The sequence below is a fragment of the Sanguibacter hominis ATCC BAA-789 genome (genome assembly GCF_012396185.1).
In the GTDB taxonomy this organism is placed as follows: Bacteria; Actinomycetota; Actinomycetes; order Actinomycetales; family Cellulomonadaceae; genus Flavimobilis; species Flavimobilis hominis.
On sequence record NZ_JAAXOW010000005.1, the window covers coordinates 1 to 56,967 of the forward strand.

The window sequence follows — 56,967 nt, forward strand, 5'->3', positions numbered from 1 at the left end:
CCCGGTCCCATTCCGAACCCGGAAGCTAAGCCTCTCAGCGCCGATGGTACTGCCCTGGAGACGGGGTGGGAGAGTAGGACGCCGCCGGACAACCATTCACCAAAGGCCCACCCCCGACCGGGGTGGGTCTTTGGCGTACCCAGACCACCCCGGCCTAGGCTGAACAGGTGCAGCACACACAAGCCCCCGCCCCCACGGCACACGAGCCACAGCGCACCCGCTACGCGATCAGCGTCGGCGCCGCGGTCGCCACCGGGCTACTGCTTGTCCTGCTCGCCGGAAGCACCACCGGAGTCTTTGACCCCGCGGTCGTCGCCGACCCAGGCGCACTCGTCCGCTGGTCCCTTCCTCTCGTCAGCGTCACCGGGGAGCTCGCCGCCGCCCTCACCATCGGTGCCCTCGTCGCAGTCGTATTCCTCCTCGGCGACGACGCCGACCGCAGCCGCGCACTCCTTGCCGCGGCCGCCGGCGGCAGCCTGTGGGCCCTCACCTCCGTCGCCGACACCCTCCTCACGTTCACCGACGTGCTAGGTGGACAACCTTCCGACGGGGTCTACGGGGCCCAGCTCGCATCCTTTCTCACCGGAGTGCCGCTCGGGCGCGTGCTCCTCGCGATCACCCTCATCGCCGGCGCCGTAGCCGTCCTGGCGATCATCGTGCGCACCCCCACCGGGGCCGCATGGACGCTTGCCCTCGCCGCGACCGCCCTGGCGCTCCGGTCCCTCACCGGCCACTCCGCCGGCGCATCCGGTCACAACATCGCCGTGTCCGCGATGTTCCTCCACCTCGTGGGGGCCGCCACGTGGGTCGGTGTGATGCTCGCACTCGCCGCCGTACGCGCCGCAGGCGGCCTGCGCGGCCCCGCCCTGGCCGACGCGATCAGCCGGTTCTCACCGTTAGCTGCCTGGTGCCTCGTCATCGTCGGCTACTCCGGTGTGGCGAGCGCCGTCGTCCGCCTCGGCGGCTTCAGTGACCTCGGGACAAGCTATGGACGGCTCGTCATCGTCAAGGTCCTGCTGATCGCCGGGATCGGGGTCGTCGGTCTCCTGCACCGCAGGGCGCTACTCGCTCGGAGCGGTGCAGGCACGCTCGCTCGCGAGGGCCTCACCTTCTGGCGGCTCGTGACGGTCGAGCTCGTGCTCATGGGCGCCGTGGTCGGCGTGGCCTCCGCGCTCGGATCCTCGAGCCCTCCCGTGCCCGACGAGCCCCGTGCAGGCCTCACGCCCGCCGAGGTCATCACCGGCGAACCGCTGCCGCCAGAGCAGACCGCCGCGACCTGGTTCACCCAGTGGCGCTGGGACGTGCTCATGACGCTGCTGATCGGCGCAGCGCTCGTCGTCTACATCCGGTGGATCCTGCGCCTGCGCCGTCGCGGCGACCGCTGGCCCTGGGGGCGCACCGCTGCATGGGCGACCGGCATGGTCGTCATGCTCTGGGTGACCTCAGGCGGCGCGGCCGTCTACGGGCATGTCCTGTTCAGCGCCCACATGGTGCAACACATGGTCATGGCCATGGTCGTCCCGTTGTTCCTCGCCCTGTCCGCACCCGTGACGCTGGCCCTTCGGGCGCTGCCCAAGCGGCACGACGGCTCCCGCGGCCCCCGCGAGTGGCTTCTCGTCCTCGTCCAGTCCCGCTGGGGCGCGTTCTTTGCGAACCCCCTCGTCGCCGCGACCAACTTCGCGGGCTCGATGATCCTGTTCTACTTCACCGACCTGTTCGAGTGGTCGCTGACGACGCACGTCGGGCACATCGCGATGATCGTGCACTTCACGCTCGCCGGATACCTCTTCGCCAATGCGCTCATCGGCGTCGACCCCGGTCCTCAGCGCCCCGGCTATCCCATGCGCCTGCTCCTGCTCTTCGCGACCATGGCGTTCCACGCGTTCTTCGGCGTCACGCTCGTCACGAGCGAGGTGCTGCTGGTGCCCGAGTGGTTCGGGCTGCTCGGCCGCACCTGGGGTGACACTGCGATCGCGGACCAGCAGGTCGGTGGATCGATCGCGTGGGGGATCGGAGAGATCCCCACGATGGTGCTCGCCGTCGTCGTCGCGGTGCGCTGGGCCAAGGACGACGAGCGCGCCGCCCGTCGGCGGGACCGTCGCATCGAGACACGCGGGGACGTGGAGCTCGACGACTACAACGCGATGCTCGCGAAGCTGGCGGAGCGAGACCGCTGAGCACCGGATCGCGGATGACGTCGTGCGCAGAGCCCGCGATGCCGCCGGCTGGCACAGGCAGGGCGGTCACCGGCTGGCGTGAGCGCGACTCGTCGTGAGGCGCGACCTACTCGGGTACCGAGAGGATCCCCGAGACGACGCCAGTCAGGACGTCGAAGTCCGTCACGAACTCGCGTGCCAGAACGTCTGCCGCAGCCGACTCGCCCTCCGACGCTGGGGCCGTCGAGTCCATGGGTACCTCACTCTCATGATGGCGTCCCTGACGAGACCAGGGACGCGGGAGAGTCTCTCAAGGCGCACGGCGGAGTCCAAGGTGCTGTCACCCTGGACGAGACGGCGACCATGCTGGCGCTCACCCCAGCGAGTGCGAACCGTTCGCGCTCAGGCACATCATCGGCGAGACGGTGTTGGCCCGACGTCGAGCAACCCTGGACGTCTCGACGCCCGGCGAGGGTTGGCGCGACCGGCACGCTCGGCTAGCATCGCCATGGGGCAGGTGGTAGAACGAGAACGGACTCGTGCGGGCGGCCCTCTGACAGGGGAAGAAGCTCGATGAGACGGACAATTCTTGCAGGGGCTGCTGCGATCGCTGTGGCTGCAGCCGGTCTCGTGGCGGCACCCGCCGGTGCCGCGGACGTGACACCGCTCGAGGTCGTCGTGACCAACAGGGGCGGCGGCCCGCTGTATGGCGCCGAGGTCGCTGTCCGCCAAGGTGGGGCAGTCGTCGCCTCTGGGGAGTCCGACGCGCGTGGGCGGCTCACGACGAACCTCCCGACCGGCACGTACCAGGTCACGGTGACCTTCGCCGACGGGTGCGTAGCCATTGCGCCGGGTGTGTCCGACGTCGTGCTCACGGCAGGCTCGACGCAGCGCCTCAACCTCGCCCTCGACGGCCCCAGCGTGGTGTCCGGGCGTGTGACCTCCAAGCAGCTGCCCGTTGCCGGCGCTCGGATCTACCTGGATTCCTTGGACCTGTCCGAGGTGGCGAAGGCGGATGCGGACGGGTGGTACTCCTTCACCCTGTGCGACGACTCCGAGTGGCTCGACGGAGGCTCGCTGTCGGCTGACTGGGGCACAGGCGGGAACTCCCCGCGCACCTACAGCGGCCCGACCGGCCGCCGCGCGGACGGCACTGGGGTGGGGTACAAGCGCGACAGCTGGGCCGAGCGAAACTTCGAGCTGTACTCATCGCTCGGCAACATCACGGGCAAGGTCGTCGACTCGAAGGGCAGGCCCGTCGCGGGCGTCTGGGTCGAGGCCAAGGCCACCGACCGGAATGCGTTCGGCGTCAGCACCGGGAAGACGGCGGCTGACGGCACCTACCGGATCCCCGGACTCCCGCACGGTAGCTACAAGGTCACGTCGCGCAAGGGCGCAGCCGAGCGCTCCGTCGCGGTCAAGGTGACGACCGGCAGGACGGGCACCGCGAACATCAAGCTGCCTCCGGGCACCATCCCAGGGAAGATCAGCGCCAAGGTCTCCGTCCCCAAGCAGATCGAGGAGCACGTTCAGACCGGTGTGACCGTGAAGGACTCGAAGGGACGCACCGTCGGCGAGTACGGCCCGTTCCACAACGGCAAGACGACCGTGAGCTACCTCGCGCCAGGCCGCTACCGCGTCTACCTGGACGGAACCGGCATCTCCAAGCAGGTCAAGGTCACCAAGGGGAAGACGACTCGCATCTCGTTCACACGACCCGTGGGCACCAAGATCACCGGGACGGTCCGCTGGGCCAACGGCAAGGCATTCGCGAAGCGCTCGCTCATCGCCTATGACTCCCGCGGCGGTGTGCTCGCCACGGTGAAGACCAACGCGCGCGGCGAGTACACCATCCGTGGTGCGATGCCCGGCAAGTACCGGATCACAGCCTGGCACGCCGAGAGCGACCTGGGTCGAGGTACGACCGTCACGGTGAAGAAGGGCAAGAACGCGAAGGCGAGCTGGCGCTTCGTCAAGACCGGCACGATCACCGGCACGGTGCTCAACTCGCAGGGTTCCCCGGCGAGAGGTGTGGAGGTTGCCGCCTACGACTCTCGAGGCCACGAGGTCTCGATCAGCCTCGGACACACGGACGACCAGGGGCGCTACTCCCTCAAGGTGAAGCCGGGCAAGCTCACGCTGCGAACCGTCGACCCGACGGATGGCGGCATCGGCTACTTCCATGGCAAGGCCAAGGTCACCGCCAAGAAGGGCACATCGGTCGCGGCCCCGACGATCACGGTCAAGGGGCCCTGATCCAGGACAAGGTGCTCGAGGCGTGTGAAAGGCGTGGAGCCGCAGCTCCCCGCCTCGAAGGAAGACTAGGAGAAGCTGATGAGACGGAAGATCCTGGCGGCTCTGGCCGTCGTGGCCGTGGTACTGACCGGGGTGGCTGCCGCACCTGCGGGTGCGGCAGACGTGGCGCCTCTCGAGGTCGTCGTGACCAATCGTGGCGGAGGCCCGCTCGAGGGCGCCAAGGTGACGGTCACACGCGGTCCTGACGTTGTCGCCACAGAGGTCGCGGACGCTCACGGAAGCGTCAAGGTGCCCTTGGCCGCGGGCGACTACGCCGTGAGGGCCACGTTCGACTCGGTGTGCGTGACGACCTCGCCGGCCGCGGCGAGCGTCCACCACGTCGCGGGCGTCGCGAGCCGAGCTTCCCTGACGATCGACGGCGTCAGCGTGATCACCGGGCGCCTCACCGCAGACGGAGCTCCGGCCGTGGGCGCCCGGGTGAACGCCTCAGGCGCTGGGAAGTATCGAGACCTCGGCGCGGTGGACTCTGACGGCCGGTTCGCTTTCGAGGCGTGCCCGGGCGTGCCGTACCAGGTGTGGGGGGAGAGGCCCGCCACGAATGCCGGGTACTCCACGACCTACCTGGGCGGCGTGACCCGGGAAGCCGACGCGGCAACCGTCTCAGTCCCGGCCGACAGCGTCGCGACCGTGGACATCCCGATGTTCACCCAGGTCGGATCCATCAGCGTGAAGGTCGTCGATGCGAAGGGCAAGCCCCAGCCGGACACGCGGATCACGGTGCACGGGGTCGACCGGAACTTCTACCTCCGCAAGCGCACCGACAGGAACGGTCACGTCCGTCTCGACGGCATGCTGCGCGGGACCTACACGGTCGGCAGATACAAGACCGTCACGGTGACCCCGAAGAAGACCAGCAACGTCACGATCAACGTGGATGAGAAGTGGGGCACGGTCAAGGTCACGGTCAAGGCCCCCGCGAAGCTGTCCAAGAAGGTCAGCCTCGACGCCACGGTGAAAGACGCGAAGGGCGCGACGGTCGGCACGTACCACTCGTCGAAGCGGGGGACCACGAACATCTCCGACCTGCCTGCGGGCAAGTACCGCGTGATCCTCGGCGGCACGAACATCTCGAAGAAGATCACGGTCAAGCGTGGGAAGACGACGAGGGTCTCCTTCACGCGGCCTCTCGGGACCACGATCACGGGCACGGTCCGCAAGGCGAACGGAAAGCCCTTCAAGGGCAAGGTCCGCGTCTCCGACGGATATGGCACCTACCTCGGGGTCGTCACCACGACGTCGAAGGGCAGGTACACGCTCAAGGGGGCCGTCAAGGGGCGGTACGTCGTCAGCGCGACAGGCAAGGACCGCACGGGTAAGACCCGCGCTGTGACGGTCAAGAAGGGGAAGACAGCCAAGGTCGATCTCCGCTTCGCCAAGACCGTGACACTCGCGGGCAAGGTCGTCACCGACACCGGGAGACCTGCCGCAAAGGTCGGAGTCACGCTCGTCGACAGCTGGGGTCAGTGGTCGTGGAACGTCGCCACCACGGACGTGAACGGCCGCTACGAGATCAAGGTCGTCCCAGGGAAGTACACGATCCACCTCAAGGACGCGAGCGAGCAATGGGCGTGGGACGACGAGTGGCTCGGAGGTGGCTACTTCCACGCGACGTCGAAGTCGCCGGTGACCGTGAAGGCGGGCAAGACGACGGCTGCGCCGACAATCACGGTCAGAACGAGATGACCTCGGCCGGGCGGGCGTGGGCCCACTGACGTCGCGGAGGGCGGGGAGCTACAGCTCCCCGCCCTCCCGTCATGTCAGCGACGCGGCAGGATGATCGGAGCGCCCCCGCGCGGGTGCTCGAGCACCTCGACCGGGTGCTCGTAGACCGCCGAGAGCAGCTCCGGCGTCAGGACCTCGCCCGGGATGCCGTCGCCGACGACCCGGCCGCCCGCGAGGATCGTCACCTGGTCGGCGTACGCCGCCGCGAGACCGATGTCGTGCACGACGACGACCACCGCGCCGCCAGCACGGGCGTGCGTGCGAGCGAGCGTGAGGACCAGCTCCTGGTGCCGCAGGTCGAGGGCCGCCGTCGGCTCGTCGAGCAGCAAGAGCTGCGTGCGCTGCGCGAGCACGCGAGCGAGCGCCGCACGCGCCCGCTCGCCCCCCGACAGGGTCGTGAAGCTGCGCGTCGCGAGGTGCGTGACGTCCGTCGCCTCGAGCGACGCGGCGACGATCGCGTCGTCGTCCTCCTCGAGGGGGGTCGCGCGCCACGGTGACCGACCCATCTCGACGACCTCGCGGACCGTGAAGGGGAAGGATACCGCCACGTCCTGCGTGAGGACGGCGCGCCGCAGGGCGAGGTCCGTCGTCGACCACGAGGAGAGTGGAGCGCCGTGGACGGTGACCTCGCCGGACGACGGCTTGCGGTCGCCCGTCAGGACGCCCAGCAGCGTCGACTTGCCCGCGCCGTTCGGACCCACGAGCGCACGCACCTCGCCCGCCCGCACCTCGAGGCTCGCACCGTCGAGGATCGACGAGCCGCCCAGGGTCAGGTGAGCGTCGCGCACCTCGGCGAGGGCCTCCCCGACCGGGAGACGCTCAGGCAGCCGCGGATGCCGGGGCCGCAGACGGACGGTGTCGAGGAACGTCCCGACGACCCCGCTCACGCCCAGCCCCCCTGCGACGTACGCGTGCGACGCAGGAGCCAGAAGAAGAACGGCCCCCCGACGAGCGACGTGAGCATGCCCAGCGGCAGCTCCGCGTGCGCGATCGCCGTGCGCGCCACCAGATCCGCGACGACGAGCACGAGCGCACCACCGAGCGCCGAGCCCGGCACGAGGAAGCGGTGCCCAGGACCCGCGACCATCCGGACCACGTGCGGGACGACGAGGCCGACGAACGCGATGATGCCCGTGAACGCGACGCCCGCAGACGTCAGCAGCGCGACGATAAGGATCACGACCTGCCGCAACCGCTCGACGTCGACACCCAGGTGACGGGCCGCGCGCTCACCGAGCGACAGCAGGTCCAGCTTGCGGCGCAGCATCATCGCCGCGACGAGCCCGATCGCGACCATGGGAGCGACGATCGCGACCGAGCGCCACGTCGCACCGTTGAGAGACCCCAGCTGCCAGAACACGATCTGCTCGCGCGCCGACGGCGACGCGATGAACACGAGGAACGCGAGCACCCCCGAGGTGAACGCGTTGATCGCGACACCCGTCAGGACAAGGGTGACGACCTCTGTCCGCCCGTTCGCCCGCGCGAGCGCATACACGACGAGCGTCGTGACGAGCCCACCGACGAACGCGGCCGCCGCAACAGCCAGCGACCCGGAGAGCACCCCGCCCGCCATCGGGAGCACGATGACCGTGCACGCGCCGACCGCGGCACCCGACGAGATGCCGATGACACCAGGCTCCGCGAGCGGGTTGCTGAACACACCCTGCATGAGCGCGCCCGCGCAGCCGAGCGCTGCGCCGACGAGGACACCGAGGGCGATCCGCGGGAACCGCGCGACCCACAAGGTGTTGTCGCCCTGCGGGTGCGCGGGCAGCGTCCCTAGGTCGAGACCGAGATGATGGAGCACCGAGCCGAGCACCTCGGCCGGAGTGACCGGCGTCTGGCCTGACACGGCAGAGACGAGGGCGGCCGCGACGAGCGCGACGACGAGGCCCACGAGGAGCGCGATCCCGCGCGCAGGACGGGTCGCCTCGATCCGCGCTGCGGGGGCGTCGACGCCGGAGCCGGTCGTGTCTGCGGCGGGAGCGGGGCGGACGCTCATCGGTAGAGCGCGTTCGCGAGGCGGGTGATCGTGCCCGCGGTCGACGGCCCGAAGGACAACAGCTCTGTGTCAGGCGCGTCGATCACGCGCCGGGTCGCGGCCGCGGGCGTCTGGCCGATGCCCGGGATCCCGAGCAGCGCGTCGACACCACCGACGGACTCGAGGCCCGCGCTCATGACGAGCAGGACGTCCGGTGCGGCGTTGATCATCCCCTCGCTCGTGATGGGCGTAAAGCTGCGGTCCAGGCCGATCGCCGTGCCAGCATCCTCCGCGCCGACCGCCTCGATCATCGCGTCGGCACCCGAGCCGGGGCCGCCCAGCAGGTAGACGCCCGCCGTGCCGCGCACATAGAGGAACGCGACGCGCGGCCCCGACCCGTCCGCCGGGGCGAGCGCGCGTGCCTCGGCGATCTCGGCGTCGGTCCGAGCGACCAGCTCCTCGCCCGCGGCGGGGACGCCGAGCGCGGCCGCCACGGCGCGGATGTGGTCGTCGATGCCCGCAAGAGTGCGCTCCGGGTCGAGGAAGACCACCGGGATGCCGGCGGCCCGCAGCTGGTCGAAGACCTCGGGCGGGCCGATCGAGGTGTCGGTGAGCACCACGGTGGGGTCGAGCGCGAGAATCGACTCGACGTTCAGCGCGTGGCTCGAGCCCGTGACGACCGGCAGGTGCTCGGCCTCCTCGAAGCCGCTCGCGACGTCCCGCCCGATGACGTTGTCGCCCAGGCCGAGCGAGAAGACGATCTCGGCGAACGTGCCATACAGGTCGACGGCGAGGATGCGGCTCGCGTCGGTGACGGTGACCTCGACGCCGTCGGCCGACGTGACGGTCGCCGGGAGCGTGGGGGTCGGGGTCGCCAGCGGGCGCACCGGGTCGGCGAGCGCCTCGATCGTGCGTGGTCCCGTCGGGCCCGAGGTGGTGCCTGTCTGCTCGCTCGCTGGGGTCGCGCCGGCGGCGCCGCAACCCGCGGCGAGCGTGCAGACCGCGATCGCGGCGAGGGCCGCGCGCAGCCGCGCCGTCGTCCGCTCACGCATCTCGGTCCGCGTCGTTCACGGGCGCTGCATCGCCGGGAGTCGCTGCGGTGCGCCGTCGCGCGAGGAGGAACGCGATGCCGCCGAGGACGACGACCGCGCCGACCCCGACCCACACGAGCGGTGCGCCGCCAGCGGCGCTGTCGGCGGACGTGGCGCTCGAGGTCGCGGGGACCGGGGACGCGGACGACACCGCGGGACCCTCGGTCGTCGGCGGTGCGGTCTCGGCGGCGTCGGACGTCCCTGCCGGCGCCGTCGTCGCGTCGGTCGGCTCAGCGGCGCCGGGCGCGGCGAACGTCAGCGGGATGCGCACGTCGGCCGAGCGGTTGTCGATCCGCGTGTGGTCGGCGAAGGTCGCGAGGACGCAGCCGTCGGGCGCGGCCGCCTCGTCGAGGCAGTCGGTCAGGTTGTCCTGCGCGACGACCGTCGTCGTCAGCTCGAACGACCCGCCGGGGCCGAACGGCTGCGCGAGGTCCTTGCCGTACGACGGCGGGTTCGAGGAGAACCAGCCGCTCGATCCGGTCGTGCCCGCCATGTCGACGCCCCCGAGGCACGGCGTCGGCCGCTTCTCTGGGCCGTTGTCGACGCAGACCGCGACGTAGATGCCGATGGACTCGTCGAAGCCCTCGCCCGTGACGGTGAGCTCGGCGCCGGTCGGGTCGAGGCCGGTCGCGCGGGTCACCGTGACCTTCTGGCCCTCCGGTCCCTCGCCTGACACGGGGCCATCGGCGCCGTGGGCCCCCGGTGCGACGGCGAGGAGGCCGAGCGTCGCGACCGCGGTCGCGAGGGCGCGGCGGAGCGGCAGCCGGAGGCCGGCTGCGGGCACGGGGGTGCTGAGCATCGAAGGGGTTTCCTCGTCGGCGCGGAGAGAGGCAGGTTGCGGCGAAGTAAGGATAGCCTTTGTCGCGCGCGGACGGGGTGGCCGTCTCAGAGGTGAATGTCACCCAGCTCGGCAAAGAGCGCCTGGTTGAGACGGAACGCTTCCTGTGCCTCTGCGACGACCGCTGCGCGACCCTCGTCGTCGAACCGGATCGCGTCGAGCCGCTCGCGATAGACGTCCTTGAAGACCTTCGCCTTCTCGATGCCCTCGAAGCGGTAGAAGGAGACCCCCGCATCGCCGAGGCCGTAGTGGCGCTGCAGCATCGTGCGGATGATCTGGCCGCCCGAGAGGTCACCGAGGTAGCGGGTGTAGGCGTGCGCGGCGTACCGGGGGAGGGAGTCGATCGCGTCGAGGCGGGCGACGTACCGTGCGGTCGCTGGCAGGACGGTGATCTTCGCGGTCCAGTCGGCACCGAAGAGGTGCTCGAGGTCCTGCTCGATCTGCGGTGTGCGCTCGAGCTCGGCGAAGACGATCTGGGCTGCCGCACCCTCGGGGGTCGCGGCGATGCGTTCGCTCGCGGCTTCGAGGGCGCTGTAGATCGCGAGCTGTTGCGCTGCCAGGTCGGCGTAGGCGGCCTTGCCGCGCTCGCCGAAGCCGCCGGACATGAGGGTCTCGACGAAGCCCATCGTCTCGGCTTCGCGGTGGACCTGGCGGGTGCCCTCGCGCAGCAGGGCCGAGAGGGTGGCGCGGTCCGTCGCGGTCGTGACGGTGGGAGCGGTGGCGGTCACTGAGGGTCTCCGGTGCGGTCGTCGAGGCCGGCGTGGCCGGTCGGTCGTGTGCTGACGGAACGTCATGACACACTGACACCTCACCACACGTAGTTAGGTATGCCTACCCTTGTTCACACGGTGAGACGGGCCCTGGCGCGCGCCCAGTCGCACGTGGTTACGCTCGTCCATGGACACGACACCCGACACGCCCGCGGAGCCCTATGTCGCCGCAGTCGAACCCGACGTGAAGGACTGGACCTGGGTGCTGCGCGAGACGTGCCCCGAGTGCGGCTTCACCGCCGCAGACGTCGACCCTCGCACCGTGCCAGAGCTCGTCCCCGCACAGATCGCGTTCTGGCGTCGAGTCCTCGTCGACCCGCGCGTCAGCGAGCGGCCCGCGCCCGACGTGTGGTCACCCCTCGAGTACGCCTGCCACGTGCGCGACGTCTATGACATCTTCGGCACCCGCGTCGAGCTCATCCGCGACGAGGACGACCCGACGTTCCGCAACTGGGACCAGGACGAGGCCGCCGTCGTCGGCCGCTACCGTGAGCAGCGCCCGCTCGTCGTCGCCGACGAGCTCACCGAGAGCGCCGCTGCGCTCGCCGCCATCGTGCAGACGCTCCCCGAGGACGCGTGGGACCGGCGCGGCGAGCGGTCGAACGGCTCGTCCTTCACGACGGCGACGCTCCTGCAGTACTTCCTGCACGACGTCGTGCACCACGTCCACGACGTCCGGCAGCAGCTCGGGGACGTCTGACGGACGCAGCCAGGCCCCGGCTGTGCGGTCGGGGCCGTCTCGGCGAGAGCGGCGTCAGTGGTGGAAGGGGCAGCCGGCCGGGCCGGTCGGCGCAGGGCGCATGGTCGCCCCCGACAGTGCCGGCTCTTCGTCCACAGCGACCCCCGAGCTCGCGGACGCCGGCGGGACCCCGATCGCGCGGAGCACGAACTCCTCCGTCGCGCGCGTCGCGACCGCACGGGACGCGTCGTCGTGCCCGAGCGTGCGGCCTGACAGGCAGGCGTTCACGAGCGCGACCGTGACGCTGAGGTCCTGCGGCGGGAACGCGCGGCGCTCGATGCCGGTGCCGATGATCCGCTTGAGGATGCCCTCGACCATGTCGGCGTGCTCCCGGAGCTGGTGCTGCGTCCCGCGGGAGACGACCGTGCGCAGGTCCGGCCCGGGCGCGAGGTGGAACACGCGCTTGAGGCGCATCTGCGCGCGGACGTACGTGCGCAGCTGGTCGACAGGGTCGTCGACGTTCTCGAGCTCACGCTCGAGGCTCGCCACGTACTGCTCGGTCTCATGGTTGATGAACCCGACGAGCAGCGACTCCTTGTCGGGGAAGTGGTTGTAGACGGCGGTGCGCCCGATCTTGGCCGCCTGGGCGATCTGCGCGAGCGTGATCGAGTCGAAGCCGCGGTCGTCCATGAGGGTGGCAAGGGCGGTGAACAGCTTGTTGCGGGTCTGTTCGCGGTGCTCAGCGAGCGAGCCACCGATGATCTTGGGCATGGTGACATTCTGCCACCACTGTGTCATCACATGCGCCATCCGGGCTGTGGCGGTCCACACCCTCGGACGGGCATCCACAGTGTGAACACCCTGCGTCGAGTTATCCACAGATCTGCTCCACAGGGGTGTGCACCCCGCGAGATATCCAGGGTCCCGCCTGTGGACAGGGCTGTGGGTTGCGCACACCCCAAATGACAAGGGGATGAAGCCTTGCCGACGGCACCCGAGAGGAATAGGAAAGGAGAGAACTGCACCCCCAGGTCTTCCGGAAAACGGACGGGTCGGCGCGCCACGCGCCACGATCGACGACAGCCCACCCGAGCCCGGAAGGCCGACCGCAGCACCGGCACCGAAGGCGGACACGCCGCGGAGCCATGTGCACGACCACTCGTCGAACGGCCCCAGGCCGAGGTCGTGCGGTCCGACGGAGCCCCGCGAACCGCGGGGCTCCGTCCTTGCAGACGCGCGGCACGAGCGCCCACGATCCTCGCCACAGCGCCCCCGCAGGCCTAGGCTCAGGCCCGTGAGCGACGTCGACCGCGGGCCCGAGAGCGAGGAACCCGCACCTGTGGCACCCGCTCCGCCCGTCCCACGCCGCAGGTCGGCACGACCCGGCCTCGCCGACGGAAGCCCGAGCCGCCCGGGCATCCGCGCCGTGCGACCACCCGCACCCGAGCCGGTCACCGACCACGCCCCGCCCGAGCTGCTCACGCCCGCCCCTGCGGGAGCGGGCCGTGCGCGCACGCTCCCCGGACCGCGCAGGCGCGTCGGGCCCTGGTGCTTCGTCGAGCACCTCGCCGCCGAGGAGCGGACGGACCAGAGCCCGGCGCACGACGTCCCGGTCCACCCCCACACCGGGCTCCAGCTCGTCACGTGGATCTTCTCCGGAGCGATCGAGCACCGGACCTCCGCGGCACCGAACGCCGTCGTCCGGGCCGGCGAGCTGTCGCTCCTCACCGCAGGCAGCGGCGCCTCGCACGGGCTCGCCTACGCGAGCGGCGACGGCTCCCGAACACCGCTCCGCGCCGCTCGCCTCGCGGCGCTCCTTCCCCCCGGTGCCCTCGACCTCCCCGCGAGCCTCGAGCACCACGCCGACCTGCCGACGCTCGCCGAGGGCGGGGTCCGGCTCACGGTCGCGATCGGCACGGCCTGCGGGATCACCTCGCCCGCCACGACGCACCGGCCCCTCGTGTGCGCCCAGCTCGAGCTCGCCGCAGGCTCGCACATCGCCCTGCCCGTCGACCCCACCTTCGAGCACGGGCTCCTCGTCGACGACGGGGCCGTCACGGTCGACGACGCGCGCGCGACCGTCGCGGAGCTCGTCGTCCTGCCCGCAGGCCGCACCTACGTGCGCCTCACCGCAGGCGACGCGCCCACCAGGCTCCTCATCCTCGGCGGACCTCCCGCGGTCGACGAGACCGTGCTGTGGTGGGGGCTCGCCGCGCCCGGCCACGAGGGCATCGCGACCGCCCGCGCAGACTGGGCAGCGCAACGCACCCGCCGCGCCCACGGCGCGGACCCGAACGCGAGGTTCGGCCGGGTCGACGACGGCGCCGCGCCCGCCACCGCCCCCGAGCTCGCAGGTGTCCGCCTCCGGGTGCCCGGGCCGCGCGGCCCGCGGCGTCGCGACTGAGACGCCCCAGCGTCCTTGCCTGGCCGCGCGCCCGGGGAACGCTGGTCCCCAGAGGCCGCGCGACGGCGGGACAACGCGGCACCCCCCTGCCAGAGTGTGTCTGTGGCCACCACACCCGCGACGCGCGACAGGTTCGCCGACCTCATGCGCACCGCTGCCCTCGGCGCCGTCATCCTCGGGCACTGGACCATGGCGGCCGTCCGCCCCGACGACGACGAGGTGCTCCGCGTCGGCAACGTCCTGAGCGACGCCCCGTGGCTGTGGCCCGTGACGTGGGTGCTCGTCCTGATCCCGCTGTTCTTCTTCGTCGGCGGGTTCTCGAACGCGACGAGCCTCGCCCGGGCGCGTGCCCGCGGGCGCACCGACCGCGCCTGGGTCCGCGGACGTGTGGTCGGTCTGCTGCGCCCCGTCGCGCCGTTCGTGCTCGTCGTCCTCGCCGTCGTCGCGGCAGCCCTGGCCCTCGGAGCGCCGCGCACGCTCACGCTGACCGTCGCCGTCGTCGTGCTCATGCCCATGTGGTTCGTCGCCGTCTACACCGTCCTCGCCATGCTGACGCCGACGATGCTCCGCCTCGACGAACGCTTCGGCGTGCGGGTACCGGTCGCGATGGCGCTCGGCTCGGTCGCCGTCGACGCCGTGCGCATCCTCACCGACGTGCCGCTCACCGGGTACGCCAACTACGTGCTCGTGTGGGGCCTCGCGCAGCAGCTCGGCTTCGCGTACCGCGACGGGCGCCTGCTGCGGCTCCCGCGGCGCACCGTCGTCGTGTGGTTCGTCCTCGCGCTCGCGGCCATGGCCGCCGCGGCGGCGTCACCGTGGTGGGCCGAGTCGATGGTCGGCACCGCGGGCCAGCGGTCGCCCATGAACCCGCCGAGCACCCTGGCGATGCTGCACGTCCTCGTGCAGGTGGCGGGCGTGCTCCTGCTGCGGCCCGTCGTCGTGGGGCGACTCGACGGGCCGCGCCTCGCGCCGGTCCTCGACCGGGCTGCCGCGCTGTCGATGCGCGCGTTCCTGTGGCACCTGCCCGTCGTCGTCGTGCTCACGGGGGCGTGGGTCGCGGCCGGGCTGCCGCTGCCCGAACCTGGGAGCGCGACCTGGTGGTGGACGCGCCCGCCGTACCTCGCGGTGCTCGCGGCAGCGCTCTGGCTCGTCCTCGCCACGGGTGATCGCCTCCGCAGTTCACGAGCGCGCGGCCGCGCCGCGGTACCCGAGGCTCAGGCAGCCGACGCCGGCTGACGCAGGCGGATGTCGTTGCACGCCTCGCACACCGACTCAGGGATGAGGCCGACCGATTGCAGGCGGCCGAAGATCCAGCACCCGAGGCAGAATGCGAGCGCGGACTCGAGCGTCGCGGCGAGGACGACGAGGCCGACGAGCACCCAGGCGACTGTCGGGGCTCCCGACGCGTACGCGACGAGCGCACCGACCGTGAGCGTCGCGCCGATGCCCTGCGCGAAGCGCTTGGGCGGGCCGGGGACGAGGCGAGGGGCCCCCAACCGGGGCGCGATCACGCGCTGCGCGAGCCACCCGAGGACCGACAGGCGCGGTCCTGCGAGCACGCGGCCGAGGAACCCGGCCGCGAGGACCGCGAGCACGATCCACGACTGCGTCACGAGCGACGTGACCGCAAGCACGACGACGCCGGCCGCGACGGTGCGCGCCGCGAGCTCGTTGACCGGGTTGGGGAAGGAGAAGAAAGACCGCATGGGGCGAAGTCTGCGGCCCGGACGAGGCTCTGGCAAAGCCGGAGGACCTGTGTCCCAGCGTTCGGGCGCCGCCCGTGCGACGCTGGCTGCGGACGCGCGCCGTCGAGCGGCGCGCACGGACGAGGAGGACCCAGTGAGCCAGCGGACCCCGAGCCGGTGGGAGCAGATCGTCGCGGCCAACCCGGACCACTCGGCGTGGTACGTCGAACGGTTCCGCGCGATGGCAGCGCGAGGCGACGACCTGCACGGCGAGTCGCGCCTCGTCGACGCGATGGTGCCGCGCGGCTCGCGCATCCTCGACGCAGGCTCCGGCCCCGGGCGCGTCGGCGGCGAGCTGGCACGTCGCGGGCATACGGTCGTCGGCGTCGACGTCGACCCGGTGCTCATCGAGGCGGCGCGGGCGGACCACCCGGACGCGACCTGGGTCGTCGACGACATCTGCGAGATGGACCTCACGGCGCACGGGATCGACGAGGGGTTCGACGTCGTCGTCTCGGCGGGCAACGTCATGACGTTCCTCGCGGAGGGCACGCACGCGGCCGCGCTCGAGCGGATGAGGGCGCACCTGCGCCCGCGCGGACGCGTCGTCGTCGGCTTCGGGGCTGGGCGGGGCTACGAGGTGCGTGAGTTGCTCGGGGACGCGCGCACGGCCGGTCTCGTGCCGGACCTCATGCTCGCGACGTGGGACCTGCGCCCCTACGAGTCGGACAGCGACTTCGTCGTCGCGGTGCTGCGCGCCGACTGAGGTCCCGTCGTCCCGCGGAGCACGAGCGACGTGGGCATCCGGACGTGCGTCGAGTCGAGGGCGCGGCCGCCGATGAGGTCGACGAGGAGGTTGACGGCCGTCGCGCCCATCTGCTGGATGGGTTGGCGGATCGTCGTCAGCGGCGGGTTGCTGCGCGCTGCCTCGGGGATGTCGTCGAAGCCGATGACGGACAGGTCGCCCGGGATGTCGAGGCCCAGGTCCCGCGCGACCTCCATCGCGGCGAGCGCCGAGAGGTCGTTGGCCGCGAAGATCGCGGTCGGACGGTCGGCAAGCGTGAGCAGCTCGCGGGCGGGGCCGCGCGACGTCTCGAGCCGGTAGTCGCCGGAGCGCACGAGCGAGGGGTCGACGGCGATGCCCGCAGCGGTGAGCGCCTGGCGGTAGCCCTCCTCGCGGAGGCGGGAGGACTCGAGGTCGTCGCGACCGCTGAGGAAGGCGATGCGTCGGTGGCCGAGGCTGATGAGGTGCTCGGTCGCGGTCGCGGCGCCCGCGAGGTTGTCCGAGTCGACGGTCGGGATGCCGCCGGGGCCCGTGTGGGGGTCGATCGCGACGACCGGGATCGCCGCGTCCGCGTCGAGGACGGTCGGGGTGACGAGGATCGCGCCGTCGATGAGCGTGCCGCTCAGGCGGCTGAGATAGCGCTGCTCCCAGCCGACGCCGCCGCTGTGCTGCCCTCCCGTGTAGGCGAGCAGCTCGTAGCCGGTGCCGGCGAGGACGCTCGAGGCGCCCTTGAGGATCTCGGTGCTGAAGGGCTCGAACTCGGCGACGAGGATGCCGATCACGTTGGTCTTGTGCGATCGCAGGCTGCGCGCGACGAGGCTCGACTCGTACCCGAGGTCTTCGATGACCTCCTTGACGCGCGCGGTCGTGCTCTGGGCGACGCCGTACCTGCTGTTGATCACCTTCGAGACGGTCGCGACCGAGACGCCTGCCGTCCGGGCGACGTCGGTGATCGTGACCCGCTGTGCCATGGGGCGACAGTACCGTATGTAAAACGTTATCGATAACGATTGACGGGATCATTCCGGACGTGCAAGTCTCGTGTCGACGCCCGCGGCCAACGATGGTCGGAGCGGCGATCAGTGCAACTCGACGGAGAGGACGAACTGATGCGTGCACACAAGCTCTTGGGCGCAACGGCCGCGGTCGCCGCGCTCGCGCTCGGGCTCACTGCCTGCGGAGGCAGCGACAACCCGGACAGCACGACCGGCGGAGGCGGAAGCGGTGGCGGCGACGTCACGCTGACCTTCTGGCACAACTCGACCACCGGTCCCGGCAAGGAGTACTGGGACAAGATGGCCGCCGACTTCACGGCAGCCAACCCCGGCATCAAGGTCGAGGTCCAGGCGATCCAGAACGAGGACATGGACGGCAAGCTCCAGACCGCCCTCAACTCAGGCGACGCACCCGACGTCTTCATGGCGCGCGGTGGTGGCAAGCTCGCCGACATCGTCGAGGCCGGCCAGGTCCTCGACATCACCGGCCTGATCGACGAGAGCGTCAAGACCGGCGTCGGCCCGGCGTTCGACGCGTTCACCGTCGACGGCAAGGTCTACGGCATGCCGACGGCGATCCTGCCGGGTGGCATGTACTACAGCAAGGACCTGTTCGAGCAGGCCGGCATCTCTGCGACCCCCACGAACTTCACCGAGCTCGCGGCCGCAGACGAGAAGCTCAAGGCGATCGACGTCGCCCCGATCGCGCTCGGCGGCAAGGCTGCATGGCCAGCGGCGCACTGGTACTACTTCTTCGCGCTGCGCTCTTGCTCCAAGGACGTCATGGACAAGCTCCCGGCCACGAAGGACTTCAGCGACCCGTGCTGGCTCGCTGCTGCGACCGCACTGAACGACTTCGCCAAGACCCAGCCCTTCAACGAGGGCTTCCTCACCACCGAGGCGCAGGGCAGCGCCGGATCCTCGGCCGGCATGATCGCCAACCACCTCGCGGGCATGGAGCTCATGGGCGCGTGGAACCCCGGCGTCATCGCCGACCTGACCCCGGACAAGAAGCCGCTCGCGGACCTGGGCTGGTTCCCGTTCCCGGCGGTCGACGGCGGCAAGGGTGACCCGGCCGCCATGATGGGTGGCGTCGACGGCTACAGCTGCTCCGCCAAGGCTCCGGCCGAGGCCTGCGGCAAGTTCCTCAACTTCTTCATGTCGAAGGAGAACCAGGAGGCGTACGCCACCGCGTTCGTGACGCTCCCGGCCAACCAGGAGGCGCAGGGCGTCATCACCGACCCGGCTCTGAAGGACGTCCTCGCGTCCTACAACAAGGCGCCGTACGTCACCGTCTGGCTCGACACCCTGCTCGGCCAGAACGTCGGCAACGCGCTCAACGCGGGTGTCGTCGAGATGCTCGCGGGCAGCGGTTCGCCCGAAGGTGTCATCAAGTCCGTGACCGACGCGCTGGCCAAGGAGTAGTCAACAACCATGAGTGACACCTTGGGCGACAACACGCTCACCACGTCACCGCCCGAGGGTCGCTCGGCGGGCGGGGACGGTGCCCCCAAGGCACCGTCCCCGGCCCGCAGGCGCCGGGCCGGAGGTGCGGACTGGGCCAAGCGGCTGGAGATCGCTCTCCTCGCCGGCCCCGCCATCATCATGTTCCTGGCGTTCGTCATCTTCCCCGTGCTGATGGCGGCGTACTACGGGTTCTTCAAGTGGAAGGGCTTCGGCCCGCCCACAGACTTCGTGGGCCTGCAGAACTACCTGACGATCTTCCAGGACGCGAAGTTCCAGGACGCCCTGATGCACAACGGCTTCATCCTCGTGATGTCGCTCGTGATCCAGGGCCCGGCTGCGATCGCCCTCGCGCTGCTGCTCAACCAGCGCATGCGGGGCCGCTCCCTCGTCCGCGTCCTGATCTTCGTGCCGTACGTGATCTCCGAGGTCATCGTCGGCACGGGCTGGGGCCTGATGCTCAAGACGACGGGCGCGGTGAACCACTTCCTCGAACGGATCGGTCTGCCCGACTGGACGGTCGAGTGGCTCTCCGATCCCAAGGTCGCCATCTGGACACTGATGGTGATCATCTCCTGGAAGTACATCGGCTTCGCCGTGATCCTCTTCCTCGCGGGCCTGCAGTCGATCCCCGAGGAGCTGTACGAGGCCGCCGCGATCGACGGCGCGTCCTACTGGAAGATGCAGCGGAGCATCACCCTGCCGCTGCTCGGCCCGACGATCCGCATCTGGGCGTTCTTGTCGATCATCGGCTCGCTCCAGCTCTTCGACCTCGTCTTCATCATCTGGGGCCAGTACGTGGCCACGACCGCCGGCACCTCGACGATGGCGACCTACATGGTCGGCGAGGGGCGCCTGGCCGGGAACTACGGCTACGGCAACGCGGTCGCGGTCGTCCTGTTCGTCATCTCGCTCACGATCGCCTTGATCTACCAGCGCTTCGTGCTCCGTCGTGACACCGCCGGTGCGCTCACGGAAGGGAAGAAGTGATGTCCGCCAGCGTCACCACCGCGCCCCCGCTCCCCGCGAGCCGGCCCGCGCGCACGAAGAAGCAGAAGGGCGCGCGCCTGCACCGCAGCGGCCCCATGACCTACCTGATCGCGTTCCTCTTCGTGATGATCTGCATCGGACCGGTCTTCTACATCATCATCGGTGGCTTCCGGTCCAACTCGGAGATCACGACCGACCCGTCGGGCTTCCCCACGAAGTGGCACTGGGAGAACTACTCCAGCGTCCTCGAGAACGAGATCTTCTGGCGGCAGATGGGCAACTCGACGATCTCCGCGGTGGCCACCACGATCGGCGTCGTGATCCTCGGCGTCATGGCGAGCTACGTCATCGCCCGCTACAAGTTCCGGGGCAACACGGCGATGTACTCGCTGTTCGCGGCAGGCCTCATGTTCCCGATGACGGTCGCGATCACCCCGCTGTACATCCTCGTGCGCAGCCTCGGCCTGATGGACACCCTCGCGGGCATCATCCTGCCGCAGATCGCGTTCGCGCTCCCGACGACGATCATCATCCTGGTGCCGTTCCTCCGGGCGATCCCCAACGAGCTCGAGGAGGCCGCGGCGATCGACGGGGCAGGGCGGCTCGGGTTCTTCTTCCGGATGGTCGTCCCGCTGTCGCTGCCGGGCGTGGTCACGGTCGGCATCCTCGCGTTCGTCGCCGCGTGGAACAGCTACATGCTGCCGCTGTTCATCCTCAGCAACGAGATGTCGTACACGCTCCCGCTCGGGGTGCAGTCGTTCGCGTCGCAGTACGCCGTCGACACGGCGCGCGTGCTCGCGTTCACCTCGCTGTCGATGATCCCTGCGCTCATCTTCTTCTCCCTCTTCGAGCGCCGGATCGTCGGCGGGCTCACGGGAGCCGTGAAGGGCTGACCGGATCGTGATCGTCGTCGCGCCCGGCCGGGGGGGCGGGCGCGACGGCCAGCAGTCTCCTGCTCCTCTGCGCGTAAGGAAGTACCACCAGTGTTCGACGTCGTCCCTGCCGTCCCGGCACCCGGCTCCGCCGACCAGGACATTCCCATGCCCACCGTGTCCGACAGGGTCGCCGCCCTCGCGGCGCAGATGACCCTCGACGAGAAGCTGGCCCAGCTCGTGGGCTACTGGCTCGACCAGAACGGCACCGTCGCCCCGATGCAGTCCGAGATGACGGCGGGCCAGGCGGACCGGGGGCTCCTGCCGGAGATCACCAAGCACGGCCTGGGCCACTACACCCGCGTGTACGGCACCCGCCCGGTCGACCCGGTCGAACGGGCACGCTGGCTGTGGGACGAGCAGCGTCGGCTGCGCCGCGAGACGCGGCTCGGCATCCCGGCGATCGTCCACGAGGAGTGCCTGACCGGGCTCGCCGCGTGGCAGGCGGCGACCTACCCGACGCCGCTCGCGTGGGGGGCGTCGTTCGACGCCGAGCTCGTCGAGGAGATGGCGACCCAGATCGGCGGGTCGATGCGGGCGCTGGGTATCCACCAGGGCCTCGCGCCCGTCCTCGACGTGATCCGCGACCCGCGCTGGGGCCGGGTCGACGAGTGCATCGGCGAGGACCCGTACCTCGTCGGCGTCGTCGGCACCGCGTTCGTCAAGGGGCTCGAGTCGACGGGCGTCATCGCGACGCTCAAGCACTTCGTCGGGTACTCGGCGTCGGAGGCGGGCCGCAACCACGGACCGGTGAGCATGGGACCGCGCGAGATCGCGGACGTGTACCTGCCGCCGTTCGAGATGGCGGTGCGCGACGGCGGAGCGCGCGCGGTCATGAACTCGTACTCGACGATCGACGGCATCCCCGTCGCGGCCGACGGCAAGCTGCTCACGGAGCTGCTGCGCGACCGCTGGGGCTTCGACGGCACGGTCGTCGCGGACTACTTCGCGGTCGCGTTCCTCGAGGTCATGCAGAAGGTCGCGGAGGACCGCGGCGAGGCCGCCGCGCTCGCGCTCGAGGCCGGCATCGACGTCGAGCTGCCGACCGGTGACGCCTACCTCGAGCCGCTCGCCGAGCGCGTGCGCACGGGGCAGCTCGACGAGCGCTTCGTCGACCGCGCGCTCCTGCGCGTCCTCGCGCAGAAGGAAGACCTCGGCTTGCTCGAGCCGGACGCGTTCGAGGACGAGCCGCCCACCTCGGTCGATCTCGACCCGGCGGAGCACCGCGCGCTCGCGCGCAGGCTCGCGGTGGAGTCGCTCGTGCTCCTCACGAACGACGGCACCCTCCCGCTGCGGTCCGCCCCCGCGCGGATCGCGGTCGTCGGCCCCAACGCCGACCGGTCGGCGGCGCTCATGGGCTGCTACTCGTTCGTCAACCACGTGCTCGCGCACCACCCGGGCACGCCTGACGGGATCGAGCTGTCGACCGTCGCCGACGCGCTCGCGGAGGCGTTCCCGCAGGCCGACGTCGTGCGTGCGGAGGGCTGCCCGGTCGAGGGTGACGACCGCTCGGGCTTCGCCGCCGCCCGCGACGCGGTGCAGGGAGCCGACGTGGCGGTCGTCGTCGTCGGTGACCAGGCCGGCCTGTTCGGCCGAGGCACGGTCGGCGAGGGCAACGACGCGCAGTCGCTCGCCCTCCCGGGCGTGCAGCGTGAGCTCGTCGAGGACCTCGTCGCGACGGGCACGCCCGTCGTCCTCGTGGTCATCACAGGCCGCCCCTACGAGCTCGGCTGGGCGCTCGACGGCGAGGGCCCGCGCCCTGCCGCGGTGCTGCAGGCCTTCTTCCCCGGGGAGGAGGGCGGCCGCGCGGTCGCCGACGTCCTCACGGGAGCGGCCACCCCGTCCGGGCGCCTGCCCGTGTCCCTGCCGCGCACCGCAGGGGCGCAGCCGTACCGCTACCTGCAGCCCGTGCTCGGCGGGCCGTCCGACGTGACGTCGACGGACCCGACGCCTGTGCGTCCGTTCGGGTTCGGCCTGTCCTACACGACGTTCACGACGACGGACCTCGAGGTCGACGCCGAGGCACCGACCGACGGCGTCATCACCGTGGGCGTCACGGTCGAGAACACCGGCGACGTCGCGGGTGCGACGGTCGTCCAGCTCTACGGGCACGACGTCGTGGCGTCCTTGCCGCGCCCGGTCGCGCAGCTCCTCGCGTTCGCGCGCGTCGAGCTCGCGGCGGGGGAGCGCAGCCGGGTGACGATGCGCGTGCCCGCCGCCCGCTTCGCGTTCACGGGCCGCGACATGCGTCGCGGCGTCGAGCCGGGGACCGTCGAGGTGTGGGTCGCCGACCACGCCGGGGCGTCCGCGCCGAAGGCGCTCGAGGACACGACGGGCGGCGCGATCGTCTCGTCCGCCGTCAACCACAAGCACGAGGTGCCGGGCTCCGCGACCGAGCGCGCGACGGTCCGTCTGACGGGCTCGTTCCACGAGCTCACCGCCGCCGACGCCCGCATCGTCGATGTCGAGGTGACCCGATGACGGTCGTCCACAACCCTGTCCTGCCGGGCTGCTACCCGGACCCGTCGATCTGCCGCGTCGGCGAGGACTTCTACCTGGTCACGTCGACGTTCGAGTACCTGCCCGGCCTGCCGATCATGCGCAGCCGCGACCTGGTGCGCTGGGAGCAGGTCGGCGCCGCCGTGACCGACCAGATCGACTACTCGGACGTGCCGTCGTCGGGCGCGCTGTATGCGCCGACGATCCGACACCACGACGGCGTGTTCTACGTCGTGTGCACGTTCGTCGACCCGACCGACGACGCACGCGGAGGGAACTTCCTCGTCACCGCGACCGACCCGGCCGGGCCGTGGTCCGACCCGGTGTGGCTCGACGTGGGCGGCATCGACCCGTCGATCTTCTTCGACGACGACGGCCGCGTCTGGATGCACGGCACGCGCCTCGTCGAGAAGGACCCGGAGTGGTTCCACCAGACGGAGGTCTGGATCCGTGAGTACTCGCTGACCGAGCAGAAGCTCGTCGGGCCCGAGCACGTCGTGTGGAACGGCGCCGTGAAGGGCGTGGTGTGGGCCGAGGGCCCGCACCTGTACAAGAAGGACGGCACGTACTACCTCGTGGCTGCCGAGGGCGGCACCGAGTTCCACCACGCCGTCTCCGTCGCGCGCGCGGAGAGCGTCACAGGTCCGTACACGGGCAACAAGGGCAACCCGATCCTCACGCACCGGCACCTCGGGCGCGGGAGCGAGCTCGTCGGCGTCGGCCACGCCGACCTCGTCGAGGCGGTGGACGGGTCCTGGTGGGCCGTGTGCCTCGGTATGCGTACGTACGGCGGCTACCACTACAACCTCGGCCGCGAGTGCTTCCTCGTGCCCGTCGTGTGGGAGGACGGCTGGCCCGTCCTCGCGCCCGGGCTGGGCCGCGTCCCTGACGAGGTCGAGGTGCCGTTCGCGCAGGACGGCCCACTCGGCGTCGTGCAGGGAACGACGTCGGGTGTGGTCGCCCCGGGCGATCCGCGCTGGTGCGCGGTCCGCGCCCTGCCGCAGGACGTCGCGGCGCCCGACGGCGACCGCTGGACCCTGCCCGTGCGGCCGGAGCCGTTGACCGGCACGGGGGTGCCCGCGTTCCTCGGCGTGCGCCAGCAGCACCGCGACGTCGACATCACCGTCCAGGTCCGCGCCGAGCTCCCTGACGGGGAGGAGGTCGGGATCGCCGTGCGGCAGTCGGAGAACGACCACGTCCGGCTCGGCCTCACGCGTCGCGCCGTCGGCCCGTGGATCGCGACCGTCATGCACCGTCGCCAGGGGAGCGACGAGGTGCTCGGCAGCGTGGACGTCGACCTGGTCGACGGCGCCGGGGTGGGTCTCCGCCTGCGCGCGCGTGGGCAGGACTATGCGTTCGAGGTGACGCGGCCCGGGGCCGACGGCGAGGCGGCGACGCTGCCTGTCGCGGTCGCGGACGGCCGGACCCTCGACTCCGTGGCCACGGGGGGCTTCCTCGGGCTGTGGGTGGGTGTCTACGCGACGTCGGAGGGACGGGCGACGCAGTCGCAGGCGACGGTCGGCCCGCTGACGTACGAACCGCGGTAGACGCCCGTCGTCGCGCCGACCCTCCTCCGCGGCGAGACGGAACGAGGCGAGGCTCCGGTTGCCGAGGGGGCGGCCGGAACCTCGCCTCACTGGTGCTTCAGGCGGGAGTCAGCTTGTCACGGCGACGCTTGAGTCCGTCTCTCGTTGGCTCGTCTGCTGGTGATGTCGCTGAGGACGTAGCTGACGACAAATGCGACTGTGCCGCTCATGAGCGCAACCGCGCGCTGCTCGATCCCCGAAATGGTGAGCGCCAGGATCGCGACCATCCCGATGATCACCTGGACCAGGACAAGGGTGCGTTGCCCTCGCCGACGTGCAGCGGCGAGGCCTAGAGCCAGAAGGACCCCAACCATCGCGGCGGTTGGCACAGTCATTTGCAGTAGCCTCCCGCCTCGCGGCCCGAGTATGGCTGCCAGACGTTCGCCACATGCCCGTAGTACACGAACTTGAGGCACTTGCCTGCTCCGTAGACAAGACCATCGCCGCGTGGGTCTGCGACATCGCAGCAGCGCTCATCGGCGCAGCGGGGCTCGCAGTGATCGTCTTCCACCTCCTGAGCCTGGACCCAGAGTCCGACGCCAACATCGGCCTGTCCCTGACACGTCTGGCCGTCTCACTCGGAACCCTTGGTGTGGCTGGCCTGCTCGGGCACCGCGGGCAACAGCACCACCTTGAAGCCAGGGCAGCGAAGAGGACCGACCTTGCACTGCGTCAGGTTCTGCCTTTCACCGCCAACCTTGACGAGGACGATCGACGCGCAATCGTGCGCGAGTTCACCGATCGCGTCTTCATCCGAGGTGACATCGACACCCCGAAGACACCCCGGACGCTCCCTTCGCTTCGCCGACCAACCCAAGCCCAGGCCCAGGCCGACACGACCGAAGCACCCTCCGAGTAGACCACTGCCGACCCTCAGAGCCGTCTATCCCGGCATTGCCAAACCATCAGCTAGCGGCGCCGGGCGCGACAGACGACTTGGTCACGTCGAGGAACATCCCCCAGAAACGACCGTTTTCGGCCGCGTCTCGGGTGCCCCTGGCCTGTTGTGTGACTTCCAGCGGAAGATGACGGTCTCCTGCCGGTGCTAGGTGGCGGTCCAGGGCTGGGCGTTTCGTCTGGGAGCTGTGGTGATTCTTCGACAGCGCAGGGTCATGACCGCACCGCACGCGGACTGTCGCCCGCGACTTGGACCTGTGGCTGCTGAGGCCGACCTGGGCCCAATGCCGCGGAGCTGAGGGAGGCCGAGCCCGCTCGGAGCGGCCGTGTCGATCAGGTGAGTTGGAGGGTGGTCACACAGGTCGGGCTGCCCTCGGTCGTGCTGAACGGAACGCTGCCGCTCAGGTCGCCCTGGATGATCTCGATCGTGCCCTCGCCGTCTTCGGGAAGCCAGTAGCCGACGAACCCGTTGGAGTAGGTCGTGGCGCTTTCCTCGACGAGAACCGCACCGCCGGCGTCGGTGATCTTCACATCGACGGGCTCGTCGACCAGTTCGCCCTGGCAGGTGGCGAGGCTGTGGAAGAAGCACTCGTGCGTGGTTTCGATGTACGGCGCGATCGACAGGTAGAACTGGTTGTCGCCCAACGGGACAGCGACCTCCGTGGTGCCGTCGCCGACGAGCACCTCGTCCTCGCGCACGGATGCCGTGAAGTCGAGTGGCCGGCTCTCGGTGGAGGCGTCGAGCTGCGTGACGATCTCCTGACCGGTCAAGCCGTCGAGACCGAGGCCGGCGAGTACGTCATCGTCCGACGTCGTGGCGGAGCAGCCGGCGAGCAGAGCGACGCTGGTGACGACGACGGTGGCGAGGTGGAACCGAGAGCGCATATGGAGATCCTCGCTCACGATCGCGCGCAACTCCGTCGAGCGACGGCCCCGGACGATGAAGGTCCGATGAAGGGGGCGTCTGCTCAGGCAGCCGGTACCGCCGTCCGGGACGGCGGCCCGACATGCTTGGCCTCGTGAGCTGCGGCTGTCGAAGCCTCCGGGCTCAGGTCGAGACGTCGTAGGAGCTGGGCGTTGGCGGCGACGACGACCGTGGACACGGACATCAGGATCGCGCCGATCTCCATCGGCAGGACCAACCCCACCGGCGCGAGGACACCGGCGGCGAGGGGCACCGCGGCGATGTTGTAGCCGGCGGCCCACCACAGGTTCTGCGTCATCTTCCGGTAGCCCTCACGGGACAGCTGGATGACGGACAGGACAGAGCGAGGATCGTCCGAGGCCAAAATGACCCCGGCCGAGGCGATGGCCACGTCGGTGCCCGCGCCGATCGCGACGCCGACGTCGGCCTGAGCGAGGGCGGGGGCGTCGTTCACGCCGTCGCCGACCATCGCCACGGTCTGCCCGGCACCCTGCAGGGAGGCGACCTTGCTGCTCTTGTCCTCGGGGCGGACGCCCGCGAACACCTGATCGATGCCGAGCTCGGCACCCACGGCCCTGGCGACCGGCTCGGCGTCGCCGGTGATCATCACGACGCGGATGCCGAGTGCGTGGAGGGCGTCGACCGCCTCGCGAGACTCCTGACGTACCTCGTCGGCGAGCCCGAGCGCTCCGGCCACCTGGCCGTCGACCACCACGTGCAGCACGATCTGCCCGCGATCGGACCAGGGCTGGGTCGCCGGTAGGGGAGCGAGCCCGTGCTCCGTCAGGAGGTTCGGCCCGCCGACGGCGACGCGGCGTCCCTCCACGGTGGCGGAGACGCCGACCGCCGTGGAGGCCCGGAAGTCCTCGGCGCGGGGAACGCTGAGCCCCCGGTGGTGTGCAGCGGCGGTGATCGCACGCGCGAGGGGGTGCTCGCTGTCGGCCTCCGCGGCGGCGGCGAGCGCGAGGAGCTCTTCGTCACCGATCCCGGTGGTGGCGATGTCGTGCAGGGCGGGCTCGCCCTTGGTGAGCGTCCCGGTCTTGTCGAACAGGACGGTGTCCACCACGCGCATCCGCTCGAGTGCGGCGCGGTCCTTGATCAGCACGCCGCCGCGGGCAGCGCGCTCGGTGGAGATCGACACCACCAGCGGGATGGCGAGCCCGAGGGCGTGCGGGCAGGCGATGACGAGGACCGTGATGGCGCGGATGATCGCGAAGTCCGGTGTGCCGACGGCGCTCCAGATCGCGACGGTGATGATGGCGGCGACCAGGGCGAACCAGAACAGCCACCCGGCGGCGCGGTCGGCCAGCAGCTGCGCACGCGTCGTGGACGACTGCGCCTGCGCGACCAGACGCTGGATCCCGGCCAGCACGGTCGAGTCACCGACGGCGTCGACCCTCACCCTCAGGGCGCTGTCGGTCGAGACCGTCCCCGCGACGACCTGGTCGCCGACGGTCCGACGTACGGGCCGCGACTCGCCCGTGATCATCGACTCGTCGACGTCGGCGGCGCCGTCGACGACCTGCCCGTCCGCCGGGACCCGAGCACCCGGGCGGACGACGACGACGTCTCCCAGGACGAGCGAGGACGGCGGCACCGCGACGACCGAGTCGCCGTCGACCTTCTCCGCCTCGTCGGGGAGGAGCGCCGCGAGGGAGTCGAGGGCGGAAGAGGTCTGCGCCAGCGACCGCATCTCCAGCCAGTGGCCGAGCAGCATGATCACGACAAGGAGGGCGAGCTCCCACCAGAACTCCAGCTCGTGCGAGAGCACGCCGAGGGTCGCCGCCCAGGAGGCGACGAACGCGACGGTGATCGCCATCCCGACGAGCACCATCATCCCGGGCTTGCGGCCCCGGAGCTCGGCGACGGCCCCCGTGAGGAAGGGCCGTCCACCCCACAGGTAGATGGCCGTGCCGAGGACCGGCGCGACCCAGGCGAGCCCCGGGACGTCAGGGAGGCTGTACCCGAGCAGGTCGGCGAACATCCCGCTGAGCAGCACCGCCGGCACGGCCAGCGCGAGATTGATCCAGAACAGGCGCCGGAACAGCGCCACGTGGTCACCGTGATTTCCGCCGTGCGCACCGTGCCCGCCGTGGCGGTCTTGAGCGCGCAGATCCGTCTCGCCGGCCGTCCGATCATCCCGATGGCCGGCACGGTTGTGACGGCCGCCGTGCATGTCGTGGCTCTGGTGCGCGTCGCTCATAGCTCTTCTCCTCGACCCGTGCTTCGCATCGAATATACCCCCCGGTGGTATGGCGAGGAACTGCGCACGCGCGGCGGGTATTCCCGTCGTCGCACCGCTCGACGACGGATGGGTCAGATCAGGGGGCCGGGCACGAGCGGAGCGCGGTGCCCTCGACGCCCGGTACGGGGCGTGCCTCCGCCTCGGCCGCCGTCGTCGCGATGCCGTTGCGCTCGATGTCCTCGATGAGCCAGTCCATCTCGGCAATCTCCCGCTGCTGGGCTTCGATGATCTCGACGGCGAGCCTGCACACCCGGACGTCGTCGATCTGCGCCCGCTCCGAGCGGGTGATCGCCAGGGAGTGGTGGGGGATCATCGCGCGCATGAACGCGGTGTCGCCGACCGTGGCCTGACTGCGGTCGAGCACGACGCCGCCGACGAGGAGCAGCACGCTGACGGCGACGACCGCGATGTTCGCCTTGGCGTTCTTGTACATGTTCAGCATCCAGGCAAGCATGATCAGGCCCATGGTGCCGCCCATGGTGACCGCCATGAAGACGCGGCTCTGGCTGAACCGGACGTGGTCGAGCTCCCACGAGCCGACGAACATCACGAAGTACATGGCCACCATGGCGGTGAGGATCATGGCGGCGAACCGCAGGTACATGCCCTTCATCTGATGGCTTTGCCCACCGCTGTGGTGCTCACCCCGGCGGCTGGCGTCGTCACCGTCGTTGTCCTCCTTCTTCGACTCGCCATCGTGCTCGCTGTGCATAGACATCGCTGCGCCTCCTCGTCTTGCTGCTACGTGCTGGGGTGCCGGGCGGGCTCACGCGGTGCTGCGGGCGCGCTGCCCGTCGGCACCGCGCGACCACGCTCAGCGGATGGCCGCGAGGAGCTCGGCGCAGGCGGCCTCGCAGTCCCGGCACGCCTCGGCGCAGACGCGGCAGTGCTCGTGCATGCCCGCGTGCTGCTCGCACTCATCACCACACGCCCGGCAGGCGGCGATGCAGGCCTCGAGGTGGGCCCGGGTGATGTTGGTGTCGTAACTGGTGTGGCGGGACAGGATCCGCGCCGTGGCCGCGCAGCTGTCGGCGCAGTCGAGGTTGGACCGGATGCACTTGCGCAGGTCCGCGACCATCTCCTCGCTCAGGCACGCGTCCGCGCACGCGGTGCACGCCTGCGAGCAGGCGACGAGGGTCTCAATGACGCGGGCCAGCAACTGTCGGTCGAGGTTGATGGTTGCGGGGTAGGTCTCGAGCATCTCCGTGGTCTTCACGTCGTTCCTCCTCGGTCGAGATGCGGTGCGTTGATCGCGCGCCGCGGGGACCTTTTCGACGCTAAGGAGGCGCCTGCGTGCTCGCGTGGCGAGAGGGCGCGGGTGGCCATGAAGGTTCGATGAAGATGCGCACTGCTCGGGACGACGAGTCGTGCGCACGGCGGGCAGGGCAGCACCTGGGCCTCGTGCTGACGACTACGCCGAAGGGCCCCCGGACACCGCGTCGGACCGCTGGATGACGTTGCTGGCCAGCCCACCCGGCAGTTCCGTAGCGCCCGGGCCACCGGAGCGCAGCCAGTCCGCGAGCTCGGCGGTTGCCTCGTCCCCGGCGAGGTGCTCGAACCACACCGGCCGTGCGCCGGCACCGCGGCTGGCACGGGTCGGACGAGCGACCACGGCGTCGCCGCATTCGCACAAGTCGAGGCACTCGACCGTCGTGAGGCGTGCGACGCCGGATTCGGCGAGGCGCTGCAGCCGCTGCAGCTGGCCACCCGCCTCTGTGTCACTCTCGCCCAGTGTTTCCCCGGCGCAGAGACTGCACGCAGTTAGACCGGGCAGGTCCTTCCAGATCGGACTGGAGTTCGCCATCAGGCGACGATACTTCCGCCCCGATTCCTTCGCCGCAGGGTCGGTGGCAGACGCACACGACAGGAGGCCACCCTCTCATGCGGGTGGCCTCCTGCCGGTCGTGCTCGGTGCTCAGAGGGACCGCAGCAGGTTCTCCATCTCGGTGATCTCTGTGTTCTGGTCGTCCCTGATCGTCCGGGCGAGCGCCAGGGCGTCGGAGTCTGCGCCCTCGCCGATCTGAGTTTGGGCCATCTCGATGGCTCCGCGGTGGTGGGCGACCATGAGCTCGAGGAACTTCCGGTCGAACTCGACCCCCTCGAGGCCGGCCAGGGTGGTCATCGCCTCCTCCTGGTCCATGCCGTCCATGTCCATCCCGCCGTGGTCCATGCCGCCGTGCTCAGCGCCAGCGGGCAGCTCCTCGTCCCACGTCTGCAGCCAGCCGGACATGAGCTCGATCTCCGGGCCCTGCGCTGCAGCGATTCGCTCTGCGAGGGTGCGCACCTCCTCGGTGGAGGCGCGCTCGACCGCGAGCTCGGCCATCTCGAGCGCTCCCTGGTGGTGGACGATCATCATCTGCGTGAACTCGACGTCCGCGGCGTTGTGCTCGGTCGTCTCCTCGGCTTCCTCGCTGCTCGAGGACTCGGGCGCCGCGGGCGGTTCCGCGGTCGGCTCCTCGCCTGTGGAGCAGGCGGCAAGGGTGGCTGTCAGGGCCAGGATTGCTGTGGTCGCGGCGAGGCGCCGGCGCGTCGCGCTCATCAAGGGGTGGTTCCTTCCCAGGATCGGTGTACTCGGTATCGGTCAGGCTGAGGTGCTGGTCGCGCAGCAGGTGTCCGCGCCCTGAGCGCCCTCGCCGCAGCAGCTGTCGCTGACCGTGGCGGCCGTGCTCGGGGTCGTGGTGGTCGCAGTGGTGGTGTCCTGGCAGCAGCCCATCGGGCTCTCCTTCGTTGTGTCGGTGACGCGCGTCAGGTCGGACGGTGATGGTTATAGGCGGGCGGTCACCTCCTTGAGCAGGTCGGCGGGGGCGAGCCACATGGACGGGTAGTTGCCGTGCCATAGCTGGTTGCCCTCGGCGTCGATCAGGACGAACCCGTGCCCCGGGAGTCCTTCGTGCATGCCCTTGCCGAGGGTGTCGTAGGCAGCGGAGACGGTGCCGTCGTCGAGCAGGAACGGTGCCTGGACGCCGAGGCGTTCGCGGTGGGCGTTGATCTGGTCGGCGGTGTTCATCACGATCGGCAGCACGGTGATGCCAGCTTCGGCGAACGCGGGGTCCTTCTCGATCTCGGCCATCTGCAGCAGGCAGGAGTCGCACCCGGCGCCCTCGTTGAAGTACAGGACGACCGGCTCGCCGCGGAAGTCCGCCAGCGAGACGCTCGAGCCGTCCGAGGCCGGCAGGGTGAAGTCCGGCGCGACCCGGACATCGGTCGATGTGGTGGGCTGGGAGGTGATCAGCGCGATCGCGACGATGACCCCGATGATCAGCGCGGCCGCGCCCCAAGCGGCCCAGCTCAGGCGCTGGCGGCGCCGTGCAGCACCGGCCTGGGCCTGCTGGATCTCCGTGAGGACCTGCTGGCGTTCGGCGAGGCGGCGGGTGGCGGTTCCGGAGGTCATCGGGTCACTTCTTCCGTGGTCGGGGCGGCGTGGCAGGACGGGACAGACGCGGCTGGGCCGTCGCTCGGCCCTGCAGCTGCCGTGGCGGTGGCCGGGGCGGTGCTCTTCGGTCGAGCCAGGCGGCGCCGGTCGGCGAGGGTCGCCCAGATGAACGCTGCCGCGACTGCGAGCAACGCCAACCCCTGCACGGGCTCGGGCACCGGAGACAGGAACTCCTGGACCGCGGCGAACACGTCGGTCAGGGTGCGGCTGGCAGCGTCCTGGAACGCCGAGCCGCCGGTCATGTCCGTGCTGCCGGCCAGGGCGATGACGAACACGCCCATCACCGCGAACCCGACCGCGACGGCGATGTTCAGGGTGTTGGTGACCAGGGTGCGGCCCGCGACGCACAGCCGGACGGTTCTTGCCTGGAACAGCTTGCGCTCACCGAGGCGCGCCTTGTCCCAGACGAGGGCCATGACGAACAGCGGAAAGACCATGCCGAACACGTACGCCAGCCCCAGGGCCAGCCCCCCGATGGGAGACCCGGAGAGGACCGACAGAGTCATCACCCCGGCCAGGACCGGTGCGCAGCACGAGGACGCGATCCCGGAGAACACCCCGAGGGAGAAGAAGCTCGCGGTGTCACCACGGGTGGTGTCCGGGGCGCGCAGGAAGGAGGGCAAGGACCACATCCGACCCGACAGGGCCAGGCCCGCCAGGGCGATCATCAGCAGGCCACCTGCCCAGTACAACGTGGCGTGGTACTGGGCGATCGCGCCGGCGAGCAGGCTCATCCCCAGCGTGATCGGCACCAGCACCACCGCCAGGCCCGCCGCGAAGACGAAGGTCAGCGGCAGCAGCCGCCACCTGGCGTTCTTGACCGCACCGGCGAGGTAGGACGGCGCCAGGAAGACGATGCAGCACGGGGCGAACAGGGCCACCCCGCCGGCGAAGAACGCCGCCAGGATGCTCCCGGTCGTCAGCAGCTCGCTGCCCATCTCAGGCCCCGACCGCTGGGACACGCCGGCTGTGCAGGGCCTTGGTGAGCTTCTTGCGCGGCAGGCGCCCGGCGGAGAAGAACTCCCCGTCCACCAGCACCAACGGGTTCATCGCCGGGCGGTGCTCGGCGACCAGGGCCCGGCCCTCGTCCGTCTGGATGCCGACGCTGCGGACCACCAGCGGGAAGTCGCCGGCCAGGGCCGCCAGGGCCTCCTCGGCGTCATGGCAGAAGTGGCACGCCGGGGCGTGGACGACGGTGACGACGACCGGTGGGTCGGCGGGCTCGGTGGTGGACACGGGTTTCTCCTGCGGGAGGTCGCGGATCGGGACGTGTAAAGCGTCGACGCGTCGCACCGAAGGACCGGTCGCCCTTGGATCAAGGTTCGATGAAGGTCCCCGGCCGGCGTCCGGCCATAGCCCACAATGGCCAGGTGACCCCCATCCCAGACACCACGACCACAGCGCGGCGCGCGGTCGTCGTCGATGACGAGCAGGCCCTGGCCCGGCTCGTGGCCGGCTACCTCGGACGGGACGGGTTCGAGGTCAGCGTGACCCATGACGGCGCGCAGGCCGTCGAGGTGCTGCGCGAGGTCGATCCCGACGTCGTCGTGCTGGACCTGGGCCTTCCCGGACTGGATGGGATCGAGGTGTGCCGTCAGCTGCGCACGTTCTCCGACTGCTACGTGATCATGCTGACCGCCCGCGCCGAGGAGGTCGACACCCTCATCGGCCTGTCGGTCGGTGCTGACGACTACATGACCAAGCCCTTCAGTCCGCGCGAGCTCATGGCCCGCGTCGCAGTCCTGCTCCGCCGGCCGCGTCGACCCGCTACCGCGGTCGCAGCGGCGGCGCGCCCCGCTGTGGAGGTCGGTGCGCTACGGCTCGACGTCGACGCCCGCGAGGTGCACCTCGAAGGCCGCTTGGTGCCGTTGACCCGCACCGAGTTCGACGTCCTCGCCGCACTCGCCTCTGGCCCCGGACGGGTGTTCAGCCGCCGGGCTCTGATCGAGGAGGTCTGGGGGGCGAACTGGGTCGGTGACGAGCACCTCGTCGACGTCCACGTGCTGCACGTGCGCCAGAAGCTGGGCGACAGCGCTGACCGCCAACAGTTCGTGCGCACGGTTCGAGGTGTCGGGTACCGGATCGGCACCGGGGAGTGAAGGCGATCCCGACGGCATCGCGGTGGGGCCTTGCCGGTCGCCTGCTCACCGCGCTCGTCATCGTGCTCGCGACCGCTGCCCTGACAGCGTGGCTGGTCGCCTCCTCCGTGGGTCCAAGCCTTTTCCACGAGCACATGGTGCGCGCCGGCCTGGAAGACCACGACGACGCCGTCCTGCACGCCGAGCGGGCCTTCCGCGACGCAAGCGCCGTCTCCCTGGCCCTGGCCCTGGGCGCCGCCACCGTTGCCTCCGCCGCCGTGAGTCTCGTGCTCGCGCGCCGTATCGGTCGGTCCCTCGCGGCCGTGGCCACCGCTGCGGCCCGCCTGGGCGCCGGTCGGTACGAGTCCCGCGTCCCAGCTGCAGGCCTGGGCGCGGAGTTCGACGACCTCGCCGAGTCGTTCAACGCCATGGCCGCCCGGTTGCAGGAGGCCGAGCGGCTGCGGGCCCGGCTCCTGGCCGACGTCGCGCACGAGGTCCGCACCCCCGTCGCGACCATCGCCGGATACCTCGAGGCCGTGGAGGACGGTCTGCAGCCGATGGACGAGCCCACGATGGCCGTGCTGCGCGACCAGGCCTCGCGCCTGACCCGGCTGGCGCGCGACCTCGCCGCGGTGACCCACGCCGAGGCCGGTGACCTAGCCCTGACACTCGAACCGCTGACCCCCGACGAGCTGCTCGTTGCGACCGCCGGCACATGGAGAGAGCGCGCGACCGCCGCCGGGGTCGACCTGCGGGTCCAGGTCGACCCCGAGCTCGGACACGTCCGTGTGGACCGCCAGCGCATGGGCCAGGTCCTGGACAACCTGGTCGCCAACGCACTGCGTCACACCCCGGCCGGGGGCACGATCACCCTCCGCGCGACCGACGATCACCAGCGGGTGGCGCTGCACGTGGCCGACACCGGTGCCGGCATCGCGGCGGAGCACCTGCCGCACCTGTTCGAGCGCTTCTACCGTGCCGACACCGCGCGGGACCGCGCCCACGGGGGTTCCGGCATCGGCCTGGCGATCTGCAAGGCGCTCACCGAGGCCCACGGCGGCACCATCACCGCGACGAGCGACGGCCCAGGGGCCGGCGCATCATTCACCGTCACGCTTCCGGTGCCGCCCGCCTGAGCTCAGCGGCCTCCCGGCGCCGCGCTGTGCGACGGCGACGTCATAGGCGCGTCCGTGACGTCGTGCGCGCCATGGTGGTCGTGCCCGGTGTGGCCGCGGCGGTGCATCCACACCATCATGGCGATCATCATCAGCGGGCACGCGAGCGCAGCCGCCAGCGGCAACGCCGCGCCAGGCCGCACACCAGCCGCCAGCGCCACGACCAGCACCGCCGCCGCAGCGACGACCATTCCCTTGAGGTGGCTCTTCATCGCAGTCCTTCCGATCGCGCCGGCACAGGTCCGGCGAGCTCGGCGCGAAGCCTGCGGTAGGTGTCCACATCGATCTGCCCGGCCGCCAGCCGGGCGTCGAGCACGGTCACCGCGTCCGGCTGGGGTGCCGCGGGAAATAGTCGCGTCACCGCCCACACGGCCATGCCCAGTACCGCCAGGCTCGACGCGAGGACCAGCCACCCGCCGACTCCCAGATCCACGCACCACGGCATCGGTCCGCTCCCTCTCGCGCCGGGCGCCGACGGCGCCCACCGCCCCAGGCTGGCCCGGACACCCCCAAGACGCGGTCGAGGTCCGATGAAGGCTCGATGAAAGAGACTCGTCGGGACGCAGACCCACTGGGGCAGTCGATGCCAGGCTGCTCGGGGCGCCGCGACTAGCGGCTCAACCTCAGGCTCCATCGTCGCAGTCGCCGCCATCGCGCCTTGCGCACGTGTGCCGATGGGGGTCCACGCATCCCGGCGTGGTCGCTTGGCACGATCTCGCCGTAGTTTCGGTTACGGGCATGCGATCTGGGCTGACGCCTGTGACCGAGTGTTCAGTGCGCGCTGTATAGTTCAGTCCATGCTGACTATTGCTTCGCGTCTCGACGTGATGAACCGCCTGGGTCGTGCACTGGCCGACCCCACTCGATCCCGGATGATCTTGACCCTGCTCGACCATCCCGCTTACCCGGCGGAACTGGCCCGAGATCTGGACCTGACACGCCCGAACGTGTCCAACCACCTGGCATGCCTGCGCGATTGCGGGATCGTCGTCTCCGAGCCCGAGGGTCGTCGGACACGATATGAGATCGCCGATTCGCACCTGGCGCAGGCGCTGACGGCACTGGTCGATGCCACGCTGGCAGTGGACGAAGACGCCCCGTGCATCGATCCCGCCTGCTCGCTTCCGGGATGCGACGCAGCTGGGGAGGGCGCATGATCCTCACCTCGGTCTTGCAGGCGATGGGCCTGTTCGCAGCGACCAACATCGACGACATCATCGTGCTCTCCCTCTTCTTCGCGCGAGGGGCAGGCCAGCGCGGCACTACCGCCCGCATTCTGGCCGGCCAGTACCTCGGATTCGCCGGCATCCTCGGTGCCGCGGTCCTGGTGACCATCGGTGCCGGAGCATTCCTGCCCTCGGCAGCCATCCCGTACTTCGGTCTCATCCCTCTGGGCCTCGGCCTCTGGGCCGCATGGCAGGCCTGGCGCGGAGACGATGACGACGAGGCCAAGGTTGCCGGCAAGAAGGTCGGCGTGTGGACAGTCGCAGGCGTCACCCTTGCCAACGGCGGCGACAACATCGGCGTCTACACCCCTGTCTTCCTCAGCGTGGAACCTCTCGTAGCAGTCGCCCACTGCATCGTCTTCCTCGCGCTCGTCGCGGTCCTGGTGGCCCTGGCAAAGTTCGTCGCCACCCGCCCCCCGATCGCCGAAGTGCTCGAACGCTGGGAGCACATCCTCTTCCCCATCGTTCTCATCGGCCTCGGCATCGTGATCCTCGTCAGCGGCGGAGCCTTCGGACTCTGACGTAGCGGCAGCGATCCAAACGGCCCCGACCGGGCGCACCCCTCTCGGTTCAGACCGCGACACCTACCTGCAAGCCGGTCCTGCCTGATCGCGGCAACAAGACCGCCACGGAGCGCTGCAAAAACCGGCTCTTCACAGTTGAGCGTGTAGCCGGGGTCTGAAGCCTCCAGATTCCAGGAGGCTGCGAGCGATGTAGTTGGTGAGGTTGCGAAAGCCGAGGGCGGTGCCGCGCAGGTGCTCAAGTCGGCCGTTGATCGCCTCGGTGGGCCCGTTGCTGGTGCCGGGCCGCTCTACCAGGCCCGCGCCGGTGAGCAGCGTGCGCCGAGACTGGTAGAGCGGGTCGCCCTTCATGCCCCGTCGCCCGAAGATGTCCTGCTGGACGCGACGGCGGCAGTTCTCCAGCGCCTCGCCCGCCAGGCGCACCACGTGAAACGGGTTCATGACCGCCGCAGCGTCGGGGAGCTCTTCGACGGTGGCGCTCTTGAAGCCGATGAAGCCGTCCATCGCGACCGCCTCGATGTGCTCCTGCCAGGGGGCGGGGCGAGCGGCGAGCCACCGTTTGAACACGGCCTTGGAGCGACCTTCGACCATGTCCAGCAACCGGGCGGGTCCGGTCTTCTCGCGTACGGGGGTCAGGTCGATGATGACGGTGACGTACTTGTCCCCGCCACGAGCGTGGCGCCACACATGCTCGTCGACGCCGAGCACCTTGACGCCCTCGAACCGGGTGGGGTTGTTGATGAGCAGCTGGAAGCCTGCGGCAAGGACGGCGTCGTTGGCGGTGTTCCATGCGACCCCGAGCCCTTCGGCGACCCGGGCGATGCTCAGGTGCTGGACGACGAGGGCTACCAACGCCCAGTGCACCGCGCTGCGGGAGAGCTTGGCTCGGGGCTCTGCGGCGCGCGAGGTGTCCTGAGTCCACACACGCCCGCACGGCCTGCAGCCGAAGCGGCGGGCACGCACGAGCAAGGTCGTGGGTCGCCATCCCAGCGGTTCGTGAGCGAGCCGGCGCGCGACGGTTCCTCGAGCGGCTCCTTGAGCACCGCACTGGTGGCAGAACGCGTCCTCACCAGGCGGGGAGACGCGGCACTCCAGGACGGCCCGGTCGGGCTCGAGACGCTGCCCGGTGGCGAAGAGTCCCAGGGCGTCCAGGCGTGTGAAGGTCGTCAGGTCCGGGGTGGTGAAGGTAGCGTCAGGCACGTCGAGGTCTTCCAGATGGGCAGTGTGAGAACTTCCATCTTCGGGGGGCCTCGACCTCTACCCGCCGACCGCCGCGCGGAGGGAAGCTACACGCTCAACTGTGAAGAGCCGGATTTCACTCGCTCGATCCAGGCGACCGCCGCGAAGCACCAGCGCATCCGGCTCCACACCCCCAAGCACAACGGGAAAGTCGAGCGCTACAACCGCACCCTGGCCGAAGAGATCCTCTACGCCCGCGAATGGACCTCAGAAGCCCAACGCGCCGACGCGATGACCGTCTGGAACATCCACTACAACTACCATCGAGCCCACACTGCGGCTGGCGACCAGCCCCCCGCTTCACGCCTCCGAGCGAGTGTCACCAACGTCATGACACGGAACAGCTAGGCGGGCGCGGAGCCGGTCCGGGTTGGCTGCGACGTGGTCTCGGCGATGGGACGGGAGCTCGAGAGGATCTCGGTGTGGAGCGGATGACGGGAATCGAACCCGCGCTATCAGCTTGGGAAGCTGAAGTTCTACCATTGAACTACATCCGCGTGACCCGCTCGTTCGACCGGGTGCACAGACGATCATACCCGGTCTGCCCGCCTGTGTCTGATACGCCGCTGACATGGGCGTCCGCGACGCGCTACGTTGTCTCCGCGCGCCCGCACAGGAGGCGCACGCCCGGGCCGCACGTCGTGGCCGCGGCGCCACGAACGAGACGAGGTGGACATGTCCGAGCACACGCCCAACCCTGAGCAGCAGCAGCCCTACCAGCAGCAGCCGTATCAGCAGCAGCCGTACCAGCAGTACCCCCAGCAGCCCTACCAGCAGCCCTACTCCGACCCGAACGCGAAGTCGCGGATCGTCGCCGGCCTGCTCGGCATCTTCCTCGGCAGCATCGGCATCCACCGGTTCTACCTGGGCTACACGAAGATCGGCGTCATCCAGATCATCGCGAGCGTCCTGACCTTCGGTCTCGCGGGCATCTGGGGCTTCGTCGAGGGCATCCTCTACCTGGTCTCGAAGGAAGGCACGTACTCCGTCGACGCCGAGGGTCGCCCGCTCACGAGCTGACCCCGCGCACGCACGTACAGAGGCGCCCGTCCCCTCGGGGGACGGGCGCCTCTGTACGTGCGTCGGGATGCGTGCGTCAGGCTGCGGCGTCGTGACGCCGTAGCGTCACACCGAGATCGAGAACGTGCCCGTGCGGGACTCGCCCGGCTCGAGGACGAACACGCCGCTGCCCGGCACGCCGCGGTCGGCGAGCGCGAACCCGCCGTTCGCGTTGGTCGCAGGCTCGACCGCGAAGTACGTCCGGCGGACCGGGACGTAGACGACCCAGTGCGCGTAGACGTCGTCGGCGTGGATTCTCACCTCGACGTCGGACCCGTCAGCGCGAGCGCCCGGGTAGACGATGCGTGCGGGCGCGCCGTCGACGCGGCCCGTGAGGCAGTCGTCGACGAAACGGTCGCCGAGAGGTCGCATCGTCCGGAAGTCCGCACGAGCCGGTACGTCGCCCGCCTCCTCGGTCGCGATCGCGTCGACCAGCCGGTAACCACGCGTCACCGGGACCTCGAGCAGCGCGTCCTCCGTGCCCGGGACGAGGTGCCGCACGAAGTACGGGTGATGCCCGAACCCCGCAGGGAACGGCTCCGCGTCGACGTTCTCGACTGTCGTCGTCACGCTCAGGCCCTGCTCGTCGAGCGCGTACGTGATCTCCGCGCAGAACGCCCACGGGAAGCCGACGCCGACGGCACGACGCGAGTCGAAGACCATCCGTACCGACAGGTCCGTGCGCTCGACGACGTCGAACGCGAACGGCAGGACCGCCCCGTGCATCGCGGTGCCGTCGGGCGACGTGCGCGGCAGGCGCCACGTGCGCCCACCCCACGTCAGCCGCGCCCCCGCGACGCGGTTGGACCACGGCACGAGCGGGAAGCTCGCGCACGACGTCGGGCTGTCCAGCTTGCTCGAGCCCGTCGGGCGCACGAGGTCCCGCCACACGCCGTCGACCAGGACCTGGGCGTACGCGAGAGACGCCGCAGCACCGGGGACGATCCCGGCCCGCCACGTCGCCGTCGCGAGCGGGACGACGCGCGGGTCGTCCGCGAGCACCGGGGCAGAGGCCTCAACGCTCGCGAACGGCCCCGCGGACGAACCCTCGACGGGACGCACGGGCGCGTCCGTCACGCTCACAGGACGACGTCGACCTTCACGGTCGAGCCAGCCGGCGCGTACGGCACGTGGTTCCCCTCGACCGCCACGCCGTCGACCGTCAGGCGGCCGCGGGCGCCCGGGGCGCCCGAGTTCGTCACCGAGATCTCGTACGTCGCGCCGCGCGCGACACGCGTCACGGTGTACGACGGGACGTCCGGGCCGATCTGCGGGTCGACGACGAGACCGTCGTAGTCGGGGCGCACACCGAGCAGGTACTGCGAGACCGCGACGAAGTTCCACGCCGCCGTGCCGGTCAGCCAGGAGTTCTTGGCCTCACCGTGACGCACGGCCTGCTTGCCCGCGATCATCTGCGCGTACACGTACGGCTCGAGGCGGTGCGTGTCGGAGATGTCCTCGCGGTACGCCGGGGTGATGCGCTTGTAGTAGTCGAACGCCTGAGCGCCGCGACCGAGCACCGTCTCGCCGATGATGACCCACGGGTTGTTGTGGCAGAAGATGCCACCGTTCTCCTTGTAGCCCGGCGGGTAGGTCGAGACCTCGCCCATGTTGACCTGGTAGGTCGTGTACGCGGGGAACTGCAGCACCATGCCGTGGTCGGTCGCGAGCATCTCGTTGACCGAGTCGAGCGCCTTGACCGCGGGAGCGTCCTTGTCGTCCGGGCCCGAGCCGACACCGATGCCGGCCATGACCGCGAAGCCCTGCGGCTCGATCCAGATCTTGCCCTCGGCGTGCTCGTCCGTGCCGATCTTGTCGCCGTAGTAGTCGTACGCGCGCAGGAACCACTGGCCGTCCCAGCCGTGCGTGAGCACCGCCTGGCGCATGTCCTCGACCGCCTTGCGGGCGTTCGCAGCGACGTCGGCGAGGCCGCGACGCTCGGCGAGCTCGGCGTACTCCTCGCCGTACAGCACGAACTGCGCAGCGATGAAGACGGACTCGGCGACGCCGCCCGCCTGGTTCTCCGTCGTCTGGAACGACTCGCCAGGCGTCGTGGAGAAGCAGTTGAGGTTGAGGCAGTCGTTCCAGTCCGCACGCCCGATGAGCGGCAGGCCGTGCGGGCCGAGGTTGTTCGTCGTGAAGTCGAACGAGCGCGTGAGGTGCTCGAACAGCGAGTCCGCGAGGGAGTCGTCGTTGTCGAACGGGACCTGCTCGTCGAGGATCGAGAAGTCGCCCGTCTCCTTGATGTACGCGGCCACGCCCGCGACGAGCCACATCGGGTCGTCGTTGAAGCCCGAGCCGATGTCGTTGTTCCCGCGCTTCGTCAGCGGCTGGTACTGGTGGTACGCCGAGCCGTCCGGGAACTGCGTCGCAGCGATGTCGAGGATGCGCTCGCGGGCACGCTCAGGGATGAGGTGCACGAAGCCCAGGAGGTCCTGGTTGGAGTCGCGGAAGCCCATGCCGCGGCCGATGCCCGTCTCGAAGAAGGAGGCCGAGCGGGACATGTTGAACGTGACCATGCACTGGTACTGGTTCCAGATGTTGACCATCCGGTCGAGCTTCTCGTCGTCGCTCTTGACCGAGTACGTCGACAGGAGGTTGGTCCAGTGCTCCTTGAGCGCGGAGAACGCGGCGTCGACCTGCTCGGTCGTCGCGAAGCGCGACAGGAGGGCGTGCGCGCGCTCCTTGTTGATGACCTGGTGGGCGGCGTCGGCCCACTTCTCCTCGTCGGGGTTCTCGATGTAGCCGAGGACGACGACGAAGGTCTGCGACTCGCCGGGCTCGAGCGTGACGTCGAGCTGGTGGGAGCCGATCGGGTACCAGCCCGACGCGACCGAGTCCGCCGACCGGCCGGCGCGCGGGACCGCGGCCTCGCCGAGGCCGTTGTACGCGCCGACGAACGTGTCGCGGTCGGTGTCGAAGCCTGAGGCCTTCGCGTTGACGCCGAAGACGGCGTAGTGGTCGCGGCGCTCGCGGTACTCGGTGCGGTGGTAGATCGCGGAGCCGTTCGGGGCGTCCTGCTCGACCTCGACCTCACCGATGTTGAGGTTGCGCTGGTAGTTCGTCTGGTCGTCCTGCGCGTTCCAGAGGCAGAACTCGACGAACGTGAACGCGGAGAAGCTCTTGGGGGCGTCGGAGGTGTTCGTGAACGTGATGCGCTGGACCTCGGCGTTCTCGCCGAGCGGCACGAACAGCAGGGTCTCGACGGAGAGGCCGTTCCGCTCGCCGGTGATGGACGTGTAGCCCATCCCGTGGCGCGTCTCGAAGTGGTCGAGGTCAGCCTTGACGGGGAGCCAGGACGGGGTCCAGACGTCGCCGCCGTCGTTCACGTAGAGGTAGCGGCCGCCTGCGTCGGCGGGGATGTTGTTGTAGCGGTAGCGCGTCAGGCGGCGCATCTTCGCGTCACGGTAGAACGAGTAGCCGCCTGCCTGGTGCGAGACCAGGGAGAAGAACTGCTCCGACCCGAGGTAGTTGATCCAGGGGTAGGGGGTGTGCGGCGTCGTGATGACGTACTCGCGGGCGGCATCGTCGAAGTGGCCGTAACGCATGGGACTGAGCCTCTCGGGGGGTGGGGGTCGCCGACCGGCAGCATTGCCGTGGGAGCGCTTCCATATGAGCTGTACCCCGATCGTAGCCGATTCGGGAGCGCTTGCGAAGAGGTCCGCGGAGACCCTCCGTGCGACCGCCCGGGGGCCTGGCGGTACGGTATCCACGTGCTGCTCTCCGACCGCGACATCCGTGCCGAGATCGACTCCGCGAGGGTCGTGCTCGACCCCTACGAACCGACCATGATCCAGCCGTCGAGCATCGACGTGCGGCTCGACCGGTTCTTCCGGCTCTTCGACAACCACAAGTACGCGGTCATCGACCCCGCCACCGACCAGCCCGACCTCACGCGGCTCGTCGAGGTCGACGCCGGTGAACCGTTCGTGCTGCACCCGGGCGAGTTCGTCCTCGGCTCGACGTACGAGCAGGTCACGTTGCCCGACGACATCGCTGCGCGCCTCGAGGGCAAGTCCTCGCTCGGCCGCCTCGGCCTGCTCACCCACTCGACCGCGGGCTTCATCGACCCCGGCTTCTCGGGTCACGTCACGCTCGAGCTGTCGAACGTCGCGACGCTCCCGATCACCCTGTGGCCCGGTATGAAGATCGGTCAGCTCTGCTTCTTCCGCCTCTCCTCGCCCGCCGAGAACCCGTACGGCTCGCCCGTCTACGGGTCGCGCTACCAGGGGCAGCGCGGGCCGACGCCGTCCCGCTCGGCCCAGGGCTTCCACCGCACGCAGGTCTGACACGTGGCACGCGAGCAGTACCCGGACGCCCCGCGCGAGGAGCTGCGCCCCGCGTCGGGCCGTCAGCGCTTCTCCCGCCACGCGCTCGTCGTCGGGCCCGAGATCGACGTCGAGGAGATCGAGTGCCTCGCGCTCAGCCGCTTCCCCGGCGCGCGCTGGCTCGTCACGGCTGACGACGTCGCCGCCGGCGTGCTGCGCCTCAACCGTCACACGCACCTCGCCGGGCCGTACGCGCCTGGCGGCCCGCTGCGCGGCGAAGACCGCGCGGGGGTCTACGACGTCGCGTGCCCGCGCGAGCGCGGCGACGCCCCGCACGCCGGGCAGTCCGACCGTGACGGCCTCGCCCGCACCTTCCCGGACGGTCTGCCCGTGCGCGAGGAGGAACGTGTCGTGCAGTGGCTCGTCGCGGCCGCGCGGCGGCTGCACGGCTCGGTCGTGGTCGACGTCGACGGCGCGCAGCGCGTGCTCACCCCAGACCCCGGGGCGCGCATCGACCTGACCGTCTACTCCGACGTGTGGCTCGCACCCGAGGCGGCCCTCGCCGTCGTGCGCGACGTCGACCGCCGCGCGACGTGGGCGCCCGGCGGTGTCCCGTGGGCGGGGCCGCCCGCGAAGAGCATCGTGGCGACGCTGCCGCACGTCCCCCGGCTCGAGGACGACGTCCGCGAGTTCGTCCACCAGCGCGCGGAGGACGCCGACATCGAGGCGCTCACCTCGGACGAGGCGCCGACCGGGTACGCGATCCACCTCGACCTGCACGACGACGGGCTCGTCGCGATCGAGATCGGCGGCGAGGAGTCGTTGCCGACCTCGCTGCGGGGCCTGCCCTGGGCCGACGGCGGCGCCGTCGCCTACCGGGTGCGCTGGTACCCGGTCGACGACGACCTCGAGGAAGAGCGGCCCCCGCTCGCCCACCGGGTCGCGCGCGGCCGTGCGACGCCGCGACTCGGCGCTGTCACGGCGGCGCTGCACAGGGCGGTCGGCGGCGAGATCGTCGACGAGGCTGAGTTCCTGGTCGCACCTGAGGACCTCTGACCCGCGCGACGTGCTGATCGTCACTGCCCTGGCGGTCATGCCCCGGTCAGGTCTTGGTAAGATCTAGAGCAATCCCGTGCACTTCCGAGGGGGTTCGGAAGGGCGTCGCGTGCCGTGAGGTGCGCTGTCCTCGCACGGGGCCGACCGACACCGCCCCGCCGACTGGACGGACCCGGACGTGCCGCAGCTTCTCGCCATCCATCTCGTGATGGCGATCGGCGCGCCCTTCCTCGTCCGGTTCCTCGGCCGCAAGGCGTTCCTGGTCCTCGCCCTCGCGCCGGCCAGCGCGGTCGCCTACGCCCTGTCGCACACCGCAGGCGTCATGCGAGGCGAGCACCCGACGGTCGTCCACGAGTGGATCCCGGTCCTCGACATCGAGCTCGCGTTCCGCATGGACACGCTCGCCTGGCTCATGCTGCTCCTCGTCGGCGGCGTCGGCGCGCTCGTCCTCGTCTACTGCTCCGCGTACTTCTCCTCGAGCGCCCAAGGCCTCGGCCGGTTCTCCGGCGTGCTGACCGCGTTCGCGGGGGCGATGGTCGGGCTCGTCACGGCCGACGACATGCTCTTGCTGTTCATCTTCTGGGAGCTCACGACCGTCTTCTCCTACCTGCTCATCGGGCACTACGCGGACCGCAAGGCGTCGCGCCGTGCCGCGATGCAGGCGATCGTCGTCACGACGTTCGGCGGCCTGGCGATGCTCGGTGGGATCGTGGTCCTCGGCACCGCCGCCGGGACGTTCCGCCTCTCCGAGGTCGTCGCGAACCCGCCCGCCGGGACCGCCGTGACCGTCGCGATCGTGTGCGTCCTCGTGGGTGCCGCGACCAAGTCCGCGCTGCTGCCGTTCCACTTCTGGCTGCCGGGCGCGATGGCCGCGCCCACGCCGGTCTCCGCGTACCTGCACGCCGCGGCGATGGTCAAGGCCGGTGTGTACCTGGTCGCCCGCTTCGCACCCGCGTTCTCCGACCTGCCCGTCTGGCAGGGGATCGTCATGGTGCTCGGCGCCGGCACCCTGCTCCTCGGCGGCTACCGCGCCTTGCGGCAGCACGACCTCAAGCTCGTCCTCGCGTACGGAACCGTCTCCCAGCTCGGGATGATCATCCTGCTCGTGGGGCTCGGCACCCGCTCCGCAGCGCTCGCCGGCCTCGCGATGATCGGCGCGCACGCGATGTTCAAGGCGGCGCTGTTCCTCGTCACGGGCGTCGTCGACGCCGCGACGGGCACACGCGACCTGCGTCGACTGACCGGCGTGGGACGGGCGCTCCCCGAGACCGCCGTCGCGGGCGGCCTCGCGATCGCCTCGATGATCGGCCTGCCGCCCCTCGCGGGCTACGTCGCGAAGGAGGCGGCGCTCGAAGCCCTGCTGCACGACGGCGCGGGCACGGGCCCGGCGTGGGTGTCGACCGTGCTCGTCGTCGCGGTCGTGGTCGGCTCGATGCTCACGTTCGCATACGGCCTCCGGTTCTTCTGGGGCGCGTTCTGCTCCAAGGCCCCCGCCGAGCCGGTCCCCGCGCGCACCGACCCTGCGACGGGCGAGTGCATCGAGGCTCCCGACCTGAGCCAGGTGCCGCCCTCCGAGGTGCACCGGCAGTCGCCGCTGCTGTGGGGGCCGCCGCTCGTGCTCGCGGTCCTCGGCCTCGCTGCCGCGCTCGTCCCGAGGCTCGGGGAGAACCTGCTGTCCCCGCACGCCGAGCTCTACCCGTCCGGCGAGCCCGGGCACCTCACCCTGTGGGGCGGGTTCGGTCCTGCGTTCTTCTCGACCGTCGCGATCGTCGGCGTCGGCGTGCTGCTCTTCTGGCGCCGCCGCGGAGTCGAGCGCCTCCAGGCGCGGATGCCGCACGTCCCCGAGGCCGAGCGCACGTACCGGCGCTTCATGCGGCGGCTCGACGAGGTCGCCGCCGACATCACCGCGCTCACGCAGCGTGGCTCGCTGCCCTTCTACCTCGGCGGGATCCTCCTCACCGTCGTCGTGCTGCCGGGCGGTGCGATGATCCGCACGCTCGTCGACGGCACCGCCACGACGACCGTGCGTGCGTGGGACACGCCCGCCCAGGTCGTCGTCGGCACCGTGATCGTCGTGGCCGCCGTCCTCGCCGCGCGCGCACGCCGCCGCCTCAAGGCGGTCCTGCTCGTGGGCCTGACCGGCTACGGCACCGCGGTGATGTTCATGTTCCAGGGCGCCCCCGACCTCGCGCTCACGCAGGTCCTCGTCGAGACGATCTCGCTCGTCGTGTTCGTGCTCGTCCTGCGGCGCCTGCCCGCGTACTTCTCCGACCGGCCGCTCGCGGGCGCGCGCTGGATACGCCTGTCGCTCGGCATCGCCGTCGGGCTCGTGGTCGCGGGCATCGCGCTGACCGTGCCCGGCGCACGCACGGCCGAGCCGGTGACGACCCTCTTCCCCGACGAGGTCTACACGTACGGCGGCGGCAAGAACATCGTCAACGTCGTCCTCGTCGACACCCGCGCCTGGGACACCATGGGCGAGATCTCCGTGCTTCTCGTCGCCGCGACCGGCGTCGCGAGCCTCGTGTTCCTGCGGCGCCGCTCGGGCGAGATCCTCCGCGCCCGCTCGGTCCAGGTGCCCGACGCCGCAGCGGTGAGCAAGCGCGTGGGCGCGACGCTCGGCGGGCTGCCGACCCCGACGCTGCGCGGCCATACCGCTGAAGGCATCGCCGAGCGTGCCCAGCGGTCGCGCGTGTGGCTCACCGCGGGCCGCACGCTCGCGCCCCAGCGCAGGTCGGTCATCTTCGAGGTCGCGACCCGGCTCTTGTTCCACTCGCTGATCATCTTCTCGATGTTCCTGCTGTTCTCCGGGCACAACGCGCCCGGTGGCGGCTTCGCCGCAGGCCTCGTCACCGGCATCGCGATCATCATCCGGTACCTCGCGGGCGGCCGCTACGAGCTCGGTGAGGCGGCGCCAGTCCACCCGGGCCTCGTGCTCGGAGCGGGACTGTTCCTGAGCGTCGGCGTCGGGCTCCTGCCCGTCTTCTTCGGCGGGATGCCCCTGCAGAGCGCGATCCTCCAGACCACCCTCCCGCTGCTCGGTGACGTCAAGCTCGTCACCTCGCTCTTCTTCGACATCGGGGTGTTCCTCGTGGTCCTCGGCCTCGTCCTCGACGTCGTCCGTTCTCTCGGCGCCGAGATCGACCGGCACTCCGACGCCGACGCGCGAGAGGAGGCCGCACGATGATCGACACGACCCCGAACGTCGTCCTCGTCGTCGTCATCGGCGTGCTCTTCGCCGCGGGCGTCTACCTGGTCCTGGAGCGCAGCCTCTCGCGCGTCCTGCTCGGCACGCTGCTCATGGGCAACGGCGCCAACCTGCTGTTCATGGTCGCCGGCGGCCGCGCCGGCGGCGCGCCCCTGATCGGCACGACCGCACCCGAGGACATGACCGACCCGCTCCCGCAGGCGATGGTGCTGACCGCGATCGTCATCTCGCTCGGCATGATCGGCTTCGTCATGTCGATGGCCTACCGGTCCTGGCAGCTCAACGGTCACGACGAGGTCCAGGACGACCTCGAAGACCGCCGCGTCGCGCGCAAGGCCGCGATGAACGCGCCCGCCTACGAGGACACGGACAGCGAGGACTCCGGCCAGTCGCTCGACGACGAGGCCGCCGACCAGCGCGACGAGACGGTCCACGACGAGCTCGGGATCGTGCCCGTCGTGCCGCCCGGGACGGAGGACGCCCGATGACCCTCGAGCTCCTCGTGCCGCTGCCCGTCATGCTCCCGCTCCTCGGGGCCGGCCTCAACCTCGCCGTGTGGCGCCGCACGCGCGTCCAGCGCATCGTCACGATCACCGTGCTCGCGCTCATGCTCACGGTCGGGGCGATCCTCCTGGTCGCAGCGGACGACGGACCGCTCGTCATCGACCTCGGCGGCTGGGCCGCGCCCGTGGGGATCAACCTCGTCGCCGACCGGCTCTCGGCCCTCATGATCACCGTGTCGAGCGCGGTGCTCCTGTGCGTCTTCGTCTACTCGGTCGCCCAGGGTGTCGCCGACGGCGACGACGAGGCGCCCCTCGCGATCTACCACCCGACGTACCTCGTCCTCGCGGCGGGCGTCTCGAACGCGTTCCTCACGGGCGACCTGTTCAACCTGTACGTCGGCTTCGAGATCCTGCTCGCGGCGTCGTACGTGCTCCTCACCCTCGGCGGCACGGGGGCGCGCATCCGCGCAGGCACGATCTACGTCGTCGTCGCGCTCGTCTCGTCGCTGCTGTTCCTCGTCGCGCTCGCGATGATCTACGCGGCGACCGGCACCGTGAACATGGCTCAGCTCGCCGAACGCATGGGCGACGTCGACCCCGGCACGCGCCTCGTGCTCGAGCTGCTGCTGCTTCTCGCGTTCGGCATCAAGGCGGCGATCTTCCCGCTGTCCGCATGGTTGCCGGACTCCTACCCGACGGCGCCCGCGCCGGTCACCGCAGTGTTCGCGGGCCTGCTGACGAAGGTCGGTGTCTACGCGATCATCCGCACGCAGACGCTGCTCTTCCCCGACGGCGCGACGAACGACCTGCTCATGTGGGCGGCGCTCCTCACGATGCTCGTGGGGATCCTCGGTGCGGTCGCGCAGGACGACATCAAGCGACTGCTGTCGTTCACCCTCGTCAGCCACATCGGCTACATGATCTTCGGTATCGCCCTCGGGTCGCAGAGCGGCCTCACGGCGACCGTCTTCTACGTCGCGCACCACATCACGGTCCAGACGACGCTGTTCCTCGTCGTCGGGCTCATGGAACGCGTCGGCGGGACGACGTCGCTCGCGCGCCTGGGCGGCCTCGCCAAGGTCGCACCGCTCCTCGCGATCGTGTTCTTCGTCCCCGCGATGAACCTCGCCGGCATCCCGCCCATGTCCGGGTTCCTCGGCAAGGTCGGCCTGCTGCAGGGCGGTGTCGAGCAGGGCACGGGCCTCTCGTACACGCTCGTCGTCGGCGGGATCGTCACGTCGCTCCTGACGCTGTACGCGCTCGTCAAGGCGTGGAACAAGGCGTTCTGGCAGACGCCGCCGCAGGAGGTCTCCCCGCAGCGCCTGCCCGCGGGCATGGTCGGCTCGACGATCGCGCTCGCGACCCTCGGCCTCTCGCTGACGTTCGTCGCCGGGCCGCTCTTCAGCTACGCCGACCGCGCCGCCGTCACGCTGCTGGACCGGACGACCTACGTCGACGCGGTCCTCGTGGACGACGGCCGCGGGCGCGGGCAGTCGCCCGACGTCGCCGAGGACAAGGACGGCGCTCCCGGGGAGGTGACGGCACCGTGACCCTGCACCCGCGCCGTCGCGCATGGTTCGGGCAGTGGCCGACGATCCTCTGGCTCGCCGTCGCCTGGACCATGCTCTGGGGAGACCTCACGTGGGCGAACATCCTGGGCGGCCTCGCTCTCGGCGTCGTCGTGACCCTCGTGTTCCCGCTGCCCGCGATCGGCTTCCACGTGCGCGTGCGTCCGGTCTCGCTGCTCTGGCTCGTCGTGCACTTCCTGTGGGACCTCGTGCGGGCGTCCTTCCAGGTCGCGTTCCAGGCGCTGCACGTGACGCGCGTCCCCCGGGGCGCCGTGATCGGGGTGCGGCTGCGCAACCCCGCCGACCTGTACCTCACGGTGACTGCCGAGCTCAGCACGCTCGTCCCCGGATCGCTCGTCGTCGAGGCGCACCGTCTCACGGGCATGCTCTACCTGCACGTGCTCGACCTCGAGGCCTACGGCGGCGAGGAGAAGGTGCGTGCCGACGTGCTCGCCCTCGAGGAGCGCGTCCTGTACGCGCTCGCCTCGGACGAGGAGCTCGAGAACGCGGGCCTGCCGGTCGGGCCCTGGTGGGGCCCGGCGGCGCGTGCTCAGGCGACCGCGACGCGTCCGTCCGTCGTCCGACCCGTGAAGGGGGAGACGCCATGATCTACGTCCTCGCCGTGTCCGCAGCGCTGCTCGCGGCGGCCGCCGTGCTCACGCTCGTGCGGATCGAGCGCGGCCCGTCGATGCTCGACCGCACGATCGCGCTCGACACGTTCACCGCGACCCTGGTGGGCGCCGTCGCGCTCGAGGCGGCCTGGAACCGGCGGACCGACACGCTGCCGATCCTCCTCGTGATCGCGATGGTGGGGTTCGTGGGCTCGGTGACGATCGCGCGGTTCGCCGCCGTCGAGCCCGAGGAGGAGCGGCGCATCAAGACCCGTGAGGAGGTCGCCGCCGAGGACGCCGCACGGCGCCTCGCGGAGGAGGCCGAGGAGAGCGCGATCGAACGTGCGGCCGAGCGTGCGGCCGAGCTCGAGGCGGCTGAGGGGGCGACGGGCGACGCGACGATCGGCCACGCCGACACCATCTTGTCGTCCGGCGAGGACACCGCCGAGAGTGAGCCCTCCTCTGACGTCGGAGGTGCGCGATGAACTGGGACGGCGTCTTCGACGTGCTCTCGGCCGTCTGCTTGCTCGCCGGAGCGTTCCTGTCGTTTGCAGCAGGTGTCGGCGTGCTGCGCTTCCCCGACCTGCTCGCGCGCATGCACGCCGCGACGAAGCCCCAGGTGCTCGGGCTGATCCTCGTCCTGCTCGGCCTCGAGCTGCGGCTGCGGACGTGGGACGTCCTGCTCGTCGTCGTGCTCGTGACGCTCTTCCAGATGCTCACCGCGCCCGTGTCCGCGCACATGGTGGGCCGCGCCGGATACCGCACGGGCAAGGTCCGCACGGACCTCCTCGTGCTCGACGAGCTGACGAGCGACCTCGACGAGGCGCGCACGCTCGCACGCGAGCACGAGCTCGCGCAGCTCGCGGCGGAGCGTGCCGCGCACGCGGGCGACGACGTCGCGTCACCCGGCCCCGTGGACGACACCCCGACGGGCGACGGGGCGCAGGAGGACCCGCGGCCGTGAGCCGGTGCGCCCAGACGCCCCCGGGTCAGCTCGGGGGCACGCGCGCGTCGAGCCAGTCGAGGACGGTCGTCAGGTAGGTCGTGCGCGCGGGCTCGGGCGACAGCGCGAGGTCGTGGGCGCCGCCGGCGATCTGCTCGATGGTGACGTCGGCGCCGAGCTTCGGCGCTCGCGCGAGGATCTGCTCGACGGAGAGCACGGAGTCCGTCGTCACGAGCCGGTCGTGCTCCCGTTTGTGGTCGCCCGTCTCGGTCGACGTGCACACGAGCACGGGGCAGTCGATCGACAGGCCGCGAGCGACGCGGTCCTGGTAGCGCCTCACCGAGGCGAGCCACCCGGCGCGCACGGGGAACCCTTCGTGCGGCTTCCACGTGAGCTCGTAGTCCCACTCGCCGCCCGAGCCCGAGTGCAGGGCACGCCCGTAGTGCGGTGCGAGGTGCCCGACGACGGTGCGCGGGGCGACGTGCGAGAGCGCCTTGATCGCGGCGGTGCCGACCGTGCGGTTGAACGCGTTCTCGTTGAGGTCGAGCCAGGGGCTGTTCAGGACGAGGGCGTCGAGGACGCCGGGGCGCGCGTTGGCCCACATCGCGCCGATCAGACCGCCGGTCGAGTGGCCGAGGACGACGAGGTGCCCGTGGTGCTCCTCGCCCGTGATGATGTGCACCGCCTCGTCGATCTCGGGGGCGTGCTCGACGAGGTCCCGCACGAGGTTGGGGGACTGGCCCTCGCGCAAGGAGCGTCCGTACTTGCGCAGGTCGAGGGCGTAGAAGTCCCAGCCGCGCTCGGCGAAGGCGGCGGCGAGGTGCGGGTGGAAGAAGTAGTCGACGAAGCCGTGCAGGTAGAGGACGGCCCGATGGTGCCGGGGCCCGTCGGCCGAGCGGACGAGGGTCGCCTCGACTGGCCCTTCCTCGTCGGCGCCGAGATGGATCGTCCGTGCGCGCCACTCGTCGCCGAGGACGTCAGGCGACCAGGGATCGCGTGCAGGTGGTGTGTTCACGGGTTCTCCTCGCAGGCGACGGTGCCGGTCTTCTCGATCCTGCCAGGAAGGTCGCCCGACGGATAGCGAAGTGAACTTGAGCGGAATAGACTCAACTTCAGGGTGGTTCTCACAGTCATCAGAGTTTTCGCTGGTCAAGGAGAAACGATGGACGCGAAGTTCACGACGCTGGCGCAGGACGCGCTCAGCGAGGCGATCCAGACGGCGACCGCCGCAGGCAATCCTGAGGTCGAGCCGATCCACATCCTGGCGGGTCTCGTCGGTCAGGCCGACGGCGTCGCTCCTCAGCTCCTCGTCGCCGCCGGGGTCGACGCGGCCGTCGTCGGCAGGGACGTGCGGAAGGCCCTCGTCGAGCTCCCGTCCGCGACGGGTGGCGGCGTCGCCCAGCCCGCGCTCGCTGACGCCACCAAGCGCCTCATCAACGCGGCGCGCAGCGAGATGCAGGCCCTCGGAGACGAGTACGTCTCGACCGAGCACCTCCTCATCGCCGCTGCCGAGGTCGCCTCCTCCGCGGCGACGCTCCTGCTGCGCGCAGGCGCGACACCCGACGCGCTGCGCGCCGCCCTGCCCGCCGTCCGCGGCAACACCAAGGTCACGACGCCCAACCCGGAGGGCACGTACAAGTCGCTCGAGAAGTACGGCGTCGACCTGACGGCCGCCGCGAAGGAGGGCAAGCTCGACCCCGTCATCGGCCGCGACAGCGAGATCCGCCGCGTCGTCCAGGTCCTCTCGCGCCGCACCAAGAACAACCCCGTGCTCATCGGCGAGCCCGGCGTCGGCAAGACGGCGGTCGTCGAGGGCCTCGCACAGCGCATCGTCGCGGGCGACGTGCCCGAGTCGCTGCGCGGCAAGCGCATCGTGTCGCTCGACCTGCCCGCGATGGTCGCGGGCGCCAAGTACCGCGGCGACTTCGAGGAGCGCCTCAAGGCCGTCCTCTCCGAGATCAAGGAGTCCGACGGCGAGATCGTCACGTTCATCGACGAGCTGCACACCGTCGTCGGCGCGGGCGCCGGCGGCGAGGGTGCGATGGACGCGGGCAACATGCTCAAGCCCATGCTCGCCCGCGGCGAGCTGCGGCTCGTCGGCGCGACGACCCTCGACGAGTTCCGCGAGCACATCGAGAAGGACCCGGCGCTCGAGCGCCGCTTCCAGCAGGTGTACGTCGGCGAGCCGTCCGTCGAGGACACGGTCGCGATCCTGCGCGGGCTGAAGTCCCGCTACGAGGCGCACCACCGCGTGACGATCTCCGACGGCGCGCTCGTCGCGGCCGCGACGCTCTCCGACCGCTTCATCAGCGGCCGCCAGCTCCCCGACAAGGCGATCGACCTCGTCGACGAGGCCGCGAGCCGCCTGCGCATGGAGATGGACTCGTCGCCTGTCGAGATCGACACGCTGCGCCGCGTCGTCACGCGCCTCGAGATGGAGGTCATGGCGCTCGAGCAGTCGGACGACGAGGTCGACGCTGCGCGCGCCGACGACCTGCGGGCGCAGCTCGCCGACCGGCGCGAAGAGCTCGCGGCGCTCAATGCGCGCTGGGAGACGGAGAAGGGCGGCCTCAACCGGGTCGGCGACCTGCACAAGAAGCTCGACGAGCTGCGCTCCGACGCGGACCGCGCCGAGCGTGAGGGTGACCTCGCGACGGCGTCGCGCATCCGGTACGGCGAGATCCCCGAGCTCGAGCGCGAGATCGCGGAGGCCGAGCAGGCGCAGCGCGCCGCCGTCCCGGACCCAGAAGCGGGCCAGGAGGTCGAGCTCGCGCAGGAACGGCCGCCGAAGCTCGTGGGCGACAAGGTCGACGCGGCAGAGATCGCAGAGGTCGTGTCCGCGTGGACGGGCATCCCCGCAGGGCGGCTGCTGCAGGGCGAGAGCCAGAAGCTCTTGTCGATGGAGCAGACGATCGGCGCGCGCCTCATCGGGCAGACGGCCGCCGTCGCGTCCGTGTCCGACGCGGTGCGCCGCTCGCGCGCCGGCATCAACGACCCGGACCGTCCGATCGGCTCGTTCCTCTTCCTCGGCCCGACCGGCGTCGGCAAGACGGAGATCGCGAAGTCCCTCGCGGACTTCCTGTTCGACGACGAGCGCGCCATGGTCCGCATCGACATGTCCGAGTACGGGGAGAAGCACTCGGTCGCGCGCCTCGTCGGCGCGCCTCCCGGCTACGTCGGCTACGAGTCGGGCGGGCAGCTCACCGAGGCGGTGCGGCGCCGGCCGTACTCGGTCGTGCTGCTCGACGAGGTCGAGAAGGCGCACCCGGAGGTCTTCGACATCCTGCTGCAGGTGCTCGACGACGGTCGGCTGACCGACGGTCAGGGCCGCACGGTCGACTTCCGCAACACGATCCTCGTGATGACGTCGAACCTCGGCTCGCAGATGCTCGTCGACCCGCTCGTCGCCGAGGGCGACAAGCGTGAGGCGGTCATGTCAGCGGTGCGCACGCACTTCAAGCCCGAGCTGCTCAACCGTCTCGACGACGTCATCGTGTTCGACCCGCTGACCATCACGGAGCTGAGCCAGATCGTCGACATCCAGGTGCGGGCGCTCGCGGCCCGGCTCGCGGAACGCCGCCTGACGCTCGACGCGACAGACGCGGCTCGCGAGTGGCTCGCGCTCGAGGGCTTCGACCCGGCGTACGGCGCGCGGCCGCTGCGCCGCCTCGTGCAGCGCGAGATCGGCGACCGGCTCGCGCGGGCGCTGCTCTCCGGCGCGATCGGCGACGGCGACGCGGTGCGCGTCGACCGCGGCCCGGAGGGGCTCACGGTGGCGCGGGCCTGACGGTCGGCAGCACTCGGTGTCGGGGCGTCGCGCCACGGGCGCGGCGTCCCGACGTCTGTCTGGGCTGCCGTCCGCTCAGCGGGCGAAGAGCGCTCCGGCGACGGCGCCCGCGAGGACGACCGTCCACGGCGGTGCCTTGGCGACCGTCAGGAGCGCGAGGCAGACGGCGGCGATGACGCCCGGGACGACGCCGGTGATGGTCGAGGTGAGGATCGGGTCCCACAGCGCGGCCGCGAGGATCCCGACGACGGCCGCGCTCGCCCCGGCGACGGCGGCGCGGACGCCGGTCCGGCGTCGCAGGCTCTCCCAGTAGGGGAGCGCGGCGAGCAGCAGCAGGATGCCGGGGAGGAAGACTGCGACGAGGGCGACGAGCGCCGTCCAGGGGGCGGCGGCGCCCGGGCCCATGTCGTACCCGAGGAACGCGGCGAACGTGAAGAGGGGACCCGGGACGGCCTGCGCTGCGGCGTAGCCGGCGAGCACGTCCCCGGTCGGGACGGCGTTCGCGACCGCGGGCTCGGCCTGGAGGAGCGGCAGGACGACGTGTCCGCCGCCGAGGACGAGCGCGCCGGCGCGGTAGAACGCGTCGGCGACGGCGGTCCACACGCTCGGGGCGAGCCGTGCGAGGACGGGCAGCCCGACGAGCAGGGTGACGAAGAGGCCGAACGACGCGAGCCCGACGCGACGGGTCACGACCTGGAGCGCGTGCGCCTCTGCGCGGCCCGGCAGGTCACGACAGACGACGACGCCGGCCGCGACACCGAGCCCGATCGCTGCGAGCTGCCCCACGTTGCCCGTGAGGGTCAGCGCGAGGGCTGCGGCGCCGCACGCGATCAGGATGCGCCGCACGTCGGGCGTCAGGGTGCGCGCCATGCCCCACACGGCGTGCGCGACGACGGCGACCGCGACCGACTTGAGCCCGACCATGACGCCGTGGGCGACGGCCCCGTCGAGCGACACGGCTCCGGCGGCGAGCAGCACGAGCAGGAGCGCGGACGGGAGCGTGAACGCGAGCCATGCCGCGGCGGCGCCGAGGGGGCCGCCGCGAACGAGCCCGAGGGCGAAGCCGACCTGGCTCGATGTCGGGCCGGGGAGCACCTGGCAGAGGGCGACCAGCTCGCCGTACCGCTCCTCGGTGACCCAGCGGCGGCGCGTGACGAGCTCGTCGCGGAAGTAGCCCAGGTGCGCCACGGGTCCGCCGAACGACGTGACGCCGAGCCGCGCGAAGGTGCGCAGCACCTCGCCGGGGTGTCGTCGAGAGCGCACGTGTCCTCGTCTCCGTCGGGCCTGACCTGGTCCTAGTCAACCAGGGCCAGGGGAGGTATCGAGGTCG

General features: G+C 70.8%; 53 protein-coding genes, 1 tRNA gene, 1 rRNA gene and 1 pseudogene. 29 read left to right on the plus strand and 27 right to left on the minus strand.

Features of this window, described 5'->3' with window-relative positions:
- Both rrf and HF995_RS12665 read left to right on the plus strand, forming a co-directional pair.
- Positions 1–90 (plus strand): 5S ribosomal RNA (gene rrf / locus HF995_RS12660); the annotation flags it as partial.
- 77 nt (positions 91–167) lie between these two features.
- Positions 168–2,177, plus strand: coding sequence for a bifunctional copper resistance protein CopD/cytochrome c oxidase assembly protein (locus tag HF995_RS12665; protein ID WP_350308896.1), 2,010 nt, complete (start codon positions 168–170; stop codon positions 2,175–2,177).
- Between the two features lie 106 nt (positions 2,178–2,283).
- Here the strand turns inward: HF995_RS12665 and HF995_RS13950 are convergent, their stop codons facing one another.
- Entirely contained in the window at positions 2,284–2,409 is a 126-nt protein-coding gene (locus HF995_RS13950; RefSeq protein ID WP_286189642.1) for a hypothetical protein, read from the minus strand.
- A 320-nt stretch (positions 2,410–2,729) separates the two neighbouring features.
- Between HF995_RS13950 and HF995_RS12670 the strand changes: the two genes are divergently transcribed.
- Positions 2,730–4,412, plus strand: coding sequence for a carboxypeptidase-like regulatory domain-containing protein (locus HF995_RS12670; RefSeq protein WP_168448190.1), 1,683 nt, complete (start codon positions 2,730–2,732; stop codon positions 4,410–4,412).
- Positions 4,413–4,490: 78 nt separating this feature from the next.
- Positions 4,491–6,155 (plus strand): MSCRAMM family protein, encoded by a 1,665-nt coding sequence (locus HF995_RS12675; RefSeq protein WP_168448191.1) that lies wholly within the window; start codon positions 4,491–4,493, stop codon positions 6,153–6,155.
- A gap of 74 nt (positions 6,156–6,229) precedes the next feature.
- On the opposite strand, the gene HF995_RS12680 is transcribed toward HF995_RS12675, so the two are convergent.
- The 5 genes from HF995_RS12680 to HF995_RS12700 form a co-directional block, all read right to left on the minus strand.
- Positions 6,230–6,982 carry a heme ABC transporter ATP-binding protein gene (locus tag HF995_RS12680; RefSeq protein WP_434060866.1) on the minus strand — a complete coding sequence of 251 codons (753 nt, stop codon included), beginning with the start codon at positions 6,980–6,982 and terminating at the stop codon, positions 6,230–6,232.
- A gap of 95 nt (positions 6,983–7,077) precedes the next feature.
- Positions 7,078–8,199: a FecCD family ABC transporter permease gene (locus tag HF995_RS12685; protein WP_168448192.1), complete on the minus strand. Its 1,122-nt coding sequence runs from the start codon at positions 8,197–8,199 to the stop codon at positions 7,078–7,080.
- Positions 8,196–9,230 (minus strand): heme/hemin ABC transporter substrate-binding protein, encoded by a 1,035-nt coding sequence (locus HF995_RS12690; protein WP_168448193.1) that lies wholly within the window; start codon positions 9,228–9,230, stop codon positions 8,196–8,198. Before HF995_RS12690 ends, HF995_RS12685 begins: the two co-directional genes overlap by 4 nt.
- Positions 9,223–10,068, minus strand: coding sequence for a hypothetical protein (locus tag HF995_RS12695; RefSeq protein WP_168448194.1), 846 nt, complete (start codon positions 10,066–10,068; stop codon positions 9,223–9,225). The genes HF995_RS12690 and HF995_RS12695 overlap by 8 nt, the downstream gene beginning before the upstream one ends.
- Positions 10,069–10,154: 86 nt before the next feature.
- The gene (locus HF995_RS12700; protein WP_350308898.1) at positions 10,155–10,835 is read right to left on the minus strand and encodes a biliverdin-producing heme oxygenase; all 681 of its coding nucleotides are present in this window, start codon (positions 10,833–10,835) and stop codon (positions 10,155–10,157) included.
- Positions 10,836–11,004: 169 nt separating this feature from the next.
- Here HF995_RS12700 and HF995_RS12705 point away from each other — a divergent pair, with 169 nt between their 5' ends.
- Positions 11,005–11,577 carry a DinB family protein gene (locus HF995_RS12705; RefSeq protein ID WP_168448196.1) on the plus strand — a complete coding sequence of 191 codons (573 nt, stop codon included), beginning with the start codon at positions 11,005–11,007 and terminating at the stop codon, positions 11,575–11,577.
- Positions 11,578–11,631: 54 nt separating this feature from the next.
- On the opposite strand, the gene HF995_RS12710 is transcribed toward HF995_RS12705, so the two are convergent.
- On the minus strand, positions 11,632–12,327 hold the full coding sequence (locus HF995_RS12710; RefSeq protein WP_168448197.1) for a TetR/AcrR family transcriptional regulator: 696 nt from the start codon (positions 12,325–12,327) through the stop codon (positions 11,632–11,634).
- Between the two features lie 523 nt (positions 12,328–12,850).
- On the opposite strand from HF995_RS12710, the gene HF995_RS12715 reads away from it, so the two are divergent.
- Complete coding sequence (locus tag HF995_RS12715; protein ID WP_168448198.1) at positions 12,851–13,960, plus strand: pirin family protein; 1,110 nt, start codon at positions 12,851–12,853, stop codon at positions 13,958–13,960.
- Between the two features lie 102 nt (positions 13,961–14,062).
- On the plus strand, positions 14,063–15,196 hold the full coding sequence (locus HF995_RS12720) for an acyltransferase family protein (protein WP_168448199.1): 1,134 nt from the start codon (positions 14,063–14,065) through the stop codon (positions 15,194–15,196).
- On the opposite strand, the gene HF995_RS12725 is transcribed toward HF995_RS12720, so the two are convergent.
- Entirely contained in the window at positions 15,175–15,666 is a 492-nt protein-coding gene (locus HF995_RS12725; protein WP_168448200.1) for a DUF4395 domain-containing protein, read from the minus strand. The two genes, HF995_RS12720 and HF995_RS12725, sit on opposite strands and share 22 nt — an antisense overlap.
- A 133-nt stretch (positions 15,667–15,799) precedes the next feature.
- Between HF995_RS12725 and HF995_RS12730 the strand changes: the two genes are divergently transcribed.
- Entirely contained in the window at positions 15,800–16,411 is a 612-nt protein-coding gene (locus HF995_RS12730) for a class I SAM-dependent methyltransferase (protein ID WP_350308899.1), read from the plus strand.
- On the opposite strand, the gene HF995_RS12735 is transcribed toward HF995_RS12730, so the two are convergent.
- Complete coding sequence (locus HF995_RS12735; RefSeq protein ID WP_168448202.1) at positions 16,363–17,400, minus strand: LacI family DNA-binding transcriptional regulator; 1,038 nt, start codon at positions 17,398–17,400, stop codon at positions 16,363–16,365. The two genes, HF995_RS12730 and HF995_RS12735, sit on opposite strands and share 49 nt — an antisense overlap.
- A 138-nt stretch (positions 17,401–17,538) precedes the next feature.
- On the opposite strand from HF995_RS12735, the gene HF995_RS12740 reads away from it, so the two are divergent.
- From HF995_RS12740 to HF995_RS12760, 5 genes are all read left to right on the plus strand, one after another.
- Complete coding sequence (locus tag HF995_RS12740) at positions 17,539–18,849, plus strand: extracellular solute-binding protein (RefSeq protein ID WP_168448203.1); 1,311 nt, start codon at positions 17,539–17,541, stop codon at positions 18,847–18,849.
- Between the two features lie 9 nt (positions 18,850–18,858).
- The gene (locus HF995_RS12745) at positions 18,859–19,878 is read left to right on the plus strand and encodes a carbohydrate ABC transporter permease (RefSeq protein ID WP_168448204.1); all 1,020 of its coding nucleotides are present in this window, start codon (positions 18,859–18,861) and stop codon (positions 19,876–19,878) included.
- Positions 19,878–20,771, plus strand: a complete 894-nt coding sequence (locus tag HF995_RS12750) for a carbohydrate ABC transporter permease (RefSeq protein ID WP_168448205.1) — start codon at positions 19,878–19,880, stop codon at positions 20,769–20,771. The genes HF995_RS12745 and HF995_RS12750 overlap by 1 nt, the downstream gene beginning before the upstream one ends.
- A gap of 147 nt (positions 20,772–20,918) precedes the next feature.
- Complete coding sequence (locus tag HF995_RS12755; protein ID WP_168448206.1) at positions 20,919–23,291, plus strand: beta-xylosidase/alpha-l-arabinosidase; 2,373 nt, start codon at positions 20,919–20,921, stop codon at positions 23,289–23,291.
- Positions 23,288–24,856, plus strand: a complete 1,569-nt coding sequence (locus tag HF995_RS12760) for a glycoside hydrolase family 43 protein (protein ID WP_168448207.1) — start codon at positions 23,288–23,290, stop codon at positions 24,854–24,856. Before HF995_RS12755 ends, HF995_RS12760 begins: the two co-directional genes overlap by 4 nt.
- Before the next feature lie 116 nt (positions 24,857–24,972).
- On the opposite strand, the gene HF995_RS12765 is transcribed toward HF995_RS12760, so the two are convergent.
- Entirely contained in the window at positions 24,973–25,134 is a 162-nt protein-coding gene (locus tag HF995_RS12765) for a hypothetical protein (protein WP_168448208.1), read from the minus strand.
- Between the two features lie 149 nt (positions 25,135–25,283).
- On the opposite strand from HF995_RS12765, the gene HF995_RS12770 reads away from it, so the two are divergent.
- Positions 25,284–25,754 (plus strand): hypothetical protein, encoded by a 471-nt coding sequence (locus HF995_RS12770; protein WP_168448209.1) that lies wholly within the window; start codon positions 25,284–25,286, stop codon positions 25,752–25,754.
- A gap of 371 nt (positions 25,755–26,125) precedes the next feature.
- Here the strand turns inward: HF995_RS12770 and HF995_RS12775 are convergent, their stop codons facing one another.
- The 9 genes from HF995_RS12775 to HF995_RS12815 form a co-directional block, all read right to left on the minus strand.
- Positions 26,126–26,695 carry a CueP family metal-binding protein gene (locus HF995_RS12775; protein WP_350308900.1) on the minus strand — a complete coding sequence of 190 codons (570 nt, stop codon included), beginning with the start codon at positions 26,693–26,695 and terminating at the stop codon, positions 26,126–26,128.
- A 65-nt stretch (positions 26,696–26,760) separates the two neighbouring features.
- Positions 26,761–28,920, minus strand: a complete 2,160-nt coding sequence (locus HF995_RS12780; protein WP_168448210.1) for a heavy metal translocating P-type ATPase — start codon at positions 28,918–28,920, stop codon at positions 26,761–26,763.
- Between the two features lie 118 nt (positions 28,921–29,038).
- Positions 29,039–29,680, minus strand: a complete 642-nt coding sequence (locus HF995_RS12785) for a DUF305 domain-containing protein (RefSeq protein WP_286189645.1) — start codon at positions 29,678–29,680, stop codon at positions 29,039–29,041.
- 96 nt (positions 29,681–29,776) lie between these two features.
- Positions 29,777–30,178 (minus strand): four-helix bundle copper-binding protein, encoded by a 402-nt coding sequence (locus HF995_RS12790; protein ID WP_098457607.1) that lies wholly within the window; start codon positions 30,176–30,178, stop codon positions 29,777–29,779.
- A gap of 195 nt (positions 30,179–30,373) precedes the next feature.
- Entirely contained in the window at positions 30,374–30,766 is a 393-nt protein-coding gene (locus tag HF995_RS12795) for a hypothetical protein (RefSeq protein ID WP_286189646.1), read from the minus strand.
- 111 nt (positions 30,767–30,877) lie between these two features.
- Positions 30,878–31,501, minus strand: a complete 624-nt coding sequence (locus tag HF995_RS12800; protein WP_168448211.1) for a DUF305 domain-containing protein — start codon at positions 31,499–31,501, stop codon at positions 30,878–30,880.
- Between the two features lie 225 nt (positions 31,502–31,726).
- Positions 31,727–32,353, minus strand: a complete 627-nt coding sequence (locus tag HF995_RS12805; RefSeq protein ID WP_168448212.1) for a redoxin domain-containing protein — start codon at positions 32,351–32,353, stop codon at positions 31,727–31,729.
- Complete coding sequence (locus HF995_RS12810; protein WP_168448213.1) at positions 32,350–33,333, minus strand: cytochrome c biogenesis CcdA family protein; 984 nt, start codon at positions 33,331–33,333, stop codon at positions 32,350–32,352. The genes HF995_RS12805 and HF995_RS12810 overlap by 4 nt, the downstream gene beginning before the upstream one ends.
- Before the next feature lies 1 nt (position 33,334).
- Positions 33,335–33,631, minus strand: a complete 297-nt coding sequence (locus HF995_RS12815; RefSeq protein WP_098457611.1) for a glutaredoxin — start codon at positions 33,629–33,631, stop codon at positions 33,335–33,337.
- A gap of 134 nt (positions 33,632–33,765) precedes the next feature.
- Between HF995_RS12815 and HF995_RS12820 the strand changes: the two genes are divergently transcribed.
- Together HF995_RS12820 and HF995_RS12825 are read left to right on the plus strand one after the other, a co-directional pair.
- On the plus strand, positions 33,766–34,494 hold the full coding sequence (locus HF995_RS12820; protein WP_350308901.1) for a response regulator: 729 nt from the start codon (positions 33,766–33,768) through the stop codon (positions 34,492–34,494).
- Complete coding sequence (locus HF995_RS12825; protein ID WP_434060865.1) at positions 34,491–35,609, plus strand: sensor histidine kinase; 1,119 nt, start codon at positions 34,491–34,493, stop codon at positions 35,607–35,609. Before HF995_RS12820 ends, HF995_RS12825 begins: the two co-directional genes overlap by 4 nt.
- Positions 35,610–35,611: 2 nt before the next feature.
- Here HF995_RS12825 and HF995_RS12830 read toward each other — a convergent pair whose 3' ends face one another.
- Together HF995_RS12830 and HF995_RS12835 are read right to left on the minus strand one after the other, a co-directional pair.
- A complete protein-coding gene (locus tag HF995_RS12830) occupies positions 35,612–35,860 on the minus strand; it encodes a hypothetical protein (protein WP_168448215.1) in 249 nt (82 codons plus the stop codon).
- A complete protein-coding gene (locus HF995_RS12835; protein ID WP_245854652.1) occupies positions 35,857–36,081 on the minus strand; it encodes a hypothetical protein in 225 nt (74 codons plus the stop codon). Before HF995_RS12835 ends, HF995_RS12830 begins: the two co-directional genes overlap by 4 nt.
- Positions 36,082–36,445: 364 nt before the next feature.
- On the opposite strand from HF995_RS12835, the gene cmtR reads away from it, so the two are divergent.
- Entirely contained in the window at positions 36,446–36,805 is a 360-nt protein-coding gene (gene cmtR, locus HF995_RS12840; protein ID WP_168448216.1) for a Cd(II)/Pb(II)-sensing metalloregulatory transcriptional regulator CmtR, read from the plus strand.
- A complete protein-coding gene (locus tag HF995_RS12845; protein ID WP_168448217.1) occupies positions 36,802–37,395 on the plus strand; it encodes a cadmium resistance transporter in 594 nt (197 codons plus the stop codon). The genes cmtR and HF995_RS12845 overlap by 4 nt, the downstream gene beginning before the upstream one ends.
- A gap of 132 nt (positions 37,396–37,527) precedes the next feature.
- Here HF995_RS12845 and HF995_RS12850 read toward each other — a convergent pair whose 3' ends face one another.
- On the minus strand, positions 37,528–38,595 hold the full coding sequence (locus HF995_RS12850; protein ID WP_168448218.1) for an ISL3 family transposase: 1,068 nt from the start codon (positions 38,593–38,595) through the stop codon (positions 37,528–37,530).
- Positions 38,596–38,691: 96 nt separating this feature from the next.
- Here HF995_RS12850 and HF995_RS12855 point away from each other — a divergent pair.
- A pseudogene (locus tag HF995_RS12855) lies at positions 38,692–38,982 on the plus strand (integrase core domain-containing protein); the annotation flags it as partial.
- A 75-nt stretch (positions 38,983–39,057) separates the two neighbouring features.
- Here the strand turns inward: HF995_RS12855 and HF995_RS12860 are convergent.
- A tRNA-Gly gene (locus HF995_RS12860) sits at positions 39,058–39,131 on the minus strand.
- Positions 39,132–39,309: 178 nt separating this feature from the next.
- Here HF995_RS12860 and HF995_RS12865 point away from each other — a divergent pair.
- A complete protein-coding gene (locus tag HF995_RS12865; RefSeq protein ID WP_168448219.1) occupies positions 39,310–39,654 on the plus strand; it encodes a TM2 domain-containing protein in 345 nt (114 codons plus the stop codon).
- A gap of 105 nt (positions 39,655–39,759) precedes the next feature.
- Here HF995_RS12865 and HF995_RS12870 read toward each other — a convergent pair whose 3' ends face one another.
- Both HF995_RS12870 and HF995_RS12875 read right to left on the minus strand, forming a co-directional pair.
- Positions 39,760–40,776, minus strand: coding sequence for an aldose epimerase family protein (locus HF995_RS12870; protein ID WP_350308902.1), 1,017 nt, complete (start codon positions 40,774–40,776; stop codon positions 39,760–39,762).
- The gene (locus HF995_RS12875; RefSeq protein WP_168448220.1) at positions 40,773–43,241 is read right to left on the minus strand and encodes a glycoside hydrolase family 94 protein; all 2,469 of its coding nucleotides are present in this window, start codon (positions 43,239–43,241) and stop codon (positions 40,773–40,775) included. Before HF995_RS12875 ends, HF995_RS12870 begins: the two co-directional genes overlap by 4 nt.
- 165 nt (positions 43,242–43,406) lie before the next feature.
- On the opposite strand from HF995_RS12875, the gene dcd reads away from it, so the two are divergent.
- The 8 genes from dcd (at position 43,407) to mnhG (ending at position 51,871) form a co-directional block, all read left to right on the plus strand.
- Positions 43,407–43,982, plus strand: a complete 576-nt coding sequence (gene dcd, locus HF995_RS12880) for a dCTP deaminase (protein WP_168448221.1) — start codon at positions 43,407–43,409, stop codon at positions 43,980–43,982.
- Positions 43,983–43,985: 3 nt separating this feature from the next.
- The gene (locus HF995_RS12885; protein WP_350308903.1) at positions 43,986–45,017 is read left to right on the plus strand and encodes a hypothetical protein; all 1,032 of its coding nucleotides are present in this window, start codon (positions 43,986–43,988) and stop codon (positions 45,015–45,017) included.
- Between the two features lie 208 nt (positions 45,018–45,225).
- The gene (locus HF995_RS12890) at positions 45,226–48,204 is read left to right on the plus strand and encodes a Na+/H+ antiporter subunit A (protein WP_210727492.1); all 2,979 of its coding nucleotides are present in this window, start codon (positions 45,226–45,228) and stop codon (positions 48,202–48,204) included.
- A complete protein-coding gene (locus HF995_RS12895) occupies positions 48,201–48,713 on the plus strand; it encodes a Na(+)/H(+) antiporter subunit C (protein ID WP_168448223.1) in 513 nt (170 codons plus the stop codon). The genes HF995_RS12890 and HF995_RS12895 overlap by 4 nt, the downstream gene beginning before the upstream one ends.
- The gene (locus tag HF995_RS12900; RefSeq protein ID WP_168448224.1) at positions 48,710–50,278 is read left to right on the plus strand and encodes a Na+/H+ antiporter subunit D; all 1,569 of its coding nucleotides are present in this window, start codon (positions 48,710–48,712) and stop codon (positions 50,276–50,278) included. The genes HF995_RS12895 and HF995_RS12900 overlap by 4 nt, the downstream gene beginning before the upstream one ends.
- On the plus strand, positions 50,275–50,904 hold the full coding sequence (locus HF995_RS12905; RefSeq protein WP_168448225.1) for a Na+/H+ antiporter subunit E: 630 nt from the start codon (positions 50,275–50,277) through the stop codon (positions 50,902–50,904). Before HF995_RS12900 ends, HF995_RS12905 begins: the two co-directional genes overlap by 4 nt.
- Positions 50,901–51,392 carry an MrpF/PhaF family protein gene (locus HF995_RS12910; protein ID WP_168448226.1) on the plus strand — a complete coding sequence of 164 codons (492 nt, stop codon included), beginning with the start codon at positions 50,901–50,903 and terminating at the stop codon, positions 51,390–51,392. Before HF995_RS12905 ends, HF995_RS12910 begins: the two co-directional genes overlap by 4 nt.
- The gene (mnhG, locus tag HF995_RS12915) at positions 51,389–51,871 is read left to right on the plus strand and encodes a monovalent cation/H(+) antiporter subunit G (RefSeq protein ID WP_168448227.1); all 483 of its coding nucleotides are present in this window, start codon (positions 51,389–51,391) and stop codon (positions 51,869–51,871) included. The genes HF995_RS12910 and mnhG overlap by 4 nt, the downstream gene beginning before the upstream one ends.
- A gap of 25 nt (positions 51,872–51,896) precedes the next feature.
- On the opposite strand, the gene HF995_RS12920 is transcribed toward mnhG, so the two are convergent.
- Positions 51,897–52,865, minus strand: a complete 969-nt coding sequence (locus HF995_RS12920) for an alpha/beta hydrolase (protein ID WP_168448228.1) — start codon at positions 52,863–52,865, stop codon at positions 51,897–51,899.
- 147 nt (positions 52,866–53,012) lie between these two features.
- Between HF995_RS12920 and clpB the strand changes: the two genes are divergently transcribed.
- Positions 53,013–55,637, plus strand: a complete 2,625-nt coding sequence (gene clpB, locus HF995_RS12925; RefSeq protein WP_168448229.1) for an ATP-dependent chaperone ClpB — start codon at positions 53,013–53,015, stop codon at positions 55,635–55,637.
- Between the two features lie 75 nt (positions 55,638–55,712).
- On the opposite strand, the gene chrA is transcribed toward clpB, so the two are convergent.
- Complete coding sequence (gene chrA, locus HF995_RS12930) at positions 55,713–56,900, minus strand: chromate efflux transporter (RefSeq protein WP_350308904.1); 1,188 nt, start codon at positions 56,898–56,900, stop codon at positions 55,713–55,715.
- Positions 56,901–56,967: the final 67 nt, after the last annotated feature.

Coding starts and splice junctions, on each gene's coding strand:
- HF995_RS13950 (WP_286189642.1), bottom strand. CDS start 2,409: ATGGACTCGACGGCCCCAGCGTCGGAGGGCGAGTCGGCTGCGGCAGAC.
- HF995_RS12670 (WP_168448190.1), top strand. CDS start 2,730: ATGAGACGGACAATTCTTGCAGGGGCTGCTGCGATCGCTGTGGCTGCA.
- HF995_RS12675 (WP_168448191.1), top strand. CDS start 4,491: ATGAGACGGAAGATCCTGGCGGCTCTGGCCGTCGTGGCCGTGGTACTG.
- HF995_RS12685 (WP_168448192.1), bottom strand. CDS start 8,199: ATGAGCGTCCGCCCCGCTCCCGCCGCAGACACGACCGGCTCCGGCGTC.
- HF995_RS12690 (WP_168448193.1), bottom strand. CDS start 9,230: ATGCGTGAGCGGACGACGGCGCGGCTGCGCGCGGCCCTCGCCGCGATC.
- HF995_RS12695 (WP_168448194.1), bottom strand. CDS start 10,068: ATGCTCAGCACCCCCGTGCCCGCAGCCGGCCTCCGGCTGCCGCTCCGC.
- HF995_RS12705 (WP_168448196.1), top strand. CDS start 11,005: ATGGACACGACACCCGACACGCCCGCGGAGCCCTATGTCGCCGCAGTC.
- HF995_RS12710 (WP_168448197.1), bottom strand. CDS start 12,327: ATGCCCAAGATCATCGGTGGCTCGCTCGCTGAGCACCGCGAACAGACC.
- HF995_RS12725 (WP_168448200.1), bottom strand. CDS start 15,666: ATGCGGTCTTTCTTCTCCTTCCCCAACCCGGTCAACGAGCTCGCGGCG.
- HF995_RS12735 (WP_168448202.1), bottom strand. CDS start 17,400: ATGGCACAGCGGGTCACGATCACCGACGTCGCCCGGACGGCAGGCGTC.
- HF995_RS12740 (WP_168448203.1), top strand. CDS start 17,539: ATGCGTGCACACAAGCTCTTGGGCGCAACGGCCGCGGTCGCCGCGCTC.
- HF995_RS12745 (WP_168448204.1), top strand. CDS start 18,859: ATGAGTGACACCTTGGGCGACAACACGCTCACCACGTCACCGCCCGAG.
- HF995_RS12750 (WP_168448205.1), top strand. CDS start 19,878: ATGTCCGCCAGCGTCACCACCGCGCCCCCGCTCCCCGCGAGCCGGCCC.
- HF995_RS12755 (WP_168448206.1), top strand. CDS start 20,919: ATGCCCACCGTGTCCGACAGGGTCGCCGCCCTCGCGGCGCAGATGACC.
- HF995_RS12760 (WP_168448207.1), top strand. CDS start 23,288: ATGACGGTCGTCCACAACCCTGTCCTGCCGGGCTGCTACCCGGACCCG.
- HF995_RS12770 (WP_168448209.1), top strand. CDS start 25,284: ATGCCCGTAGTACACGAACTTGAGGCACTTGCCTGCTCCGTAGACAAG.
- HF995_RS12780 (WP_168448210.1), bottom strand. CDS start 28,920: ATGAGCGACGCGCACCAGAGCCACGACATGCACGGCGGCCGTCACAAC.
- HF995_RS12785 (WP_286189645.1), bottom strand. CDS start 29,680: ATGTCTATGCACAGCGAGCACGATGGCGAGTCGAAGAAGGAGGACAAC.
- HF995_RS12795 (WP_286189646.1), bottom strand. CDS start 30,766: ATGGCGAACTCCAGTCCGATCTGGAAGGACCTGCCCGGTCTAACTGCG.
- HF995_RS12800 (WP_168448211.1), bottom strand. CDS start 31,501: ATGAGCGCGACGCGCCGGCGCCTCGCCGCGACCACAGCAATCCTGGCC.
- HF995_RS12805 (WP_168448212.1), bottom strand. CDS start 32,353: ATGACCTCCGGAACCGCCACCCGCCGCCTCGCCGAACGCCAGCAGGTC.
- HF995_RS12810 (WP_168448213.1), bottom strand. CDS start 33,333: ATGGGCAGCGAGCTGCTGACGACCGGGAGCATCCTGGCGGCGTTCTTC.
- HF995_RS12830 (WP_168448215.1), bottom strand. CDS start 35,860: ATGAAGAGCCACCTCAAGGGAATGGTCGTCGCTGCGGCGGCGGTGCTG.
- cmtR (WP_168448216.1), top strand. CDS start 36,446: ATGCTGACTATTGCTTCGCGTCTCGACGTGATGAACCGCCTGGGTCGT.
- HF995_RS12845 (WP_168448217.1), top strand. CDS start 36,802: ATGATCCTCACCTCGGTCTTGCAGGCGATGGGCCTGTTCGCAGCGACC.
- HF995_RS12865 (WP_168448219.1), top strand. CDS start 39,310: ATGTCCGAGCACACGCCCAACCCTGAGCAGCAGCAGCCCTACCAGCAG.
- HF995_RS12875 (WP_168448220.1), bottom strand. CDS start 43,241: ATGCGTTACGGCCACTTCGACGATGCCGCCCGCGAGTACGTCATCACG.
- HF995_RS12890 (WP_210727492.1), top strand. CDS start 45,226: ATGGCGATCGGCGCGCCCTTCCTCGTCCGGTTCCTCGGCCGCAAGGCG.
- HF995_RS12895 (WP_168448223.1), top strand. CDS start 48,201: ATGATCGACACGACCCCGAACGTCGTCCTCGTCGTCGTCATCGGCGTG.
- HF995_RS12900 (WP_168448224.1), top strand. CDS start 48,710: ATGACCCTCGAGCTCCTCGTGCCGCTGCCCGTCATGCTCCCGCTCCTC.
- HF995_RS12910 (WP_168448226.1), top strand. CDS start 50,901: ATGATCTACGTCCTCGCCGTGTCCGCAGCGCTGCTCGCGGCGGCCGCC.
- mnhG (WP_168448227.1), top strand. CDS start 51,389: ATGAACTGGGACGGCGTCTTCGACGTGCTCTCGGCCGTCTGCTTGCTC.
- clpB (WP_168448229.1), top strand. CDS start 53,013: ATGGACGCGAAGTTCACGACGCTGGCGCAGGACGCGCTCAGCGAGGCG.